The 55,439-nt window shown below is 72.2% G+C and carries 58 protein-coding genes (1 of these 58 cut by a window edge); 33 read left to right on the plus strand and 25 right to left on the minus strand.

All coding sequences use genetic code 11. The features are described from left to right. The 3 genes in view from VFV67_RS21360 to VFV67_RS21370 are tightly spaced (each overlapping or abutting the next) and all read right to left on the minus strand, a layout consistent with a single transcriptional unit that may run on beyond the window. Positions 1-606 carry the 5' portion of a lactate utilization protein C gene (locus VFV67_RS21360; protein WP_326472349.1) on the minus strand. 12 nt of this gene lie to the left of the window's left edge, so 606 of the gene's 618 nt are visible here — the first part of the coding sequence; it begins with the start codon at positions 604-606; the stop codon falls past the left edge of the window. Continuing rightward, positions 599-2,041, minus strand: coding sequence for a lactate utilization protein B (locus tag VFV67_RS21365; RefSeq protein ID WP_326472350.1), 1,443 nt, complete (start codon positions 2,039-2,041; stop codon positions 599-601). The genes VFV67_RS21360 and VFV67_RS21365 overlap by 8 nt, the downstream gene beginning before the upstream one ends. After that, positions 2,023-2,808, minus strand: coding sequence for a (Fe-S)-binding protein (locus VFV67_RS21370; RefSeq protein WP_326472351.1), 786 nt, complete (start codon positions 2,806-2,808; stop codon positions 2,023-2,025). Before VFV67_RS21370 ends, VFV67_RS21365 begins: the two co-directional genes overlap by 19 nt. 6 nt (positions 2,809-2,814) lie before the next feature. Here VFV67_RS21370 and VFV67_RS21375 point away from each other — a divergent pair, with 6 nt between their 5' ends. The 14 genes from VFV67_RS21375 to VFV67_RS21440 all read left to right on the plus strand — a co-directional run bounded on the left by VFV67_RS21375 (position 2,815) and on the right by VFV67_RS21440 (position 16,226). Continuing rightward, positions 2,815-4,107 carry a sensor histidine kinase gene (locus VFV67_RS21375; RefSeq protein WP_414636309.1) on the plus strand — a complete coding sequence of 431 codons (1,293 nt, stop codon included), beginning with the start codon at positions 2,815-2,817 and terminating at the stop codon, positions 4,105-4,107. Between the two features lie 18 nt (positions 4,108-4,125). Next, complete coding sequence (locus VFV67_RS21380) at positions 4,126-5,004, plus strand: S49 family peptidase (RefSeq protein ID WP_326472352.1); 879 nt, start codon at positions 4,126-4,128, stop codon at positions 5,002-5,004. Positions 5,005-5,092: 88 nt separating this feature from the next. After that, entirely contained in the window at positions 5,093-5,911 is an 819-nt protein-coding gene (locus VFV67_RS21385; protein ID WP_326472353.1) for a LytR/AlgR family response regulator transcription factor, read from the plus strand. Positions 5,912-5,936: 25 nt separating this feature from the next. Then, complete coding sequence (locus tag VFV67_RS21390) at positions 5,937-6,344, plus strand: hypothetical protein (protein ID WP_326472354.1); 408 nt, start codon at positions 5,937-5,939, stop codon at positions 6,342-6,344. A gap of 45 nt (positions 6,345-6,389) precedes the next feature. Continuing rightward, positions 6,390-8,174, plus strand: a complete 1,785-nt coding sequence (locus tag VFV67_RS21395) for a cation acetate symporter (RefSeq protein WP_326472355.1) — start codon at positions 6,390-6,392, stop codon at positions 8,172-8,174. A 112-nt stretch (positions 8,175-8,286) separates the two neighbouring features. After that, a complete protein-coding gene (locus tag VFV67_RS21400) occupies positions 8,287-9,294 on the plus strand; it encodes a sensor histidine kinase (protein WP_326472356.1) in 1,008 nt (335 codons plus the stop codon). Between the two features lie 58 nt (positions 9,295-9,352). Continuing rightward, positions 9,353-10,135 carry a LytTR family DNA-binding domain-containing protein gene (locus tag VFV67_RS21405; protein ID WP_326472357.1) on the plus strand — a complete coding sequence of 261 codons (783 nt, stop codon included), beginning with the start codon at positions 9,353-9,355 and terminating at the stop codon, positions 10,133-10,135. Next, positions 10,135-10,485, plus strand: coding sequence for a hypothetical protein (locus VFV67_RS21410; protein WP_326472358.1), 351 nt, complete (start codon positions 10,135-10,137; stop codon positions 10,483-10,485). Before VFV67_RS21405 ends, VFV67_RS21410 begins: the two co-directional genes overlap by 1 nt. After that, positions 10,482-12,248: a cation acetate symporter gene (locus VFV67_RS21415; protein WP_326472359.1), complete on the plus strand. Its 1,767-nt coding sequence runs from the start codon at positions 10,482-10,484 to the stop codon at positions 12,246-12,248. Before VFV67_RS21410 ends, VFV67_RS21415 begins: the two co-directional genes overlap by 4 nt. A gap of 65 nt (positions 12,249-12,313) precedes the next feature. Then, a complete protein-coding gene (locus tag VFV67_RS21420; protein ID WP_326472360.1) occupies positions 12,314-12,655 on the plus strand; it encodes a DUF485 domain-containing protein in 342 nt (113 codons plus the stop codon). A gap of 2 nt (positions 12,656-12,657) precedes the next feature. Next, positions 12,658-14,283, plus strand: a complete 1,626-nt coding sequence (locus VFV67_RS21425; RefSeq protein WP_326472462.1) for a cation acetate symporter — start codon at positions 12,658-12,660, stop codon at positions 14,281-14,283. 113 nt (positions 14,284-14,396) lie between these two features. Further along, entirely contained in the window at positions 14,397-14,729 is a 333-nt protein-coding gene (locus VFV67_RS21430) for a rhodanese-like domain-containing protein (RefSeq protein ID WP_326472463.1), read from the plus strand. A 4-nt stretch (positions 14,730-14,733) separates the two neighbouring features. Further along, entirely contained in the window at positions 14,734-15,639 is a 906-nt protein-coding gene (locus VFV67_RS21435; protein WP_326472361.1) for a DUF4328 domain-containing protein, read from the plus strand. A gap of 224 nt (positions 15,640-15,863) precedes the next feature. Continuing rightward, positions 15,864-16,226 (plus strand): hypothetical protein, encoded by a 363-nt coding sequence (locus VFV67_RS21440; protein ID WP_326472362.1) that lies wholly within the window; start codon positions 15,864-15,866, stop codon positions 16,224-16,226. Here VFV67_RS21440 and VFV67_RS21445 read toward each other — a convergent pair whose 3' ends face one another. Continuing rightward, positions 16,227-17,414 (minus strand): cytochrome P450, encoded by a 1,188-nt coding sequence (locus VFV67_RS21445; RefSeq protein ID WP_326472363.1) that lies wholly within the window; start codon positions 17,412-17,414, stop codon positions 16,227-16,229. A gap of 39 nt (positions 17,415-17,453) precedes the next feature. Between VFV67_RS21445 and VFV67_RS21450 the strand changes: the two genes are divergently transcribed. Next, on the plus strand, positions 17,454-18,245 hold the full coding sequence (locus tag VFV67_RS21450; RefSeq protein WP_326472364.1) for a glycerophosphodiester phosphodiesterase family protein: 792 nt from the start codon (positions 17,454-17,456) through the stop codon (positions 18,243-18,245). A gap of 9 nt (positions 18,246-18,254) precedes the next feature. Continuing rightward, complete coding sequence (locus tag VFV67_RS21455; RefSeq protein ID WP_326472365.1) at positions 18,255-19,199, plus strand: DUF5926 family protein; 945 nt, start codon at positions 18,255-18,257, stop codon at positions 19,197-19,199. 6 nt (positions 19,200-19,205) lie between these two features. Here the strand turns inward: VFV67_RS21455 and VFV67_RS21460 are convergent, their stop codons facing one another. Beyond that, positions 19,206-19,745, minus strand: coding sequence for a ferritin (locus VFV67_RS21460; RefSeq protein WP_326472366.1), 540 nt, complete (start codon positions 19,743-19,745; stop codon positions 19,206-19,208). A 104-nt stretch (positions 19,746-19,849) separates the two neighbouring features. Between VFV67_RS21460 and VFV67_RS21465 the strand changes: the two genes are divergently transcribed. Genes VFV67_RS21465 through VFV67_RS21475 form a run of 3 tightly spaced genes read left to right on the plus strand, consistent with a single transcriptional unit; the run spans position 19,850 to position 22,960 of the window. Beyond that, positions 19,850-20,233 carry a hypothetical protein gene (locus VFV67_RS21465; RefSeq protein ID WP_326472367.1) on the plus strand — a complete coding sequence of 128 codons (384 nt, stop codon included), beginning with the start codon at positions 19,850-19,852 and terminating at the stop codon, positions 20,231-20,233. 11 nt (positions 20,234-20,244) lie between these two features. Continuing rightward, complete coding sequence (locus tag VFV67_RS21470) at positions 20,245-21,765, plus strand: alkaline phosphatase D family protein (protein WP_326472368.1); 1,521 nt, start codon at positions 20,245-20,247, stop codon at positions 21,763-21,765. A gap of 40 nt (positions 21,766-21,805) precedes the next feature. After that, positions 21,806-22,960, plus strand: a complete 1,155-nt coding sequence (locus VFV67_RS21475; RefSeq protein WP_326472369.1) for a GNAT family N-acetyltransferase — start codon at positions 21,806-21,808, stop codon at positions 22,958-22,960. Positions 22,961-23,592: 632 nt separating this feature from the next. Here the strand turns inward: VFV67_RS21475 and VFV67_RS21480 are convergent. After that, complete coding sequence (locus VFV67_RS21480) at positions 23,593-24,792, minus strand: arginine deiminase (protein ID WP_326472370.1); 1,200 nt, start codon at positions 24,790-24,792, stop codon at positions 23,593-23,595. Positions 24,793-24,902: 110 nt separating this feature from the next. Here VFV67_RS21480 and VFV67_RS21485 point away from each other — a divergent pair, with 110 nt between their 5' ends. Further along, positions 24,903-25,469 (plus strand): DM13 domain-containing protein, encoded by a 567-nt coding sequence (locus VFV67_RS21485; protein ID WP_326472371.1) that lies wholly within the window; start codon positions 24,903-24,905, stop codon positions 25,467-25,469. Here VFV67_RS21485 and ligD (VFV67_RS21490) read toward each other — a convergent pair. Genes ligD (VFV67_RS21490) through VFV67_RS21500 form a run of 3 tightly spaced genes read right to left on the minus strand, consistent with a single transcriptional unit; the run spans position 25,432 to position 28,645 of the window. Further along, positions 25,432-26,376 (minus strand): non-homologous end-joining DNA ligase, encoded by a 945-nt coding sequence (gene ligD, locus VFV67_RS21490; protein WP_326472372.1) that lies wholly within the window; start codon positions 26,374-26,376, stop codon positions 25,432-25,434. The two genes, VFV67_RS21485 and ligD (VFV67_RS21490), sit on opposite strands and share 38 nt — an antisense overlap. Further along, the gene (gene ligD / locus VFV67_RS21495; protein WP_326472373.1) at positions 26,366-27,823 is read right to left on the minus strand and encodes a non-homologous end-joining DNA ligase; all 1,458 of its coding nucleotides are present in this window, start codon (positions 27,821-27,823) and stop codon (positions 26,366-26,368) included. Before ligD (VFV67_RS21495) ends, ligD (VFV67_RS21490) begins: the two co-directional genes overlap by 11 nt. Before the next feature lie 21 nt (positions 27,824-27,844). Continuing rightward, positions 27,845-28,645 (minus strand): CPBP family intramembrane glutamic endopeptidase, encoded by an 801-nt coding sequence (locus tag VFV67_RS21500; protein ID WP_326472374.1) that lies wholly within the window; start codon positions 28,643-28,645, stop codon positions 27,845-27,847. Positions 28,646-28,673: 28 nt separating this feature from the next. Here VFV67_RS21500 and VFV67_RS21505 point away from each other — a divergent pair, with 28 nt between their 5' ends. Further along, entirely contained in the window at positions 28,674-29,141 is a 468-nt protein-coding gene (locus VFV67_RS21505) for a PPOX class F420-dependent oxidoreductase (RefSeq protein ID WP_326472375.1), read from the plus strand. Here the strand turns inward: VFV67_RS21505 and map are convergent. Then, positions 29,138-29,905: a type I methionyl aminopeptidase gene (gene map, locus VFV67_RS21510; protein ID WP_326472464.1), complete on the minus strand. Its 768-nt coding sequence runs from the start codon at positions 29,903-29,905 to the stop codon at positions 29,138-29,140. The two genes, VFV67_RS21505 and map, sit on opposite strands and share 4 nt — an antisense overlap. Positions 29,906-29,941: 36 nt before the next feature. Here map and VFV67_RS21515 point away from each other — a divergent pair, with 36 nt between their 5' ends. Next, positions 29,942-30,178, plus strand: coding sequence for a helix-turn-helix transcriptional regulator (locus VFV67_RS21515; RefSeq protein ID WP_326472376.1), 237 nt, complete (start codon positions 29,942-29,944; stop codon positions 30,176-30,178). Here the strand turns inward: VFV67_RS21515 and VFV67_RS21520 are convergent. From VFV67_RS21520 to VFV67_RS21535, 4 genes are all read right to left on the minus strand, one after another. Next, positions 30,175-30,912: a DUF2470 domain-containing protein gene (locus VFV67_RS21520; protein ID WP_326472377.1), complete on the minus strand. Its 738-nt coding sequence runs from the start codon at positions 30,910-30,912 to the stop codon at positions 30,175-30,177. The two genes, VFV67_RS21515 and VFV67_RS21520, sit on opposite strands and share 4 nt — an antisense overlap. A gap of 31 nt (positions 30,913-30,943) precedes the next feature. Further along, entirely contained in the window at positions 30,944-32,017 is a 1,074-nt protein-coding gene (locus tag VFV67_RS21525; protein WP_326472378.1) for a CapA family protein, read from the minus strand. A 77-nt stretch (positions 32,018-32,094) separates the two neighbouring features. After that, entirely contained in the window at positions 32,095-32,520 is a 426-nt protein-coding gene (locus VFV67_RS21530) for a hypothetical protein (RefSeq protein WP_326472379.1), read from the minus strand. A 68-nt stretch (positions 32,521-32,588) separates the two neighbouring features. Continuing rightward, positions 32,589-33,770 (minus strand): homogentisate 1,2-dioxygenase, encoded by a 1,182-nt coding sequence (locus VFV67_RS21535; RefSeq protein ID WP_326472380.1) that lies wholly within the window; start codon positions 33,768-33,770, stop codon positions 32,589-32,591. A gap of 68 nt (positions 33,771-33,838) precedes the next feature. On the opposite strand from VFV67_RS21535, the gene VFV67_RS21540 reads away from it, so the two are divergent. The 3 genes from VFV67_RS21540 to VFV67_RS21550 are packed head-to-tail and all read left to right on the plus strand — an operon-like array spanning position 33,839 to position 36,584. Continuing rightward, complete coding sequence (locus VFV67_RS21540) at positions 33,839-34,705, plus strand: hypothetical protein (RefSeq protein WP_326472381.1); 867 nt, start codon at positions 33,839-33,841, stop codon at positions 34,703-34,705. After that, the gene (gene fahA, locus VFV67_RS21545) at positions 34,702-35,901 is read left to right on the plus strand and encodes a fumarylacetoacetase (RefSeq protein WP_326472382.1); all 1,200 of its coding nucleotides are present in this window, start codon (positions 34,702-34,704) and stop codon (positions 35,899-35,901) included. The genes VFV67_RS21540 and fahA overlap by 4 nt, the downstream gene beginning before the upstream one ends. Continuing rightward, the gene (locus tag VFV67_RS21550; RefSeq protein ID WP_326472383.1) at positions 35,901-36,584 is read left to right on the plus strand and encodes a helix-turn-helix domain-containing protein; all 684 of its coding nucleotides are present in this window, start codon (positions 35,901-35,903) and stop codon (positions 36,582-36,584) included. Before fahA ends, VFV67_RS21550 begins: the two co-directional genes overlap by 1 nt. A gap of 13 nt (positions 36,585-36,597) precedes the next feature. On the opposite strand, the gene VFV67_RS21555 is transcribed toward VFV67_RS21550, so the two are convergent. Together VFV67_RS21555 and VFV67_RS21560 are read right to left on the minus strand one after the other, a co-directional pair. Beyond that, entirely contained in the window at positions 36,598-37,983 is a 1,386-nt protein-coding gene (locus VFV67_RS21555) for a cytochrome P450 (protein ID WP_326472384.1), read from the minus strand. A 13-nt stretch (positions 37,984-37,996) separates the two neighbouring features. Beyond that, on the minus strand, positions 37,997-38,596 hold the full coding sequence (locus VFV67_RS21560) for a TMEM165/GDT1 family protein (RefSeq protein ID WP_326472385.1): 600 nt from the start codon (positions 38,594-38,596) through the stop codon (positions 37,997-37,999). 233 nt (positions 38,597-38,829) lie between these two features. Between VFV67_RS21560 and VFV67_RS21565 the strand changes: the two genes are divergently transcribed. After that, complete coding sequence (locus tag VFV67_RS21565; protein WP_326472386.1) at positions 38,830-39,984, plus strand: GAF domain-containing sensor histidine kinase; 1,155 nt, start codon at positions 38,830-38,832, stop codon at positions 39,982-39,984. A gap of 10 nt (positions 39,985-39,994) precedes the next feature. Here VFV67_RS21565 and VFV67_RS21570 read toward each other — a convergent pair whose 3' ends face one another. The 3 genes from VFV67_RS21570 to VFV67_RS21580 form a co-directional block, all read right to left on the minus strand. Continuing rightward, positions 39,995-40,630: a response regulator transcription factor gene (locus tag VFV67_RS21570; RefSeq protein ID WP_326472387.1), complete on the minus strand. Its 636-nt coding sequence runs from the start codon at positions 40,628-40,630 to the stop codon at positions 39,995-39,997. A gap of 10 nt (positions 40,631-40,640) precedes the next feature. Continuing rightward, positions 40,641-41,576 (minus strand): type I pantothenate kinase, encoded by a 936-nt coding sequence (gene coaA, locus VFV67_RS21575; protein ID WP_326472388.1) that lies wholly within the window; start codon positions 41,574-41,576, stop codon positions 40,641-40,643. Between the two features lie 138 nt (positions 41,577-41,714). Beyond that, positions 41,715-42,329 carry a macro domain-containing protein gene (locus VFV67_RS21580; protein ID WP_326472389.1) on the minus strand — a complete coding sequence of 205 codons (615 nt, stop codon included), beginning with the start codon at positions 42,327-42,329 and terminating at the stop codon, positions 41,715-41,717. Between the two features lie 142 nt (positions 42,330-42,471). On the opposite strand from VFV67_RS21580, the gene pheA reads away from it, so the two are divergent. Then, entirely contained in the window at positions 42,472-43,422 is a 951-nt protein-coding gene (pheA, locus tag VFV67_RS21585) for a prephenate dehydratase (RefSeq protein WP_326472390.1), read from the plus strand. Here the strand turns inward: pheA and VFV67_RS21590 are convergent. Continuing rightward, positions 43,347-44,138, minus strand: a complete 792-nt coding sequence (locus VFV67_RS21590; RefSeq protein ID WP_326472391.1) for an arylamine N-acetyltransferase — start codon at positions 44,136-44,138, stop codon at positions 43,347-43,349. The two genes, pheA and VFV67_RS21590, sit on opposite strands and share 76 nt — an antisense overlap. A gap of 157 nt (positions 44,139-44,295) precedes the next feature. Between VFV67_RS21590 and VFV67_RS21595 the strand changes: the two genes are divergently transcribed. Continuing rightward, the gene (locus VFV67_RS21595; RefSeq protein ID WP_326472392.1) at positions 44,296-44,955 is read left to right on the plus strand and encodes a DUF4232 domain-containing protein; all 660 of its coding nucleotides are present in this window, start codon (positions 44,296-44,298) and stop codon (positions 44,953-44,955) included. A gap of 10 nt (positions 44,956-44,965) precedes the next feature. Here VFV67_RS21595 and shbA read toward each other — a convergent pair whose 3' ends face one another. Both shbA and VFV67_RS21605 read right to left on the minus strand, forming a co-directional pair. Then, complete coding sequence (gene shbA, locus VFV67_RS21600) at positions 44,966-45,637, minus strand: RNA polymerase sigma factor ShbA (RefSeq protein ID WP_326472393.1); 672 nt, start codon at positions 45,635-45,637, stop codon at positions 44,966-44,968. Between the two features lie 142 nt (positions 45,638-45,779). Then, positions 45,780-46,877 carry a glutamate--cysteine ligase gene (locus VFV67_RS21605; protein ID WP_326472394.1) on the minus strand — a complete coding sequence of 366 codons (1,098 nt, stop codon included), beginning with the start codon at positions 46,875-46,877 and terminating at the stop codon, positions 45,780-45,782. A 121-nt stretch (positions 46,878-46,998) separates the two neighbouring features. Between VFV67_RS21605 and VFV67_RS21610 the strand changes: the two genes are divergently transcribed. Together VFV67_RS21610 and VFV67_RS21615 are read left to right on the plus strand one after the other, a co-directional pair. Then, complete coding sequence (locus VFV67_RS21610; protein WP_326472395.1) at positions 46,999-47,907, plus strand: diiron oxygenase; 909 nt, start codon at positions 46,999-47,001, stop codon at positions 47,905-47,907. A gap of 9 nt (positions 47,908-47,916) precedes the next feature. After that, positions 47,917-49,092, plus strand: a complete 1,176-nt coding sequence (locus VFV67_RS21615) for an RtcB family protein (RefSeq protein ID WP_326472396.1) — start codon at positions 47,917-47,919, stop codon at positions 49,090-49,092. Positions 49,093-49,107: 15 nt separating this feature from the next. Here VFV67_RS21615 and VFV67_RS21620 read toward each other — a convergent pair whose 3' ends face one another. Both VFV67_RS21620 and VFV67_RS21625 read right to left on the minus strand, forming a co-directional pair. Continuing rightward, the gene (locus tag VFV67_RS21620; RefSeq protein WP_414636322.1) at positions 49,108-49,446 is read right to left on the minus strand and encodes a metallopeptidase family protein; all 339 of its coding nucleotides are present in this window, start codon (positions 49,444-49,446) and stop codon (positions 49,108-49,110) included. Between the two features lie 16 nt (positions 49,447-49,462). After that, positions 49,463-50,425 (minus strand): septum formation family protein, encoded by a 963-nt coding sequence (locus tag VFV67_RS21625; protein WP_326472398.1) that lies wholly within the window; start codon positions 50,423-50,425, stop codon positions 49,463-49,465. Positions 50,426-50,526: 101 nt separating this feature from the next. Between VFV67_RS21625 and VFV67_RS21630 the strand changes: the two genes are divergently transcribed. Genes VFV67_RS21630 through VFV67_RS21640 form a run of 3 tightly spaced genes read left to right on the plus strand, consistent with a single transcriptional unit; the run spans position 50,527 to position 52,828 of the window. Next, positions 50,527-51,150 carry a hypothetical protein gene (locus tag VFV67_RS21630; protein ID WP_326472399.1) on the plus strand — a complete coding sequence of 208 codons (624 nt, stop codon included), beginning with the start codon at positions 50,527-50,529 and terminating at the stop codon, positions 51,148-51,150. Next, positions 51,151-52,317, plus strand: coding sequence for a glutathionylspermidine synthase family protein (locus VFV67_RS21635; RefSeq protein ID WP_326472400.1), 1,167 nt, complete (start codon positions 51,151-51,153; stop codon positions 52,315-52,317). Positions 52,318-52,360: 43 nt separating this feature from the next. Next, complete coding sequence (locus tag VFV67_RS21640; RefSeq protein WP_414636311.1) at positions 52,361-52,828, plus strand: DUF350 domain-containing protein; 468 nt, start codon at positions 52,361-52,363, stop codon at positions 52,826-52,828. On the opposite strand, the gene VFV67_RS21645 is transcribed toward VFV67_RS21640, so the two are convergent. Next, positions 52,821-55,262, minus strand: coding sequence for a discoidin domain-containing protein (locus tag VFV67_RS21645; RefSeq protein WP_326472401.1), 2,442 nt, complete (start codon positions 55,260-55,262; stop codon positions 52,821-52,823). The genes VFV67_RS21640 and VFV67_RS21645 overlap by 8 nt on opposite strands. Positions 55,263-55,439 lie beyond the last annotated feature (177 nt).

Consider the following 55,439-nt stretch of genomic DNA (forward strand, 5'->3'; position numbering starts at 1 on the left):
CAGCACCTCGAGGGTGCGCGGGCCGTGCACGCCCTCCACCCGGTTCAGCTCGATGTCGCTGGTGGCCGACGGACCGGAGATGAACGTCAACGGGCGCACCGGATCCAGCCGGTCCAGCGCCTCCGGCACGGTGCCGATCACCTGCTTTGCCCGCACCACGCACAGGTGGTAGTCCGGCACCAGGGTGAGCGCCCGCCTGCCCTGCCCGGTGCCGGCGTCCAGCACGATGGTGCCGGTCTCGGCGATGGCCACCGCAGCGCCGGTGAGCACGCCGTCCACCCCGTCCAGGATGTCCACGCTCAGCACCGGGTCGTCGTCGATCAGCCAGTCGAACCCATCGGTGCACCACGCGGCCGGCACGTCGGCCGGCACCGCGATCCGCCGCGCACCGCGGGCCCGCAGCGCATCGGCGACCGCGGCCGGCAGCCGGCGCGCGCCGACCCGGTGCACGGTGGCCCGGTAGTCGGCGACCCGCTCGGCGAACAGCGCGAGCGGATCCGCGGTCGGGCGCGCGGTGTCGTAGTCCCGGGGCACCGGCCCGGCGGTGGGCGCATCGGCGACCGCCCGGCGGATCCGGCCGAGGATCTCGGTTCGCGCGTCAGCCACGGGTCCTCCGCCACCACGACCGGAACGACTCCTTGGGCGGCGCCGGGACATCCCGGCTGTCCGTCCACTTGGAACCGGGCCACGGCAGGTGCGAGATCTGCCCGTCCCGGCCGAGGAACCGGGCCAGCGATCCGGCCTTCTGCGCCGCCTCGTACCGCCTCGGGTTGCCGAGGATCCAGGCCAGGGCCGCCATCCCGGCCGCTTCGCCCGAGCGTTTTCCTTTGGCCGCAACGGCTTGCCCGCGCAGATGGACCAGCACCTCCGGGATGTCGATGCGCACCGGACAGACCTCGAAGCAGGCGCCGCACAGCGTCGAGGCGTACGGCAGGGAATGGACCTGTGCCGCCTCCGCCTTGCTCTGCGGGTCGGTCACCAGCTGCGGGGTGAGGATCGCGCCGATCGGACCGGGGTAGACCGAGCCGTACGCGGCGCCGCCGGTGCGCTCGTAGACCGGGCAGACGTTGAGGCAGGCGGAGCACCGGATGCAGCGCAGCGCCGCCCGGCCGACCGGGTCGGCGAGCGTCGCGGTGCGGCCGTTGTCCAGCAGCACCAGGTGGAACTCCTGCGGACCGTCGCCGGGCGTGACCCCGGTCCAGACGGAGGTGTACGGGTTCATCCGCTCCGCGGTGGACGAGCGCGGCAGCAGCTGCAGGAACACCTCGAGGTCGCGCCAGGACGGCACCACCTTCTCGATGCCCATCACGGTGATCAGGGTGCGCGGCAGGGTCAGGCACATCCGCCCGTTGCCCTCCGACTCCAGCACCACGATCGATCCGGTGTCGGCCACCGCGAAGTTGGCTCCGGACACCGCGACCGTGGCGGAGAGGAACTTGCGCCGCAGATGCGCCCGGGCCGCCTCGGCCAGCGCGGTGGGCGTCGCGGGGAGATCGGCGGGCGCGTCCGGCATCCGGCTGGCGAAGATCTCCCGGATCTCCGCGCGGTTGCGGTGGATCGCCGGCACCAGGATGTGCGACGGCCGGTCGTGTCCCAACTGGACGATCAGCTCGGCGAGATCCGTTTCCACCACACCGATTCCGCCGGCCTCGAGCGCCTCGTTCAGCGCGATCTCCGCGGTGGCCATGGATTTCACCTTGACCACCTCGTCGGCGCCGGCCGCGCGGGCCAGCCGGAGCACGATCTCGTTGGCCTCGGCGGCATCCCGGGCCCAGTGCACCACGCCGCCGCGCGCGGTCACCGCGGCCTCCAGCCGTTCGAGGTAGGTGTCCAGCCGGAACAGCACCTCGTTCTTGATCGCCTCACCGGCCCGGCGCAGCCGCTCCCAGTCCGGCAGTTCCTCGACCGCTGCGGTGCGTTTGGTCCGGATGGTGTGCGTGGCGTGCCGAAGGTTGCGGCGCAGCTGCGGGTCGGCCAGCGCCGCCGCGGCGGCCCGGGGAAACGTCGGCGTGCCCAGCCAGGTCACCGGGTTACGACCCATGGCTCCTCCTCCGTGCTGGCCAGGATCTCCGCCAGGTGCACGGCGCGCACCCCGGACCGGGTGCGGGACAACCCGCCACCGATGTGCATCAGACACGAGTTGTCGCCCGCGGTCACGAACTCCGCGCCGGTGCCGAGCACGTTCCACATCTTGTCGGTGAGCATCGCGGTGGACGTCGCGGCGTTCTTCACCGCGAACGTGCCGCCGAACCCGCAGCAGGACTCCGCCTCGTCCAGCTCGACCAGCTCCAGCCCGCGCACCGCGCGCAGCAGCCGCAGCGGCCGGTCGCCAACGCCGAGCAGCCGCAGCGAATGGCAGGTGGGGTGGTAGGTGACCCGGTGCGGGAAGTAGGCCCGCACGTCGGTCACCTCGAGCACGTCGACCAGGAACTCGGACAGCTCGTAGACCGGCGCCACCGACCCGTTGCCCAGCCGCGGATGCACCTCCCGGATCATCCCGACGCACGATCCGGATGGCGCCACCACCGCGTCGTAGCCGGCGAACGCCCGGGCCATCGCCCCGGCCAGCGGCGTCGCCTGCTCGCGGTAGCCGGTGTTGTAGTGCATCTGCCCGCAGCAGGTCGCGTCCATCGGCAGTTCCACCGCGCAGCCGAGCCGTTCCAGCAGGCGTACCACGGCTTTCGCGGTGTCCGGAAACAACGTGTCCGTCAGGCACGTCGGAAATAACGCTACCCGGGTTGTCTGGACCGCCACGGGAGTTACCGTATCCTGGTGCGCCTTGTGAGCCCGCTGTCGACGATCGAGCATTGAGCCGTGTCCGGACTGTGGGCCGAACAGGTCTTGGTCGGGGCGATCGCGGTCTGCGTCGTCTCCGGACTGTTCTTCGCGTGGCTGCTCAACCGCAAGAGTGACGGGTCCGTTCCGGATGCCGTTCTGGACGCGGTGCAGCGGCTGTCGCAGGCGGCGCCGCAGCTACGGGACGGGTTGACCGAGGAGGCCGCGGACCAGGCCACCAAGCATCTGGTGGAGATGCTCAAGTGCGTCGCGATCGGGATCACCGACTCCTCCGGCCGGTTGCTGTCCTGGGACGGCGAGGCCAACGAGCACTACGAGGGCATGATGGGCGCGATCGACGCGGCCAAGCGCACGGCCCACCGCGAGCACATCAACCACACCGACCTGCAGTGCGACCACAGGGGACGCTGCCCGATGCGCACCGCGGTGATCGTGCCGCTGATCATCGACGGGGACGTCGAGGGCACGCTGATCGTGGTCGGCGGGGCGAACAGCAAGCGGCTGATCCGGGCGGCCGACGAGGTGGCCCAGTTCATCTGCATCCAGTTGGAGCTGGCCAAACTGGACGAGTCCAAGCAGCAGTTGGCCAAGGCCGAGCTGCGGATGCTGCGCGCGCAGATCTCGCCGCACTTCCTGTACAACGCGCTGAACGCGATCTCCTCGCTGATCCGCACCGATCCCGAGCGGGCCAGGGACCTGCTGCACGAGTTCGCCGACTTCACCCGCTACTCGTTCCGCTCCGAGGGGCTGTTCACCACGCTGGCCGAGGAGCTGCGCAACATCGAGCGCTACCTGGCCATCCAGTGCCAGCGTTACCAGGAGCGGCTCACCGTCCGGATCAAGATCGCCCCCGAGGTGCTGTCCGTGGTGGTGCCGTTCCTGGTGCTCCAGCCGCTGGTGGAGAACGCGGTGCAGCACGGCCTGTCCACCAAGCCGGGCGGCGGCACGGTGACCGTGATCGCCCAGGACAACGGCAACGAGGCGCTGATCAGCGTCGAGGACGACGGCGTCGGCATGGACGCCGACCGGCTGTTCTCCGACCTGCGCAACGCGCACAAGACCGGCGCGCACGTCGGCCTCGGCAACATCAACCACCGGATGCGTTCGGTGTTCGGCGACGAGTACGCGCTGATGGTGGAGACCGCCCCGGGCGCCGGCATGAAGGTGATCCTGCGGGTGCCGAAGTTCTTCCCGGGTGTGCGCGCCGACCTGCCGGACTTCGAGGCGGACGCGGCCGACGAGGCCGAGGAGCCCGGCGCCGCGCCGGCCGCGGGCGACGACGTCGGCCCGCGGGCCCGTCAACTGCGCTGACACGTATGGTTGGTTGACATGAGCGTGTCCGACAAGCTGGTCTCCAAGTTGCCCAGAATCGGTGACCGTGGCGGGAACTCGCGGGTGGTCGCGGTGGTCCGGCTGCACGGCGTGATCACCCCGACCCCGTCACCGCTCGGCCGGGGCACGATCAACATCAACACCGTCGAGTCGGCTCTGACCAGGGCGTTCGATCACGACCGGCTGGCCGCGGTGGCGCTGGCGATCAACTCGCCGGGCGGTGCGGCCACCCAGTCCGCGCTGGTCGCCGAGCGGATCAGGGAACTGGCCGCCCGCAAGAAGGTCCGGGTGCTGTCGTTCTGCGAGGACGTGGCGGCCTCCGGCGGGTACTGGCTGGCCTGTGCCGGGGACGAGATCTACGCGCACCCGTCGTCACTGGTCGGCTCGATCGGGGTGGTCTCGGCCGGGTTCGGCCTGACCGGGCTGCTCGAGCGGGTCGGCGTGGAGCGCCGGGTGTACACGGCGGGCACGCACAAGGTGCGGCTGGACCCGTTCCGGCCGGAGAAGCCGGAGGACGTGGCGTGGCTGACCGGCCTGCAGTCCCAGCTGCACGAGCAGTTCGCCGGCTGGGTGCGCGATCGGCGCGGGGACAAGCTGGCCGCGGACGGCGACCTGTTCTCCGGAGAGGTGTGGACCGGGGCGAAGGCGGTCGAGCTGGGGTTGGTGGACGGGCTGGGCAACCTGCGCGAGGTGATCGCGGAGCGCTACCCGGACGCCGAGGTGAGCGTCGCCGAGCCGAAGCGGCCGCTGCTGGCCCGGTTGGGGCTGGCCGGCGCGGCCGGGGTGGGACCGTGGGCCGGGTCGACGGCGGACCGGGTGCTCTCGGCGGTGGAGGCGATCGAGGTGCGTGCGACATGGTCCCGATTCGGTCTGTGACCAACCATCACGCTCCGTCGCCCGTCCGGGTGGCCCCCGATCCGACCATGGACATCCGCGGGGTTCGATCGGCAGGATTCGACCTACTGTGAGTACCGCATCCAACCCCCCCGGTCTCGTCGTCCTCGCCGTGGACGACGAAAAGGACGGCATGGAGGCGCTCGCCGAGCGGTTGAACAACAACCGCTTCGTGCGGCGGGTGATCCAGGCCTTCGACGCCACCGGCGCGCTGCGCATCCTGTCCGGCGACGACCATGAGCTGGCCGCGCGCCGCGACTCCGGCCGGCCGATCGTGGACGCGGTGTTCTCCGACCTGAAGATGCCCGGGCTGACCGGCATGGAGATGGCCAAGGTGCTGACCGGGTTCAAGCCGTCCCCGGTGCTGATCTTCGTGACCGGGCACGGCGAGGGCGAGCAGGCGGTGGAGGCGTTCGAGCTGGGCGCGGTGGACTTCATCCCCAAGCCGTGCGACCAGTCCCGGATGGACCGGGCGATCCAGCGGGTGCTGTCCAAGCTGCGCGGCGACGGCCTGACCGGCGAGTCGCCGTCGGCCGTCGAGCCGAGCGACGACGAGGTGATCCCGGTGGAGCTGGCCGGCACCACCAAGCTGATCCCGCGCTCGTCGGTGCGCTGGGTGGAGGCGCAGGGCGACTACGCCCGGCTGTTCACCTCGGAGGGCTCGCACCTGGTCCGCATCCCGCTTGCGCAGCTGGAGGAGCGCTGGGAGAAGGCCGGTTTCGTCCGCATCCACCGTTCGTACCTGGTGCCGGTCTCGCTGATCACCGAGCTGCAGCTGGGCGGCAACGGCTACCACGTGATCATCGGCAACGGCGAGCGCACGCTGCCGGTCAGCCGCCGGCACACCCGCGAGCTGAAGGACCGGATCACGCGCCGGGGTGCCATGTGAGCGACGGGTTACCCGGGGGATCCTCATGAGCCGGCAGCCGGCCGGGCCGGAACTGCCCGGCGACGAGTCGCCCACCAAGCCGCGGCGCAAGCGGGTGGTGCTTGCCGACTCCCGGGCCCCGGTGACCGTGCTGCGCACCGTGGTCGAGCTGGAGGAGCAGACCAGCTACGGCGAGGAGTTGGTCCGCCAGTTCATCCGGATCCAGCTCAAGGCGGCGATCAAGTTATGGCTGCCCGGGGTCCTGGCGCTGGCCTGCCTGCCGGCCCTGTTCCACTTCGTGCCGCAGCTGTCCCAGATTGAGGTCGTCGGCGTCCGGCTGCCCTGGCTGATCCTCGGCATCGTGCCGTTCCCGCTGCTGTTCGGGATCGGGTACTGGTTCAACATGATCGCCGAGCGGAACGAACGTGACTTCGTCGACATGGTCGAGAAGTAGGGTGCACGGAACAACTCCGCACCGGATGGACGTTTGGGTCGAGGCGTGGAACTGAACCTGTGGGCCGTCGTCGGCGTCATGCTGGTGGCGTTCGTGACGTTCTATATCGGTTTCCGGTCGTCCCGCCTGGCCAGCACCACCCCGGACTTCCTGGTCGCCCGGCGCACGGTGCGGTCCAGCCGCAACGCCGCCGCGGTGTCCGGCGAGTACCTGTCCGCCGCATCGTTCCTCGGCGTGGCCGGGCTGGTGCTCAAGGACGGGGCGGACGCGCTGTGGTATCCGATCGGGTTCACCGCCGGCTACCTGGCCCTGATGGTGTTCGTGGCCGCGCCGCTGCGCCGCTCCGGGGCGTACACGCTGCCGGACTTCTGCGAGGCCCGGCTCGGCTCGTCGGCACTGCGCGGGCTGGCCACGGCGTTCGTGGTGTTCATCGGGATCCTCTACCTGGTTCCGCAGTTGCAGGGTGCCGGGCTCACCGTGGCCCGGATCCTGCCGTTCCCGACCTGGATCGGCTCGCTGCTGGTCGCCGCCGTGGTCATGGTCAACGTGTTCGGCGGCGGGATGCGGGCGATCACCGTGGTACAGGCTTTTCAGTACTGGCTCAAGCTGTTCGCCATCGCCGTGCCCACCTTCGTCATGTGCGCGCTGTTCTTCGGCGAGGGCGGCCTGCACGGCTCGATGCGCGGGCTGACCGAGCCGGTGCCGCCGACGTTCACCGAGGCCACCGCGATCGACGTGCAGACCCCGGTGGTGCTGCAGGTCAAGGAGCGCACCACGCTGACCGCCAACGGCACGGTGGGCGGCCGGGAGGTGCACAGCAGCGTGCTGTGGGAGCCCGGCGAGTACTCGGTCGACGCCGGCACCACGCTGAACTTCTTCGAGGGCTCCTCGGTTCCGGTGGTGGTCGGCGCGCCCGCGGACAACGAGAGCTGGCTGCGTCCGGTGGCCGGCACCTCGGACATGTTCCTGACCTACTCGCTGATCCTGGCCACGTTCCTGGGCACCATGGGGCTGCCGCACGTGCTGGTGCGCTTCTACACCAACCCGGACGGCCGGGCGGCCCGGCGCACCACGCTGCACGTGCTGCTGCTGCTGTCGCTGTTCTACCTGTTCCCGGTGCTGATCGGGGCGCTGTCCCGGCTGTACGTGCCGGAGCTGCTGGTCACCGGGCGGACCGACCTGGCCGTGCTGGCGCTGCCCACCAAGATCGCGCCCGGGGTGCTCGGCGAGATCCTCGGCGCGGTGACCGCGGCCGGCGCGTTCGCCGCGTTCCTGTCCACCTCGTCCGGCCTGGTGGTCAGCGTGGCCGGGGTGCTGTCCACGGACATGCTCCGCGGCCGGGTCGCGGACTTCCGGTACGCCACCGCGATCGCCGGTGGCGTGCCGCTGTTGCTGTCCATCGTGCTGCGGCCGACCGACATCTCGCTGACCGTGGGCATGTCCTTCGCCCTGGCCGCGTCCACCTTCTGCCCGGTGCTGCTGCTCGGCATCTGGTGGCGCAGGCTGACCTGGGTGGGCGCCGCCGCCGGGATCCTGGTGGGCGGCGCGCTCGTGCTCGGCGCGCTGGTGGTGAACACGATCAGCAACTACACCGGCAACTGGGCCTGGGCGCTGCTGTCCCAGCCGGCCATCGTGACCGTTCCGGTCGCCTTCCTGACCGTGATCCTGGTCAGCAAGGCCACCCAGCGGACCCTGCCGACCGACGTGAACCGGATCCGGCTGCGGATGCACGCCCCGGACCGGCTCGGGTTCATCCGGGACCGGGACGTCGCCCGGTTCGGGACCGCCGAGGAGCGGGCGCGGTTGGCCCAGGGGCGCCACCGTCAGTGAGCCTTGAGAGAGCTTTCGGATTGTCCGCCACCCACCTAGGGTTCGCTACGAAGTGCGTGAACCGAGCAGGACCACTCTGCGTAGCAGTCCGCCTCCGATGATGGAGCGTTCGATGGCGTCGACCTTGCGGGCGGCCCGGCACGTCGCGGCCGAGCTCCGGGACGGCCTCACCGGGCCAGGGGTGCGTGCCGCCGCGCGCGGGGTGCGCCGGCTGCTCGACGTGGCCGGCATCGGCCTCGCCGACCTGTCCGGCGTGCCGGTCTGGGCCGGCACGCCACCCCCGGACGGGGCGGACGCGCTGGTCGACCAGGTGCTGCGGACCGAGAACCGGGCCGGCCGCGCGCCGATCCTCGCGCTGCCGCTGCACGTGCAGGACGAGCTGGTCGGGGTGCTGGTGGTGCACGGCGCGGCGCGCCGGGCCGAGGTCCGCGAGGTGGCCGACTGGGTGGTCGAGGCGCTCGAGCGGGGCCGGCTGGAGGCCTCCGCCGAGCAGGCCGCCCTGGCCGAGCTGCGGGCGCTGCGGGCCGAGATCTCCCCGCACTTCGTCTACAACGCGCTCACCGTGATCGCCGCCCAGGTGCGCTCCGAGCCGGACCGGGCCCGCGAGCTGATGCTCGACTTCGCCGACTACATCCGTTACAGCCTGGCCAAACACGGCGAGTACACCACCGTGGCCGATGAGTTCCACGCCATCGAGACCTACCTGGCGCTGCAGCGCGCGGTGCTCGGTGAACGGCTGCGGGTGCAGGTCCGGGTGGCGCCCGAGGTACTCGCCGTGGCCCTGCCCTACCTGGTGCTCCAGCCGCTGGTGGAGAACGCGGTGCGGCACGGCATCGAGCCGCGCGCCGGCGCCGGGCTGGTCCAGGTGCGCGGCGAGGCCGAGGGCAACGACTGCGTGATCAGCGTGGAGGACGACGGGGTGGGCATGGACCCGGCGCTGGCCGAGGGCATCCTGGCCGGCCGGGGTGGATCGGACGGCCTGGGGCTGGCCAACGTCGACCGCCGGCTGCGGCACGTCTACGGACCGTGGTTCGGGTTGGTCGTGGAGACCAACGTGGGGTCCGGCACCCGGGTCGTGGTGCGCATCCCCCGGTTCCAGCCGGGGGTGATGCCCGGATGAGCGAGCTTGCGAGCGAATCACCGGTCCAACGCCGGCACCGAGCTTGCGAGGTGGTGGCGTGACCGGTGGCCTGCGGGTGCTCGCCGTGGACGACGTGCCGGCGGCCCTCGACGAGCTGTGTGCGCTGCTGCACGACGCCGCCGAGGTGGTCGAGGTGGCCGGCGCCGCCGACCCGATCACCGCGCTGCGCATGATCCAGAGCGACCGGTTCGACGCGGTGTTCCTGGACGTGGCCATGCCGGGCCTGGACGGCCTCGAGCTGGCCGCGCTGCTGGCCCGGCTGTCCGACCCGCCGGTGATCGTGTTCGTCACCGCCTACGACAAGCACGCCGTGGCCGCCTACGGGGTGGGCGCGGTCGACTACCTGCTCAAGCCGGTCCGGGCCGAGCGGCTGGCCGACGCGCTGACCCGGGTGCTGCGGGTGCTGCGGACCAAGGACCCGGAGCCCGTGGACACCCCGGCCGCGCTGCCGGACGCGATGGCCGCGCTGCCGGTGGAGAGCGCCGGCCGCACCCGGTACGTGCGGCGCAACGAGGTGCACTACGTCGAGGCGCACGGCGACTACGTCCGGCTGTACACCAAGACCGGCGTGCACCTGGTCCGGATGCCGATCTCCCGGCTGGAGGAGTACTGGGAGGCCGCCGGCTTCGTCCGGGTGCACCGCAGCTTCCTGGTCGCCCTCGGCGCGGTGCGCGAGCTGCGCAGCGACGCGGTCGGCGGGCTGCTCGCGCACACCGACCTCGGCGACGTGCCGGTCAGCCGCCGGCACGCCCGGGACCTGCGCGAACAGCTGCTGCACGCGGCCCGGAACGGCCAGCTCGACCGGACCGGGCGGGGCTGATGTCTCCGACGCGCCGGGTGGCGGTGATGAGCCCGCAGACCCGGCACGCGCACGCCCGGGGACGGTTGCGCGGCCGCTGGCGGTTGCCCACCCTCGAGCCGAGGGACGCCGACCGGGCGGTGGTCATCTTCCAGGCGCAGCGCCGGCTCGCGGTGGCCCCGCTGGTGCTGCTGTTCGCCGGGATGCTGGGCCTGCCGCTGGTGTTCCGGCTGTTCCCCGGGCTGGACCAGCTCCGGCTGGCCGGGATCCCGGTGTCCTGGCTCGCCCTGGCCGTGCTGCCGTACCCGGCCCTGGTCCTGCTGGCCCGCTGGCAGCTGCGCCGGGCCGAACGGGTCGAGGACGAGCGGTGATCTTCGCCTTCGCCGTCGCGCCGGTGGTGCTGGTGACGCTGCTGATCGGGTTGCGCGGGGTGGCCGCCATGCGCACCACCTCGGACTTCCTGGTGGCCTCCCGCCGGGTCTCACCGCTGCTCAACTCCGCAGCGGTGTCCGGCGAGTACCTGTCCGCCGCCTCGTTCCTCGGCGTGGCCGGGCTGGTAGTCAAGGACGGCGTCGGCGCGCTGTGGTACCCGGTCGGGTTCACCGCCGGCTACATCGCGATGCTGGTGCTGGTCGCCGCGCCGATGCGCCGGTCGGGGGCGCTGACCGTGCCGGACTTCGCCGAGGCGCGGCTGGCCTCCCCGGTGCTGCGCCGGGTGTCCGCCGTGGTGATCCTGGTGATCGGCGCGCTCTACCTGGTGCCCCAGTTCCGCACCTCCGGCCTGGTGCTCAGCGTGGTCAGCGGTACCCCGTACTGGGTCGGCGTGGTGATCGCCGGCGCCGGGGTGGCGATCACGCTCGCGCTCGGCGGCATGCGCGCGGCCACCTACGTGCAGGCCTTCCAGTTCGTGCTCAAGCTGGTGCTGTTCATCGTGCCGGCGGTGTGGCTGCTGGTCTCGGTCGGCCCGGCGGTGCGCGGCGAGGCGGTGCACCCGGTGGAGTTCACCCGGTTCGGCCGGGACACCCCGGTGACGTTCCGGGTCGGGGTGACCATGGACCTGACCGAGTCGACCATCGTGCGCACCGACGACGGGGTGCGCCTGCTCGAGCCGGGACCGTGGCAGGTCGCCGCCGGCACCCGGGTGGTGTTCCCGGCCGGCGCGGCGGTCCCCGAGGTGCGCGGTGAGCCGCTGCCCGGCGGGGCCAGCTGGCAGCGGCCGCTGCTGGACCTGCAGAACGCCGGCTACCCGCTGCTCGGCACCTGGGCGCTGCTGATCTCGCTGATGCTCGGCACCATGGGTCTGCCGCACGTGCTGATGCGGTTCCACACCAGCCCGGACGGCCGGGCCGCGCGGCGCACCGCGGCGCTGACCGTCGGCCTGCTCAGCATGTTCTACCTGTTTCCCGGGATCTACGGGGTGCTCGGCCGGGTCCTGGTGCCGCACCTGTACCTGTCCGGTGCCACCGACACGGCGGTGGTGGCGCTGCCCGCCCAGGTCGACACCGGCGTTGCCGGCACGGCGTTCACCGGGCTGCTCACCGCGGGCGCGTTCGCCGCGTTCCTGGCCACCTCGCTCGGCCTGCTGCTGGTGGTCTCCGGGGCGATCTCCTACGACCTGCTGCCCGGCGGGCTGAGCCGGCTGCGGATCACCGTGTTCGGCGCGGCGGCCGCGGTCGTGCTGCTCGCCCTGATGGCCATCCGGCTGGACGCCGGGGTGCTGGTCACCTGGGGGTTCACCGTGGCGGCGTCCACCTTCTGCCCGCTGCTGGTGCTGGGGATCTGGTGGGCCCGGCTGACCGTGGCCGGGGCGCTGGCCGGGGTGCTCGCGGGGCTGCTCGGCTCGGCCGGGGCGATCACGGTGACGCTGTTCGGGCCGCCGCTGTCCGGCTGGGTGGCGATCCTGGTCGCACAGCCGGCGCCGTGGACGGTTCCGCTGGCGTTCCTGACCATGATCGCCGTGTCGCTGCGCGGACGGCCGCCGGCCTGGGCGGCCACCGCGATGCTCCGGCTGCACCTCAACGAGGACCAGCCGACCAGCGCCGGGCCGTTGCCATTGCGTGATCTTCGCCACTCGACCCGGCCAGCGGACCGTTCGTCAACCGTTCGTCGCATCACCGGGCGACTGGTCCGCTGACGATTTCCGCAGCCCGGAGGCCTTCCTAGCGTGTGGCCAATGTCCATGCCTTACGGGAGGTTCTCGTGAGCACAACCGAAGAGACCAGGTCGGGCCCGAGCCCGGACTGGGAGGCGATCGACCAGAGCGCCGACTTCATCGTTTTACGGCGGCGGCTGCGCACCTTCGTCTTCCCGATGACGGTGGCCTTCCTCAGTTGGTACCTGCTGTACGTGCTGTTGTCCGACTACGCCCACGACTTCATGTCGACCAAGGTGTGGGGCAACATCAACATCGGGCTGATCCTGGGGCTGCTGCAGTTCGCGTCCACGTTCCTGATCACCTGGCTGTACGCCAGGCACGCCAACCGGAACCTTGACCCGATCGCCGACAAGATCCGCCACGAGATCGAGGGAGACGCCAAGTGAGCATGATCGCGCTGGCTGACGCCGGTGTGCTGGCGCAGACCGAGGCCGAGGCCGAACCGCTCCTGAACATCGGCATCTTCGCCGTCTTCGTGGCGATCACCCTGGTGATCGTGTTCCGGGCCAGCCGGAGCACCAAGACGGCGTCCGACTACTACGCCGCGGGCCACGCCTTCACCGGTGCCCAGAACGGCATCGCCATCTCCGGCGACTACCTGTCCGCCGCGTCGTTCCTTGGCATCGCCGGTGCCATCGCGGTGTTCGGCTACGACGGGTTCCTGTTCTCGATCGGCTTCCTGGTGGCCTGGCTGGTCGCCCTGCTGCTGGTCGCCGAACTGCTGCGGAACACCGGCCGCTACACCATGGGCGACGTGCTGGCGTTCCGGATGCGGCAGCGTCCGGTGCGGGCCGCCGCGTCGGTGTCCACGCTGGCCGTGTCGTTCTTCTACCTGCTTGCCCAGATGGCCGGTGCCGGCGGCCTGGTCGCGCTGCTGCTCGGCGTGACCGGCAAGGGTGGGCAGGCCCTGGTGATCGGCGTGGTCGGCCTCATCATGATCACCTACGTGGTGATCGGCGGCATGCGCGGCACCACCTGGGTCCAGATCATCAAGGCCACCCTGCTGATCTCCGGCGCGCTGGCGATGACCATCTGGGTGCTCGCCCAGCACGGGTTCAACCTGTCCAGCCTGCTCGGCGACGCGGTGGCGAACCACCCGAAGGGCGAGGCCATCCTCGGCCCTGGCCTGCAGTACGGCGCGACGGCGACCTCGAAGCTGGACTTCATCTCGCTGGCCCTGGCCCTGGTGCTGGGCACCGCGGGCCTGCCGCACATCCTGATGCGGTTCTACACCGTGCCGACCGCCAAGGACGCGCGCCGCTCGGTGATCTGGGCCATCGCGCTGATCGGCATCTTCTACCTGTTCACCCTGGTGCTCGGCTACGGCGCCGGCGCCCTGGTGGGCTCGGAGACGATCGCCGCGGCACCCGGCGGGCAGAACTCGGCGGCCCCGCTGCTCGCCTTCGAGCTGGGCGGCACGCTGCTGCTCGGCCTGATCGCGGCGGTGGCGTTCGCCACGATCCTGGCCGTGGTCGCCGGGCTCACGATCACCGCGTCGGCGTCGTTCGCGCACGACATCTACGCCAACGTGATCAAGAAGGGCGAGGCGGACGACAAGGTGCAGGAGGTGAAGGTCGCCCGGATCACCGCGTTCGTGATCGGCGCGCTGGCCATCGGCGGCGGCATCGTCGCGCTCGGCCAGAACATCGCGTTCCTGGTCGCGCTCGCGTTCGCCGTGGCGGCCTCGGCGAACCTGCCGACGATCCTCTACTCGCTGTTCTGGAAGCGGTTCAACACCCAGGGCGCGCTGTGGAGCATCTACGGCGGTCTGATCGTCTGCATCGGACTGATCATTCTGTCGCCGGCCGTGTCGGGGCGGCCCACGTCGATGATCAAGGGCGCCGACTTCGACGTCTTCCCGCTGGCCAACCCGGGCATCGTGTCCATCCCGGTGGCGTTCTTCCTCGGCTGGCTCGGCACCGTGCTGTCCAAGGAGAAGGACGACGCCAAGTACGCCGAGATGGAGGTCCGTGCGCTGACCGGCGCCGGTGCCGAGAAGGCCGTCGTGCATTAGCTCGGTGCATGAGCTCGCCGCATGAGCTCGGTTCGGAAGGGGTCCGCGCCCGTTCGGGGTGCGGACCCCTTTCACGCGCGCCGTACCGGGTCGCGTGGCAGCATCGGGGCGTGATGCCGCAACAGGTTCCCAGCGTGTCCGTCGATCAGCTGCCGGACGGCGCGACCGTGCTCGACGTGCGTGAGCCGGACGAGTGGGCCGCCGGGCACGCGCCGGACGCCCTGCACATCCCGATGGGCGACTTGGCCGCCCGGCTCGACGAGCTGCCCGCGGACGGCAACGTGTACGTGGTCTGCCGCAGCGGCGGACGGTCCGCCCGGGCCACCGCCTACCTCAACGCCAACGGCTGGGAGGCGACCAACGTCGACGGCGGCATGAAGTCCTGGCACGCCGCCGGCCGGCCGATGGTCAGCGACCCGCCGGGCACCGAACCAGAGGTCATCTAGGCCGGTGGAGCGCTATCCGTTCGCCCCGCCGCAGTGGGTGGCGACCCCGCCGCCGGGTGCGCTGCCCGCCGCGCCGCCGCGCCGCCGCGCCCGGTACACCGGGCCGCCGGTCTATGCCTCGCCGCCGCGCTGGGGCTTCCCCGCGCTGTCCTGGCGCTGGCCGACGTCGGTGCCCGGGACCAGGATGCGGCCGCCGGCCACGGTCGAGTCGGTCCGCTCGCTCGCCCGCCAGTCCGGCACGGTGCTGTGGATGCTGACCGCCGCGGCCCTGCTGGCCGCCGGTGGCGAGGTGTGGCGGTACGTGCTGCTGGTGCGCAGCCGCGACCAGGCGCTCGGCCGGGGTGTGGTGAGCGCCTCGGACGCGCTGGTGATCGCCAGCGCGGTGCTGACCATCGCGTTCACGCTGGTGGGCGCGTTTCTGACGGTGTGGTGGGTGCTGCAGGCCCGGGCGGTGGCCGCCGACCTGGCCGGCCAGGAGCCGTCCCGGCCCGGTTGGCAGGTCGTGCTCGGCCTGCTGGTCCCCGGGATCAACCTGGTGGTGCCGGGCGCGGTGCTGGCCGAACTGGAGCACGCGGTGCTGCGCCGCCCGGTGACCGAGCGGCCGCGGCCGAGCGGCCTGGTGCTGGCCTGGTGGCTGGTCTGGGCGGCCAGCGGCCTGCTGTTCGCGGCAACACTGCTGTGGCGGCTGCGCGGCGGCGTGCAGGCCCAGGCCGACGGCGTGCTGCTGAACACCGCCGCCTACCTGGCCGCGGCCACCGTCGCGGTACTGACCGCGCGGGTGGTGCGGCGGCTGACCGTGCTGCTCGCCCCGGTCGACCCCGCCTCCGTACGCCTGCTCCGGGTGATCCGCGTGGACGGCGCCCCGGACCCCCCACTGCGCCCCGGCCGCCCCCCAGGCTCCGCTCGTTGACGGACGACAACCGCTGAAACGACTGATGGCCGGAGGCCGGCCTCTGCGGCGCCGGCCTCCGGCCATCAGCTTGTTCGCACGAACTCACCCGCCGGCTGTCGGTCCGGTGGGCCGGGCTGCCCGGCTGGGCGCGGGTCGCCGAGCAGTTCCCCGGGTCGCTCGACCCATGGGCGCGACAGCACCAGGCCCGGCTGATCGATCTGGAAGCGGCCGCTCCCGATCTGGTGGCCGGTGATGATCTGCTGCACACCGACATGTCCCCACTGAACTTCCTGATCGGTGACCGGGTGTGGCTGGTGGACTGGGCGTGGGCCTGCCGGGGGCCGGCGTGGATCGATGTGGCGTTCCTGGTTCCCCGACTGATCCATGCCGGCCACGGGTGCGCCGACGCGGAATCGTGGGCGGCGACGGTGCCGAGCTGGGTGAACACCAGCAATGAGGCGTTGCTGGCGTTCGCCGTGGCGGTCTCGGGAATCTGGGCGTACAAGCGGCGCACAGATCCGGCGCCACACCGCGACGAACTGACCGACGCGGCACGCCGGTGGCTGCGGCATCGGTTCGAACCCCGGCGGTTCTGGTCGAGGTGATCAACACACCCGCAGTTCGTGCAGGCCGCGGATGACGAACTCGCTGCGGCGCCGTGGTTCGGCGGCCAGGCGCAGGTCTGGGAGCCGGGTGATCAGGGCGGTCAGCGCGGCGGCGATCTCCACCCGGGCCAGGGGAGCGCCGACGCAGTAGTGGATGCCGGCACCGAAGCCGAGGTGCGGGTTGGGTGTGCGGCCGACGTCCAGCACGTCCGGGTCGGCGAACACCTCCGGGTCCCTGGCCGCGGCGCCGAGCAGCGCGGCGACCTTCGTCCCGGCCGGGACCACGGTGCCGGCGACGGTGGTGTCCGCGGTCGCGGTCCGCTCGAACAGTTGCAGCGGCGCGTCGAACCGGATCAGCTCCTCGACCGCGAGCGGCACCAGGCCCGGGTCGGCGACCAGCCGCTCCCACTGGTCATGGTGGGTGAGCAGGGCGAACATCCCGTTGCCGACCACGTTCACCGTCGCCTCGTGTCCGGCCATCAGCAGCAGCACGGCGGTGCCGACCAGTTCGTCGCCGGTCAGCGCCTCGCCGCCGTCGCGCACCGTCACCAGGTCGGTGACCAGGTCGTCGCCGGGGTCCTCGGCCCGCCGGGCGGCCAGCTCGCGCAGGTAGCCGACGAACTCGGCGGCCGCCCGCTCGGCCGCGGCGGCCAACTCCGGCGCGCGGCCGTACTCGTACATCTTCACGATCGCGTTGGACCACGGCTGCAGCCGCGGCCGGTCGGCGTCCGGCACCCCGAGCAGCTCGCCGATCACCTCGATGGGCAACGGGGCGGCCAGGTGCTCGAGCAGGTCGGCGGAACCGTCCTCGGCGATCCGCGCGGCCAGCGTGTCCACCATGCGCTCGGCCAGCGCCCCCACCCAGGGCCGCAGCCGTTCGGTGTGCCCGCGGGCGAACGCGGCCGAGATCAGCCGGCGTAATTGGGTGTGCCGGGGCGGCTCGCTCTCCAGCAACGAGTTGCGGTGCAGCAGGTTGAACGCGGTGAACGCCTCGGCCGGCGTGGCGTCGGTCCAGATCCGGCCGAGGGTGCGCTGCCGCAGCACCTCCGAGCAGGCCGCGTGGGACACGGCGACGAGCATCCCGAGCCCGTCGTGCCGGTGCACCGGCGCCGCCGCCCGCAGCTTGGCGAACACCGGATAGGGGTCGGCGATGAACTCCGGGTCGGCCGGATCGAATTGCGCGCTCACGTCGCGAGACTTTATGCGGCGCGTGCGATGATCGCGGCCGTGCAACCAGCCGTCGTTGCGCATCGCGGCGCCTCCACGCACCGCGCCGAGCACACCCTGGCCGCCTACACCCTGGCCCTGGAGCAGGGCGCCGACGCACTGGAGTGCGACGTGCGGCTGACCAGGGACGGGCACCTGGTGTGCGTGCACGACCGGCGGGTGGACCGCACCTCCACCGGTCGCGGCGCGGTGAGCGCGCTGACCCTGGAACGAATGTCCGAACTGGACTACGAGAGCTGGCACACGCCCGGCCCGCCGTCCGGCAACGGCGTGCTCACCCTGGAGGCGCTGCTCGGCCTGGTCGCCGACACCGGCACCCGGCTGTTCGTGGAGACCAAGCATCCGGTGCGCTACGGCGGTCTGGTCGAGGCGAAGCTGGTGGCGCTGCTGAGCCGGTTCGGGCTGGCCACCCCGAAGTCCAAAGTGGACTCGCCGATCGCGGTGATGTCGTTCTCGGTCCGGGCGGTGCGCCGACTGCACGACTACGCGCCCGCCCTGCCGACCGTGCTGCTGCTGAGCTTCCTGCCGATGCCCTACCGGGACGGCTGGCTGCCGCCGTTCGCCGACTACGCCGGTCCGGGCATCCGGGTGCTCCGCGCCGACCCGGACTACGTGGCCCGCTGTGCCCGGCGCGGCCGGGACACCTACTGCTGGACCGTGGACACGCCCGAGGACATCCGGCTCTGCCAGCAACTCGGCGTGCGGTTCCTGGCCACCAACGCGCCGGCCGCCACCCGTGCCATCCTGGCCGGCGGCGAAGGCGGTAACGTCGCGACGAACCCGCCCGACTAGGAGCCGACCTTGTCCAAGCGATCCGCCGTCAAGCACCGCAAGCCGGCCCCGGACGGCATCAACCCGCGCCAGCCCTGCCCGTGCGGCTCCGGCAAGCGGTACAAGGCCTGCCACGGCGCGAGCGGCGGGCCGGTGGAGGTCCCGGTGGCCCGGCCGTTCGAGGGCCTGGCCGGGGAGTGCGAGCTGGTGGCGCTGCGCGAGTTCGTCCCGTCCGCGCTGGCAGCGCTCCGCCTGGCCGAGCCGACCGAGCGGCCGTTGTCGCTGGCCACCGTGTTGCCGATGGCCGCGGCCGCGGTGGTCCGGGCGGACGGCACCGCGCTGGTCGGAATGCAGGTGCAGACCCGGTCCGGCGACGTGAGCCGGGATGTGGCCAGGGCGATCACCTGGGCGCTGGCCGCCGAACCCGGCGAGGTGCTGCCGGTGGTCGAGACCGACCCGGCGGCCGGCGGGCCGGAGCGACTGCAGGACGTGCTGGTGCCGGACGCGGCGGTGGAACCCGAGCTGCACACCGACTTCGGCTGGTGGATGCCGCCGGGCACCGAGCCGACCGGCGAGATCGCGCTGTCCCTTGAGCGGGCCAACAGCGCGATCATGCCGACCGAGCGGATCGGCCCGGCCGCCTACTGGGTGAACGCGGGAGAGAAGGCGCATCTGCGCTGGGTCCGCCCGGAGCCGGAGGAGCGGCTGCTGCCGGCCATGGCCCGGCTGGCCGCCCGTGGCGAGCTGACCCTTGGCGAGGGCGCCCGGTACGCCGGCTCGTTCCGCGCGCACGGCCTGCTGGTTCCGGTCTGGGACCTCGACCCGGAGTCACACGCGCGCGAGTGGGTCGATCCGGCCGCCGAACTCGGCACCCGGCTGGAGTCCGCGTTGTCCTCAGTGGACAGTGAGCCGTTGACCGCGGACGAACGCCGGGCCCGGGACGGCCTGATCGGCCGCCAGATCACCATCCGCTGAGCGCGCCTAGACCCTTCCGCCGGCCGCGCGCGGCGCCCCCGGCTCGTCGCCCGAGTCGCCGACCGACTCCCTGGCCAGGTAGTTCTCCACGTCGAACAGGTTGCCGGCGGAGCCCTCGGCCCGTCGTACCACGTTGAGCAGGGTGGTCATCTGGGCCACCTCCTCGACCTGCTCGCGGAGGAACCACTGCATGAACTGCTCGCCCTTGTAGTCGTCCTCGTCCCGGGCGGTCTTGGCCAGGCCGATCACCTCCTCGGTGACCGCACGCTCCTGGCTCAGCGCCAGTTCGATCAACTCGGCCGGGTCCTTGAAGGTGTTGCGCACCTCGGGCGTGCCGGGGATCGTCGCCTGGATGTCGTTGTCCAGCAGGTACTGGACGATCATCATCGCGTGGTTGCGCTCCTCGAGCGCCTGCCGGTAGAAGTGCGCGGCGAGGCGGGGGAGATCCTGGCCGTCGAACCAGACCGCCAGCGCAACGTACTGCTGCGACGCGGTGAACTCGTTGCGCACCTGGTCCTGTAGTGCCTGGTGGAACTTGCTCAGCATGGTGGTCAACATACCGTTCGGCACCGATACCGGCTTGGTTGCTCTTCCACCGTGACCTTCCGATAGAAGAAAATGAGCAACCATCGACGTCGGAGGAGGAGCGGATGCGCGTCAAACGCAGGGCCCTGCTCGTTGCCGGGATCGCCGGCGCCCTGACCATGGCCGGAGCCTCGGCCGCCGAGGCGGACAGCTCGCGCTGCACCGTGGACGCCGGGTGTGCCGGCCGGGCCACGTTCGCCTCGTACGGCGAGGTGTTCACCGTGTACGACCAGTCGGCCGACGGGCACTCGGCGGTGGCGCTCTACTGGCTGCCGGACGGTTCCGGCCCGCACATGATCTGGAACTCGGGCGGCAACGGCACCAGCGTCACGGCCAACCTCGAGTTTCCCGAGGGCGCCTGGGTCACCTACCGGGTCTGCCTCGGCGAGGGCGGGCCCAAGGAAGTCCTGATCAACACCTGTGGCGCCGCGCTGACCGACTACGCCTGAGGAGACCCGGCATGAACAAGCTCAATCGTCGTCGGCTGTTCCTGGTATCCGGCCTCGCCGCAGGCGCGGTCGCCGTGCCGAGGCTGGCCGGCGCCGGACCGGTGCCCGCCGCCGTGCGCGACCCGTTCGGCCTCGGCATCGCCTCCGGCGACCCGCGCCCGGACGGCATGGTGCTGTGGACCCGCCTGGCCACCGCGCCGCTGGACATCGGTGGCGGGATGGGCACCCGAAACGTTCCGGTCGAGTGGCAGGTGGCCACCGACGAGGCGTTCGGCACCATCGTCGCGTCCGGCACCGAGACCGCGATCCCGGCCGAGGGGCACAGCGTGCACGCCGAGCCGCGCGGGCTGGCACCCGGTGCCGAGTTCTTCTACCGGTTCCGCGCCGACGGGTTCCTCTCGCCGGTCGGCCGCACCCGCACCGCGCCGGCCCCGGGCAGCACCCCGGCCGCGCTGCGCTTCGGGTTCGCGTCCTGCCAGCACTTCGAGGAGGGCTGGTACCACGCGCACCGGTTCATGGCCGCCGACGCGCCGGATCTGATCCTGTTCCTCGGCGACTACATGTACGAGAAGCAGTCCGGCTCGGCCAACCGGGTGCGCTGGTACGTCGACTTCGACGAGGTGGACGCGCTCGGCGAGTATCGGCTGCGGTACGCCCAGATCCGCACCGACCCGGACATCCGGGCCGCGCACGCGGTCGCGCCGTGGCTGGCCGTGTTCGACGACCACGAGCTGAAGAACAACTGGTGGGGGGTCAGCTCGGACGCGCCGGCCGCCCGCAAGCAGGCGTCGTTCCAGGCGTTCTGGGAGAACATGCCGCTGCCCAAGGCGATGAAGCCGGTCAACTCCGCGATTCCGCTCTACCGCAGGGTTTCCTGGGGCACGCTGGCCCGCTTCCACATGATGGACACCCGACAGTACCGGTGGAAGCAGGCGCCGGCCGCCAACTGTGCGGAGATCACCCGCACGGACCGCACGCTGACCGGTGCCGCCCAGGAGCAGTGGCTGCTTGACGGGTTCGCGGCCGGCGGCTCACGCTGGGACTTCCTCGGCCAGCAGGTGTTCTTCGCCCAGCGGGACACCGACGGCGGCACCGGGACCTGCGACGTGAGCACCGACGCCTGGGACGGCTACCGGGCCAGCCGGCAGCGGATCACCCAGGGCTGGGTGGACCGGCAGGTGCGCAACCCGGTGGTGCTGACCGGCGACGTGCACCGGCACTGGGCGAACAACCTGCGCCTGAACTACTTCGACCACGGCTCGCCGCTGGTCGGCACCGAACTGGTGACCACGTCGATCACCAGTGGCGGCGACGCCACCGAGACCGCGCCGCCGACGGTGCCGAACAACCCACACCTGTTCTACGTCGGCAACCACCGCGGCTACGTGCGGGTCACGGCGACCGCCGGTCAGCTCACCGCCGACTTCATGAAGGTGTCGTCGGTGCGGGAGCGGGACCCGGCCCGGGTGAGTCTGTCGGTGCGCAACCGGTTCGTGGTGCTGGACGGGCAGCCGGGGGTGCGGCCGGCATAACGGTTTGCGCGCCGGGTAGGCCGTGTCGAACATAGGCGGCATGGCCTACCCGGACGACTGCCCGACCCTCACCGACGGCGTAGTGACCCTGCGCCCGTACTCCCTGGACGATCTCGAGCCGTGCGTCGAGCACTGCAGCGACCCGGAATCCCTGGCGTGGACGACGATCCCCAGCCCGTACGGGGTGGACGAGGGGATCGAGTGGATCACCAGACAGGTGCCGCGGTTCTGGGCGGAGGGCTCCGGCCTGGAGTTCGCGATCGAGGCGGAGCACGCCGACGGGGTGCGGCGGTTCGCCGGCGGCGTCACCCTGCGCCCGCGCCCGGACGGCATCGCCGAGATCGGTTTCGCGGTGCACCCGGGCGCCCGCCGGCGCGGCGTGGTGACCAGGGCCATCACGTTGCTGGTCGACTGGGGCTTCGCCGAGCGCGGCGTCGAGGTCGTCATCTGGTTCGCCTACGTCGGCAACTGGGGATCCCGCCGGGCGGTGTGGCGGTGCGGCTTCAGCTTCGACGGCCGGGTCGAGAAGTTGCTGCCGCAGCACGGTATCCGCCGCGACACCTGGGTCGCCTCCCTGCGCGCCACCGACACCCGCGAGCCCAAGGGCACCTGGCTGGTCGCCCCGGTCCTGGAAACCGACCGGCTCCGGCTGCGCCCGCTCGCCGACACCGACGCCGACCGGCTCTTCGAGACGAACCACGACACCCGCACCGTCCACTTCGGCGGTCGCGTCCCCGGCGTGCGCCAACGCGACGGCGCCGCCTCGATCGCCCGCGCCCGCGAACAGATGGCCGCCGGCCAGATGATCAACTGGTGCATCGCCGACCGGACCACCGATCGCCTGGTCGGCCACATCCAGCTCTTCGACCTCGGCGGCCTCGACCCCACCGAAGCCAAACCCGGCTACTCGATCCACCCCGACTCCCGCGGCCGCGGCTACCTCACCGAAGCCCTCCGCGCCCTGTCCACCTGGACCTTCCTCCCCCTGAATGAGGGCGGCCTGGCCAAACGCCGCCTCACCATCAGCACCGCCGCATCGAACGCGGCCTCCCGCCACGCCGCCACCCAAGCCGGCTACACCCACATCGGCACCAACCCCAACGCCTTCCCCATCACCGACACCCACTTCGACGACGAGGTCTTCTACCAACTCCTCAACCCCACCTGGCAACCCCCCCAAACTCCGGTACCCTGAACCCAGCCGAGGCCGCTAGGCCGAGGAAGTGAGCCCGGGCAGGATCTCGTCGGACGGCGAGCGCCCGGGCTTCGCGCATTGTTGGGGGCTATCGCAGCACCCGCCCAAGATCCACCGCGGCGTCCACCACCGGGCCCACCTCTTCGGCGCCAATCATTGCCCGCGCCATACGCCCACGCGACCGCGTCGGCGATGGCCAGGGCCGGATCTTCGTGTGGGCAGAGGTGCTCATAGGTCAGTCGTTCTCCGCCGGTCCGGCTGAGGCTCCGGTAAATGGTCGCCCGGTCCATCCGGTCGGTGGATCCGCGCGACTCGATCACCAGGCGGTCGACCCCAAGATCCACAGCGGCGCCGACCAGTCGGTCCAGGCAGGCGGCCCGAACCCGATCCGGCCGCCCGGTTCCCCAGGTAGACCCGCGCCCGCACGTCGTGCGCCACCAGCGCGGCGAGAACCTTGCGCCGCAGGCTGTCCTGCTCGGCCTGGAAGTGAATCCGCCGCTCTCCCGGCATCCGCAGGTCGCGCATCAGCGAGCGCGACCCGGCCAGCAGGTATGTGCTCCCTCGGCGCGACTCGTCGACGAACATGTGCACGCTCACCCATCGGCACGGGGCGGGGCGTGGCTGGAGATCGGTTAGAGGGGGAGGCGGGTGATGGGGCAGGACATGCAGCGGGGGCCGCCGCGGCCGGTGCCCAGTTCGGAGCCGGGGATGCGGAGGACTTCGATGCCGGCGTCTTCGAGGCGGGCGTTGGTCTCCACGTTGCGTTCGTAGGCGACGACGACGCCGGGGCCGACGGCGAGGGTGTTGTTGCCGTCGTCCCATTGTTCGCGTTCGGCGGTGACCGGGTCGAGGCCGGTGTCGATCACCCGGAGGCGGTCGATGCCCATGGCGGTGGCGGCGGCGGAGAGGAACGGGACCGGGCCGTCGACCTTGACGCCGTCGGCGCCGTCCGGCCGCAGGGGGTAGGCGACCAGGGTGTCGCCGATGGCCGGGTACATGACCACGGCGTCGCGGTCGACCATCGTGCACACCGTGTCCAGGTGCATGGTGGCGCGGTCCTGGGCGATCGGCACGGCCAGCACGGTGTGCGCAAGGCCGTCGGCGAACACGGAGTGGGCCAGGGACTCGGCGCCGGCCGGGGTGGTCCGCTCGCCGACGCCGATGGCCAGCACGCCGGGGCCTAGCAGGAGCACGTCGCCGCCTTCCACCGGCGCGGAGTGGGCGCCGTAGGCACGGCCGGCGGAGCGGAACCGCGGGTGGTAGGCGTACACCAGGTCGAGCAGCACGGTCTCCCGGCGCCGGGCCGGCATGGCCAGCGACGCGATCGCCACCCGGTCACCGATCCACACCGACGAGTCCCGGGTGAACAGCAGGTTCGGCAGCGGGCTGACGGCGAAGTCGTGCGGGTGGTGCATCCGCCGCACCAGCGACGCGCCCTCGGCCGCCGGCAGCTCCTCGAACGTCATCCCGGCCATCAGCACGGTGGCCAGCGCCGGGGCGTCCAACGTGGACAGGTGCGAGCCGAGCGCGTCGGCCAGCTCGTTGCCGAGCAGCAGCCGGTCCACCGCGGTCCCGGCCGCCGCGGCGTGCGCCCGCTCGTCGCGCAGCGCCTCCACCAGCGTCTCGGCCAGCAGCAGCACCTCGACCTCCCGGGAGCGCAGCGCGGCGGCGAACGCGTCGTGCTCCTCCTGGGCCCGGCCCACCCACGGAATCGAGTCGAACAACAGTTGGTCGTTGTTGCGGGGGGTCAGCCGTTTGAGCTCGAGGCCGGGCCGGTGCAGCAGCACCGTGCGCAGCGGCCCGACCTCGCTGTCGGCGCGCGGTGCGGTCACCCGGCGAGCGTAACCACCTGGTAAGGCTCACCCGCACTTGAGCCGGGGATCATTGGGTGTCTACCGGGCACGGCCAAGCTGGAGGTCCGGCCGTCGAGAGGAAGGGAACCATGCGCCGTCTGCTGCGTCGTCCCGTCACCTGGGTCGTGGCTTCGATCGCCCTGATCGGCCTGGTCGTCGGCCTGCTGCTGTTCGAGCCGTGGCGGGCGGTGACGTCCAGCCGGGTGGACGAGGCGCTCCCGGCGGCGAGCACCCCGGAGCAGCAGGCTCCCGCGCCGCCGCCCGCCGAGGCCCAGGTGCCCCAGGCGCCGCCGAAGCCGCAGCCGGCCGCGCAGCCGGTGGTGCTCGCCGAGGGCCAGTTCGTCAGCAAGGAGCACGAGACCAGCGGCGTGGCCCGGGTGCTCATGCTGCCGGACGGCGCCCGGGTGCTGCGCCTGGAGAACTTCGCCACCTCCGACGGCCCGGACGTGCACGTCTGGCTGAGCGCGGCCGCACCGGCCGGCCCGGACGGCAGCTTCGACGACGGCCGCTACGTCAAGCTGGGCGAGATGAAGGCGACCAGCGGAAACCAGAACTACGCGATCCCGGCCGACGCCGACCTGGCCGGCCTGCGCAGCGCGGTGATCTGGTGCGACCGGTTCAACGTCGCCTTCGGTGCCGCGCCGCTGTCGCTGTGAGCCGGGGCGGTTTCGGCGCGCACAGCCCGGCGAACAGGTCGCCGTCCTCGGCCACCCGGTCCAGCACCTCGTCCGCGGTGAACACCAGGTCCTCCGGAGCCGCACAGGCCTCGACCTCGGCCCAGGTGACCGGGGTGGACACGGTCGGCCGGGGCCGGGCCCGCAGCGAGTACGGCGCCACCGTGGTCTTGTACTGGTTGTTCTGGCTCCAGTCGATGAACACCTTGCCGGGCCGGAGGTTCTTGGCCATCCGCGCCACGATCAGGTCCGGGTGCTCGCCGGCCAGCCGTTCGGCCAACTCCTTGGCGTAGTCCGAGGTCTGCTCCGGCGCGTCGGTGCCGACCGCGCAGTAGAGCTGCATTCCCTTGGAGCCGCTGGTTTTCGCGTACGCCTCGAGCCCGTCGGCGGCCAGCGCCGCGCGCAGCAGCACGGCCACCCGGCCGCATTCCACGATGGTGGCCGGCGGCCCGGGATCCAGGTCGAACACCAGCCGGTCCGGGTTGCGCCGGTTGCCGTCCGCGTCCACCGTCCACTGTGGAATGTGCAGTTCCAGGGCGGCCAAATTGGCCGCCCACACCAGGGTGGGCAGGTCGCAGACGATGGCGAAGTCCAGCGTGTCCCGGCCGGTGCTGCTGCCCGGCGTGTCCACGGTGACCGTGCGCACCCAGTCCGGCGTGTGCCGCGCGGTGTTCTTCTCGTAGAACGACATGCCGTCCACGCCGTTGGGGTAGCGGCGCAGGGTCACCGGCCGGTCCACCAGGTGCGGCAGCAGCACGGGGGCGATCCGCGAGTAGTAGTCGATCACCTCGCCCTTGCTGAACCCGTACTCCGGGTAGAGCACCTTGTCCAGGTTGGACAGTCGCAGCTGGCGGCCATCGACGGCGACCAGCACGTGCTCACCGTCCATCGGGCAACTCCATGATCTCCACGTCGCGCGGCTCCTTGTCGGTGCGCAGGCCCCGCCAGCGCGGCGCCCGCAGCCGGCCGTCCGAGGTCCAGTTCAGGAACTCGACCTCGCCGACCATGGTCGGCTCGACCCAGTGCGCGCCCTTGGCCCGGTCCCGGGGCACCTCGTTGACGAACGGCGAGGTCTTCCGCTCGTGCGCGCGCAGGCTCGCGGTCAGCGAGCGGAGCACCTCGTCGGTGAACCCGGTGCCGACCTGGCCGACGTAGCGCAGCCCGTCCTCCGTCGGTATTCCGATCATCAGCGAGCCGAGCGTGTCCTCCCGGCGGCCCTCGCCCGGCCGCCAGCCGCCGACGATCACCTCGACCGGCCGGATCTCGGCGATCTTGATCCAGTCCGGCGAGCGCCGGCCCGGGTGGTACCGCGAGGTCAGCCGCTTCGCGATCACACCCTCCAGTCGCTGTTCCCTGGCCGCCTCGGCAACGGCGGCGCCCTCGCCGGGGTAGCTCGGCGAGGTGTGCCAGTTCGGTCCGGCAAGCGAAAGCCCTTCGAGCAACCGGCGCCGCTCGGCGTAGGGCAGTTCGAGGCAGGACCGGCCGTCCAGGTGCAGCACGTCGAACACCAGGTAGGTGATCGGGGTGTCGGCCGCGGCCCGGCGGACGGCCCGCTCGCCGTCGGCGTGGATGCGGTGCTGCAGGGCGTAGAAGCTGGGCCGGCCGTCCACCAGCGCGACGATCTCCCCGTCCAGCCAGACCTCGGTGCTGCCCAACTCCTCGCCGAGCAGCCGCAGCTCGGGGTAGCGGGCGGTGATGTCGTTGCCCTTGCGGGCGTGCAGCCGCAGCCGTCCGCCTTCCACCCGGGCCAGCGCGCGCACCCCGTCCCACTTGAACTCGTAGGCCCAGTTCTCGTCCTGCGCGGCCGGCGGCAGCGTGCCGGCGACGGCCAGCATCGGTTCGAGCACCTCGGGCAGCGGTTCCCGGTCCGGCTCCTGCGGCGGGTCGGACCGGCGGACCATCCAGTCCTTGTCCGCCCGCCCGCTGCGGAAGAACGTGTACCGGCCCTTGATCCGCGCGCCGTTGAGGACCACCTGGACCTCGCGGTCGCTCCACTTGATCGTCTCGTACCGGCCGCGGTCCCAGATGAACATCCGGCCGCCGCCGTACTCGCCCTTGGGGATGTCGCCCTCGAAGGCGGCGTACTCCATCGGATGGTCCTCGGTGTGCACCGCGAGCCGGATGTCGCCGGGGACGGCCGGCAGCCCCTTGGGCACCGCCCAGGAGACCAGCACCCCGCCGCGCTCCAGCCGGACGTCCCAGTGCAGCCGGCGCGCGTGGTGCTCCTGGATCACGAAGGTGTCGTCGTTGCCCGTCGGCAGCACGTCCGGCCCGGGCACCGGTTCCGGTGTCCGCTTCGGGTCGCGTTTTCTGCGGTACTCGCCAAGGTCGCCCATCACCCCCATTGTGCTCGCCGGTCAGGGCAACCAGGAGATCCGGCCGCGGAGCAGCGCGTAGCCGACGAAGGCCACCACGTCCAGCAGCGTGTGCGCGATGACCAGCGGCCAGAGCCGGTTGGTGCGCTGCCAGACCCGGCCGAACACCAGACCCATCACCAGGTTGCCGGCGAACCCGCCGAACCCCTGGTACAGGTGGTAGGAACCGCGCAGCACGGCCGAGACCAGCAGCGAGCCGTTCTCGCCGAACCCGAGCTGGCGCAGCCGGCTGATCAGGTAGCCGACCACGAGGATCTCCTCGGCCCAGGCGTTGCCGGCCGCGGCGATGCAGAGCGCGACCGGTCGCCACCAGGTGTCGTCCAAGGTGGACGGAAGGACGGCGAGGTTGGCGCCCATCCGGTAGGCGAGGAAGTACAGGGCCAGCCCCGGGATGCCGATCAGCGCGGCCAGTCCGGCCCCGGTGAGCAGATCCCGGCCCGGCCGGTCCCGGTCCAGCCCGAGGCGCCGCGGCCGGATTCCGCCGCGCCACAACAGGTACAGGCCGAGTGCGCCCCAGGCGAACAGCTGGGCGGCGGACAGCAGCTGCTTGAACAGGTCGATCAGGTCGGCGTTGGCCTGCGGCACGTTCAGCGCGACCGCCTGACGGCTCAACGGAACCGGGTTCAGCAGCGAGTCCACAAGGGACAGCAGGCTGCGCGCACCGGACAGGCCGAGCGTCACCGTGAACACGATCACCAGCTCGATCACGATCGCCCGGCGTTCGCGCGGGTCGGTGACCGGCTCCGGCTCGCCGGGACGCTCCGGCCTCAACCAGGCACGCACCCGGCCACGCTACCCGTACGCTCGGTCGGTGCCTCGAAAGATCGCCACGGCCGACGCCGTCGACGCGGCCGCGCTCGCCGAGTTCATCCGCCCCCGCCACCGCGCGATCCTGGTGACCACCCGGGCCGACGGGCGCGCCCAGCTCTCCCCGGTGACCTGCGGCCTGGACACCGCGGGCCGCATCGTCATCGCCACGTATCCGCGGCGGGCCAAGGTGCGCAACCTGCGCCGCGACCCAGCCGTGTCGGTCTGCGTCCTGTCCGACGACTGGAACGGCCCCTGGGTCCAGGTCGACGGCACCGCCGAGGTCCTGGATCTGCCCGACTCCGTGGAGCCGCTGGTCGAGTACTTCCGGGTCATCTCCGGCGAGCACCCGAACTGGGACGAGTACCGCGCGGCCATGCGCGCCCAGGGCAAGTCGCTGATCCGGATCACCATCCAGCGCTGGGGCCCGGTCGCCACCGGCGGCTTCCCGCCGGAACTGGCCGACGGCTAAGGGGCCGTGAGCACCACCGGGCCGGCCTCGGTGACGGCGACGGTGTGCTCGGCGTGCGCGGCCCGGCTGCCGTCCGCCGTGCGCAGCGCCCAGCCGTCCGGGCCGGTGACGAACCGGTCCCGGCCGCCGGCCATGAACATCGGCTCGATCGCGATCACCAGGCCGGGGCGCAGCGGCAGCCCGCGGCCGGGCCGGCCCTCGTTGGGCACCGAGGGGTCCTCGTGCATCCGCCGGCCGACCCCGTGTCCGCCGAAGCCCTGTGGGATGCCGTAGCCGGCTGCCCGGCCGACCTCGCCGACCGCGTGGGACACGTCGCCGAGCCGCGCGCCGGGCGTGGCCGCCGCGACCCCGGCGGCCAGCGCGGCCGCGGTGTCGCCGATCAGGGTGGCGTCCGCCTCGGTCGGCGGCCCGATCGTGAAGCTGATCGCCGAGTCGCCGTGGAACCCGTCGAGGCAGGCGCCGCAGTCGATGCTGACCAGGTCGCCGGTGCGCAGCCGGTAGTCGTCCGGGATGCCGTGCACGATCACGTCGTTGACCGACGTGCAGATCACGCCGGGGAACGGGGTGGGCGCGAAGTGCGGGTGGTAGTTCAGGAACGACGAGGTCGCGCCGGCCCGGCTGATCATCTCGGCGGCGACCGCGTCCAGTTCGAGCAGGGAGACCCCGGGCGCGGCGTGTTCCCGGACCGCGGCCAGTGCGGTGGCCACCACGCGGCCGGCCTCCCGCATCACCGCCAGCTCGGCGTCGTTCTTCAGCTCCACCATGACCGGTATATCTATCACGGTATTAATATTCTCGCCATGGTGCGTCCACCGTTGAGCCAGGCCGACCGGGCCCGCGGTGTCCGGCTCGGTGAACTGCTGCGCGCGGCGCGGGGGGAGCGCACGGCGGTCGAAGTCGCGGCGGCGGCCGGCATCTCGGTCGAGACGCTGCGCAAGATCGAGCATGGCCGAATCCCCACCCCGACCTTCTTCACGGTCGTCGCGATCGCCAGAGCCGTCGAGACGCCGGTCGACGCGTTCTGCGTCGATTCCTAGCGGGTCGCGGCGAGGAACGGGCAGCCGACCAGCCGGCGCAGCTCGGCGGCCAGCTCCGCCTCGGTGCCGATCGGGCGGCTGAACGCCAACCGCACGTCGTGATCGGCCTGCAGGGTCTCCACCCGCAGCCGCAGGCCGTAGCGGTCCAACCCGAGCGGACGGATGTGTCCGCCGCGCAGCCGGTCCGGCAGGTGCCGGGCCAGCATCCCGACCACGTCGGTGTGCGACAGCTCCAGATGCCGCAGCCACCCGGCCTCGTGGCCGTGGAACGGGTCCGGGGTGGCCGCGGTGAACTCGGCGAGCGGCACCGGGTTGGTCCCCTCGGCGTCGGCCAGCACCAGCGAGACCGGCTCCAGCTGCAGCAGTACCGCGCCGTGGCCGAGGTCGAGCAGCCGAGGGTCGGCCCGGCTCTCGGCGACGATCAGGGCGACGTCGCGGGCGGTCGCGCCGTCCAGCACGCGCAGCCAGCCGGTGACCCAGAGCAGGCCCCGGACCGGCTCGCGCAGCGGCACCGGCGCCAGGTCGACGATCTCGGCGAGCACCGCAGACTCGTCCCCGGCGGTCGCGACGATGGGATGGTCCTCGGCGAACAGCACGGTCACGGTGCCGTCCGGGTGAACGTGGTGCAGCAGCGGCGCGATCTTGTCCCCGGACCGCAGCAGGGTGGCCGGTCCGAGCGCGGCGACGGTGCGGGCGCGCTCGGCCGGGCACGGTGCCGGCGGACGAGACGTCATGCGGGTTAGGCTACCCTAATTTTGGCGTAAGTCACCTAGGTGATTCCGCCAACCCGGTGCATTCCCGCAGTCCGGTGAACTTCGCGGTGATCCGCTCCGCCTCCGCCCCGGTCACCGGCATCGGCTGACCGGTCTCCCGGGAGATGTACGCCGGCACCAGTTCGGCCCCGGCGATCTTCTTGTCCCGCACGGTCACCCGCAGCACGCCGGTGTCGTTGGAGTAGGCGTCGTTCCACCACCACAGGAAGTTGCCCAGCCCGTAGGCGACGTAGGTGCGGTCCAGCCAGCCGTCGCCGAGCAGCAGGTGGGCGTGCGTGCCGGCGATCAGGTCCGCCCCGGCCCCGGCCAGCGCCGCGGCGAACGAGCGCATCTCCGCGGTCGGGCAGTCGCTGCCCTCCTTGCCCCAGTGCATGATCACCGCGACCAGGTCGGCCTGCTCCCTTGCCGCCCGCACCGCACGGACCGCCCGGTCGCGGTCCCGGGCGTGTGCGACGCCGGCCCGCTCGTCGGTCGCGGCCCAACTCGCCTCCAGCTCGTGCACCTGGGAGATGCCGAGGAACGCGATCCGGACCCCGTTCGCCTCGGTGATCCACGGCGCCCAGGCGGCGTCGGCGTCCTGGCCGGCGCCCACCGTCGGCACCCCGGCCGAGCGGGCCGCGGCCAGGCTGTCGGCCAGACCCACCCGGCCGTAGTCCAGCACGTGGTTGTTGCCGAGCGACACCAGGTCGATGCCGGCCGCCTTGACCGCGTCGTAGGCCGAGGGCGGCGCCCGGAACAGGTACTTCTTGGGCTCGGCGGTGCCCCGGGTGGTGACCGCCGTCTCCAGGTTGACCACCGCGATGTCCGACCCGGTGAACAGCTCGGCCACCGGCCCGAACGCGCTGGCCGGGTCGTCCAGCAGCTTCGTGGTGCGCTCGGCGAAGTGCACGTCGCCTGCGATGGTCAGCACCACCTCGCCGGGCGTGCGGGCGGCCTGCTCCGCCCCGGTCCGCGGCGCCGCTCTCGGCACCGCCATCGGCTCGTACCGACCGGTCGCCGGGGCCGCGCAGCCGGCCAGCACCCCGGCGAGCAGCAGGGTGACGACACGGGGGACCGGGCGACGCACCGCGCAAGACTAGCGGTGCGTCCACCCGGCCGGGTTGCGAAATCACTCACTTCAGTGCTACTGGGCCGGACTCCCGGTCAGCAGGTCCAGTCGCCCATGTCCACCCGGTTGCGGTACTGGGACGGCACCAGGTACCCGCCGTCGGTGTTCTGGGTGGAGTTGTAGACGGTGAAAAGATAGGTGTGCGACTCGCCGCCCGGATACGGATAGGTGACCTCGTAGAAACGGACCCCGCAGGTCGTGGAGTTCACGTCGACGAAATTGACGGTGTACGAAAGATAAAATCGCCCGTACGCCCGCCGGTAACTGTGGAACGCGCCGTACCGCGGGCCCATCCCGGCCGGTGGCGGCTCGTAGATGCAGACCCCGCCGTCCTTCCCGCTCACCGGCGGAAATCCCGGGCAGCCGTATACCAGTGGCCCCACCGGGTCCGCCTGGGCGGGCGGGGTGACCATCAGAATTCCGCCGACGAGCACGAAGAGCACGCCAAATAAACGCCGCATCGCGTGTTGCCCCCAATACCCAGTTTCAGTCTGCGTGGATTCGCAGTTCCCTCAGACTAGTCCCAAGGTCAACTCCAGTCCGGGCCGCGCCGCGCCCAGGTCCAGGCGTAGCGGGGGTCCTCGCAGGCGTCTGCCGCCTCGCCGAGGTCCAGCGGCCGGAAGGTGTCCACCATGACCGCGGTCTCGTCGAAGTACTCGGCGCCGATCGAGGCCTCGGCCGCGCCCGGCTGCGGGCCGTGCGTGAACCCGGCCGGGTGCAGCGACAGCGAGCCGATGCCGATCCCACTGCCCTTGCGCGCCTCGTAGTTGCCGCCGACGTAGAACATCAGCTCGTCGGAGTCGACGTTGGCGTGGTTGTACGGCACCGGGATGGCGTCCGGGTGGTAGTCGACCTTGCGCGGGCAGAACGAGCAGACCACGAAGTTGGGCCCCTCGAACGTCTGGTGCACCGGCGGCGGCTGGTGCACCCGCCCGGTGATCGGCTCGAAGTCGCGGATGTTGAACACCCACGGGTACAGGCAGCCGTCCCAGCCGACCACGTCGAACGGGTGGTTGGCGTACGTGTAGCGGGTCAGCCCGGCCCGGTGCCGGACCAGCACGTCGACGTCCTCGCCGTCCACCAGCAGCGGCTCGACCGGGCCGCGCAGGTCGCGCTCGCAGTACGGGGCGTGCTCGAGGAACTGGCCCTTGGTCGACAGGTACCGCCGGGGCGGCCCGATGTGCCCGGTCGCCTCCAGGATCAGCAGCCGCAGCTCGCCGTGCGGCACCACCCGGTACGTGGTCGAGGTCGGCAGCACCACGTAGTCGCCGTCGGCCACCTCAAGCGCGCCGTAGACGGTCTCCAGCACCCCGGCGCCGCCCTGCACGTAGAGCAGCTCGTCGCCGGCCGCGTTGCGGTACAGCGGGCTGGGCGTGGTGGCGGCGGCGAACGCGATCGTCACGTCGGCGTTGCCGAACAGGGTGCGCCGGCCGGTCACGGCGTCCACGTCGGCCGGGGCCTCCCACTTGAGGTCCTGGCTGCGGAAGTGCCGCGGCTTGAGCGGGTGGTTGGCGGTGAGCCGGCCGCGGGAGTCCGGCATGGCCCTGGCGTTCACGATCGCGGTCGGCAGGAACCGGTGGTACAGCAGAGCCGAGTCGGACGAGAAACCCTCGACTCCCATGAGCTCTTCGGCGTAGAGGCTGCCGGCCGGTGAGCGGAACTGAGTATGCCTCTTACGGGGTATCTCACCGACCCGTCGGTAGTAAGGCATGGGTCCTCCAGGCGTCCGATAATCGGACACCTTTGTTCAGTTGGCGATACAGCACTAGCGTGTCAGCCGTGTCAAGCGCCGCCTCGCTCCCTGCGCCCCGTCACCGCGGCATTCCGCCCCTGCTCGCCCGGCTCGTCGACGATGCCGCACTGTTCCCCCCGGGCAGTGCCAGCATGCCCGACGCCGTGCGGTTGCACCTGGAGGGACGGACCGGCCGGCATGCCGGACTGCTCGGCCTGTTCCTGTGTCCGGCCTCCCGGCTGCCCGAGCTGATCACCGAGCTGATCAAGGTGAAACCGGTCAAGCCGGTGGCCCTGTCGCTGGTGATCGACACCGGGCTCGGCGGGGTGCCCAAGGCGCTGTCCATCGTCGAGTCCCGGGTCGAGCTGCTCGCCCTGCGGATGGTGGAGATGCCGGCGCCGTCCGACGTGGACGAGGTGTGGCTGGAGCGGGTGAGCGAGTTCGTGCCCGAGGACGTGGTCCGGGTGATCGAGCCGCGCCGCGGCGGGCTGGCCTGGTTGGACGGCATCCAGCGCGTGGTCGAGCACGGCAGCTGGCCGAAGCTGCGCTGCGGCGGCTTGTCCGCGCAGAACTTCCCGAGCATCGAGGAGGTCACCGACTTCCTGTCGGTGATCAACGAGGGCGGCGCGTCGTTCAAGGCGACGGCCGGCCTGCACCACGCGGTGCGCGGTCCCGATCCGGACACCGGCTTCACCCACCACGGCTTCCTGAACCTGCTGGTCGCCACCGCCCGGATGCAGGCGGGCGGCGACGTGCACGAGGCGCTGGCGATGACCGACAGCGCGGCGTTGGCCGAGGAGGCCGCCGCCCTATCCGACCAGGCCCAGCACTCCGCGCGTGGCGTGTTCGCCTCCTACGGCTCGTGTTCGCTCACCGATCCGATCGACGACCTGGAGCAGTTGGGACTGCTATGACCTGGGTGGACGACCCCGAGTTCGCCGCCGACAAGCCGTTCGGCCCGCAGACGTTGCCCTACGGGGTGGTCGACGCCGGCGACGGCCCGCAGGTCGCGATCCGGCTCGGCGACCATGCCCTGCCGCTGCGCTCGATCGAGGCCTCGCTCGGCGACGAGCTGTCCGCCGTGCTCTGGGCCGGCTCGCTCGATCCGCTGCTGGCCGCCGGCCGCCCGGTCTGGTCCGCGCTGCGCGCCCGGCTGCGCGACCTGGTCACCGCCACCGCGGCCCCGCGCGGCGCCACCCTGTTGCCGCTGGCCGACGTGCGCCTGCCGCTGCCGTTCACCGTCGGCGACTACGTGGACTTCTACTCCTCCCGGCACCACGCCGAGAACGTCGGCCGGATCCTGCGGCCGAACGGCGAGGCGCTGGTGCCGAACTGGACCCACATGCCGATCGGCTACCACGGCCGGTCCGGCACCGTGGTGGTGTCCGGCACCGACATCGAGCGGCCGCACGGCCAGCGCCGCGGCACCGACGGCCCGCGGTTCGGCCCCACCGAGCGGCTCGACGTCGAGGCCGAGGTGGGCTTCGTGTGCGGCGGTGCGCTGGCCCGCCGGGTGCCGGTGACCGCGGCCGCCGACCACATCTTCGGGGTGGCGCTGGTCAACGACTGGTCCGCGCGCGACGTCCAGGGCTGGGAGTACCAGCCGCTCGGGCCGTTCCTCGGCAAGTCGTTCGCCACCTCGATCGCCGCCTGGATCACTCCCCTGGACGCCTTGGCCGTTGCCCGGGTGCCGGTGGTCGAGCCGGACCATCCCCGGCTCGACTACCTGGTCGAGGACCAGCCGTGGGGCCTCGACCTCGACCTGATGATCGAGTGGAACGGCACCGTGGTGTCCCGGCCCCGGTTCGCCGACATGTCCTACTCGTGCGCCCAGCAGCTGGCCCACATGACCGTGAACGGCGCGACCGTGCGGCCCGGTGACCTGTTCGCCTCCGGCACCGTGTCCGGCCCGGAGCGGGCCCAGCGCGGCTGCTTCCTCGAGCTGTCCTGGGGCGGCCGGGAGCCGGTCGAGCTGGCCGGCGGCGAGCGGCGGACCTTCCTCGAGGACGGCGACACGGTGGTGATCACCGGCACCGCACCCGGCGAGGACGGCTCGGTGGTCGGGTTCGCCGAGGTCGCCGGCACGGTCGTCCCGGCGCGGGAAACCTGATGGGCCGGCCGGTCCGATCGATGCAGTCCGGATCGCCGGGTGCGTCCCGGGCGGCCGGCAAGGAGAGCTCGCTGACCCTGGACCGGGGGCTGGCGCTGCTGCAGGCGGTGGCCGACTCGGACTCCGACGCGCCCACGATCAGCGACCTGGCCGCGACCATCGGCGCCAGCCGGGCGGCGGTCTACCGGCTGCTGGTCCCGCTGCAGGATCGCGGCCTGGTCCGCCGGGAGGGCTCCCGGGTCCGGCTCGGGCTCGGCCTGCTCCGGCTGGCCGCCAAGGTCGCCCCGCAGCTGCGCTACGCCGCGCTGCCGGCGCTGCGCGAGCTGGCCGAGAAGGTCGGGGCGACCGCGCACCTGACCGTGGCCGACGGCGACGAGGCCCAGGCGGTGGCCGTGGTGGAGCCGTCCTGGACCACCTACCACGTGTCCTACCGGGTGGGCGCCCGGCACTCGCTGCGCCGCGGGGCGGCCGGCAAGGCGATCGGGCTGCGGCAGGGCGGTCCTGGCTGGGTGGGCACCACCGGCGAACTGCAGACCGGGGCGCACGGCATCGCCGCCCCGGTGCGCGGTGTCACCGGCCTGCGGGCCAGCGTCGGCGTGGTCACCATGGAGCCGCTGGACGCCGACCTGGTCGGCCCCCAGGTGGTGGGCGCGGCCGCGGCGGTCGCCGCCGCGTTGCGCTGACGCCGGCCGGAAATCACCGCGGGTGCACGGTCATCGGGATCGCCCCGTCGGGTCGTAACGTGACCGACGGCCGGGGCACCGGCCGGGCGCCCGGCACCAGGTCGCAGCGGAACCGTTGGGTGATGGCCGCGAGCAGCAGGATCGCCTCCAGGGTGGCGAACCCGGAGCCGACGCACTGCCGCCGGCCGCCGCCGAACGGCAGGTAGGCGAACCGGTGCCGGCCCGCCGACGCGGCCGGCAGGAACCGGCCCGGGTCGAAGACCTCCGGGTTGGGCCAGTGCTCGGGGTTGCGATGCACCAGGTAGGGCGCGGTGATCACGATGCTGCCGGGCGGGATCCGGAGCGAGCCGAGCGCGTCGTCGGCCACCGGCTGGCGCTCGATGATCCACGCCGGCGGGTAGAGCCGCATCGACTCGGACACCACGGCCGAGGTCCACTCCAGCTTGTCCGCATCCTCGGTGGCCGGCGGGCGCCCGGCCAGCACCTCGTCCACCTCGGCCGCCAGCCGGTCCCGGGCCTCGGGATGGGTGGAGAGCAGGAAGAGCGTCCAGGCCAGCGCGTTGGCCGTGGTCTCGTGCCCGGCGAGCATGAACGTCATCAGCTCGTCGCGCACCTGCTGCTCGGTCATGTCGCCGTCCCCTCGCGGCCGCGCCGGCTCGGCGGCGGGGGACTCGTCCCGGGCGGACAGCAGCATGTCCAGCAGGTCGGCCGGCCGGTCGACGGGCGGTTCGGCGCGCCGGGCGGCGATGATCCGGTCCACCACCTCGCGCAGGTGCGTCTCGGCCCGCCAGGCCCGGCGCCGGCTCGGCGTCGGCCACCGCTCGAAGTTCGGCACCAGCCAGAACAGCGGGTTGCGCACCACCCGCATGTAGGCGACCAGCACGGTCTCCAGCGCGGGTGCCATCCCGCCGGCCTCGCCGGTCAGGTCCGAGCTGAACAGCGTGCGGCCCACCACGTCCAGGGTCAACGCGCTCATCTGCCCGGCCATGTCGAACACGGTGTCCGGCGGCGCGGCGGCCCACCCGGACAGCATGTCCGCCGCGGCGCCGAGCATGGCCGGCCCGAACCCGAGCAGGTTGCGCCGGGCGAACATCGGTTGGACCAGCCGGCGCTGCCGGGCCCAGCCGTCCCCCTCGTTGGTCAGCAGCCCGTCGCCGAGCAACTCCTTGAGCGGCCGGTAGGTCGGCGCCTTGACGTAGTTGCCCTGGTTCGCCACCAGCACGTGGGCGACGTCGTCCGGCCGGGCCAGGACGAACACCAGGTGCCCGCCGACCGACGGCACCCGGACCCGGTCGCCGTACTCGGCCATCAGGCTGGTCAGCAGGCCGAGCGGGTCCCGCTGCAACCGCGGGAGCAGAGCCAGCGCGGCCCGGCCGCGCGGTCCCGGAGTCGCGTCCATGCCCCCAACCTACTCATCCGTAAACAACTTGCCAGAGGGCGAGCAGGGCGAACCCGGCGAACACGAAACCGGCGATCCGCTGGATCAGGCGCGGCCGGATCCGACCCCGGATCCGGCCGCCGAGCAGCACCGCGATCCCGGCCACGGTGGTCAGCGCCAGCCAGCCGCCGAGGCCGACCGCGACCGGCGCGGAGAACCGGGCGGTCAGCCCGGCGATGGCGAACTGGGACGCGTCCCCCCACTCCGCCGCGAACAGCACCCCGAACGAGGTCAGCGCCGCGCGGACGAACGACACCGCCGCCGGCCCGCCGCCGGCTTCGACCCCCTCGTCCGGATCGTGACCGAAGCCCTCGCGCAGCAGCAGGACCGCGCCCAGCCCGAACAGCACCGCCACCACCCCGGCCACCACCCGCTCGGGCAGCAGGGTGAGCACCGAGCCGAACCCGGCGGCGATCACGCACTGCACCGCGAACGCGCAGGTGACGCCGACGAACACCGGCAGACCGCGGTACCGGGTGGTGAGGATCAGCGTGGCCACCATGGTCTTGTCCGGCAGCTCGACCACGAACACCAGCGCGAACGCCGTGCCGAACGCGAGCAGCGCCGAGTCCATGATCCCGACAATAGTTTGGGACCTAGGTCCCGACCGGACAGGACCGCAAGACCTGCCCCGGCGGCACCCGACCGGGCACAGTGGAGCTCAACCAGGAACCACCCCGGTCCACACGAGACAGACGGCCCCGGCCGGGATCCACCCGCCTAACCGTCCGGGGGGAGGCGCCCGGCGCGCCGTTTCGGGCACAAGACCCGGCGCGCTGGGCGTCGTCCTACGCTGGGATGCGCATCATGGATTCCACGCTGGCCGCCCGCACGCTCGGCGCGTCGACCGAGATCACCACCGCGGCACTGTCCGGGGAGGACCCGGACGCGGTGCTGCGTCTGGTGGTGCGCCGCGCGGCCGAGCTGGCCGGGGCCGATCTCGGGCTGGTGATGGCCAGGGCCGGCGACGGCTCACTCACCGTCGAGGCCGCGCACGGCGCCGACGAGCCGGCCAACCTGCCGGACCCGTTCGAGCCGGTCGGACTGGTGCTCTCGGCCCGCTCGGCGGCCGCCAGGGTGGCCCGCAGCGGGATCCCGATCGTGGTCGACGACGTCGTCACCGACCCGCGCACCGCTCCGTTCGTGCCACGGGAGCTGCGCCGCTACGGTCCGTTCGCCGCGGCTCCGTTCGGCACCCGGGAGCGCAGGCTGGGCGCGCTGACCGTCTACCGGCGGCGCGGCGGCGCCCCGTTCACCCCGGCCACGGTGGAGATGCTGACCGCGTTCGCCGCGCAGGCCGGCCTGGTGCTGGTGCTCGCCGAGGGCACCCTGGCCCGGGAGCAGATCGGGCTGTACGAGGAGCGCGCCCGGATCGCCCGCGATCTGCACGACGTGATCGTGCAGCGGCTCTACGCCGCCGGCATGCAACTGGACCTGCTGGCCCGCCGCCCGGCGCGCAAGCTGGCCCGGCCGGACACCATGCGACTGGCCGAGGCGATCGACCTGCTGGACGCCACCATCGCCGACGTCCGCGCCGTGGTCCGCACGCTGCGCAACCCCGACCCGGCCCCGGTCACCCCGGCCGACCTGGCCGAGTCGGCCCGGCTGGAGGTGGGCACGGCCGGCGAGCTGCTCGGTTTCGAGCCGTCCTTCGAGGTGCTCGGCAACCTGGCCGACGTTCCGGTGTCGGTGGCCGACCACGCCCGGGCCGCGTTACGCGAGGCGTTGTCCAACGTGGTCCGGCACTCCGGCGCACACACGGTCGGCGTCCGGCTGCGGCGCGACGCGGCCGGCCTCGAGCTGACCGTCGTCGACGACGGCTGCGGCATTCCCCGCGGGGTCACCCGGCGCGGCCTCGAGCACCTGGAGCAGCGGGCCGAACAGGCCGGCGGGCACTGCCGGGTCTCCTCGTCGCCGCGCACCGGGACCACGGTCTCCTGGCGGGTTCCGCTGCCCGATTAGGATCGCCGGCTCAGGACTGACCGGACCGGCGCGCCACCCAGGCCACCGCCTGGGTGCGCCGCTCCATCCCGAGTTTGGCCAGCACCGAGGTCACGTAGTTCTTCACGGTCTTCTCGGCCAGGAACAGCCGGGCCCCGATCTCCCGGTTGGACAGGCCCTCGCCCATCAACGTCAGCACGTCGCGCTCCCGCTCGGTCAGCACGGCCAGCTCGTCCGTCTCGGCCGACCGGCGCATCCGCTCGAGCAGGTGCGCGGTGGTGACCGGGTCGAGCAGCGAGCGCCCGCCGGCCACCTCGCGGATCGCGTGCACCACGTCCTGGCCGCGGACCTGCTTGAGCAGGTAGCCGGACGCCCCGGCCATGATCGCCTCGAGCAGCGCCTGCTCGTCGTCGAACGCGGTGAGCACCAGGCAGTACGGCGGCTGCTCGAGCGCGCGCAGCGCCCGGCACAGCTCGACGCCGTCGCCGTCGGGCAGCCGCACGTCCACCACCGCGACGTGCGGCCGGGTCGCCGGGGTCCGGGCCAGCGCCTCGGTCGCGGTGCCCGCCTCGGCCACGACCTCGATATCCGGCTCGGAGTTCAGCAGGTCGCGCAGCCCACGCCGGACGATCTCGTGATCGTCGACCAGTAGTACCCGGATGCCCACGTCGACCAGCCTAAAGCTTGCGCAGCCGGACCCGGCTGATCCGGTGGTCGGCGTCCTTGCGCAGGACCAGCGTGGCTCGCGGCCGGGTGGGCAGGATGTTGGTGACCAGGTTCGGCTCGTTGATCCGCTTCCACAGCCGGATCGCTTCGGCCCGGGCGTCGTCGTCGGTCAGCGTCGCGTAGTGGTGGAAGTGCGAGGTCGGGTCGGCGAACGCGGTGCCGCGCAGGGCCAGGAACCGCTCCACGTACCAGCCGGCGATGTCCTCGGTGTGCGCGTCGACGTAGACCGAGAAGTCGAACAGGTCCGAAACGGCCAGCCGAGGCCCGGGCTGAAGCACGTTGAGCCCCTCGATGATCAGGATGTCCGGCCGGCGCACCACCGTGGTCTCGCCCGGCACGATGTCGTAGGCCAGATGCGAGTACACCGGCGCGCGCACCTCGTCGGCGCCGGACTTCACCTCGCTGACGAACCGGAGCAGCGCCCGGCGGTCGTAGCTCTCCGGGAAGCCCTTGCGGCTCATCAGCCCGCGGCGCACCAGCTCGGCCCTCGGGTAGAGGAAGCCGTCGGTGGTGATCAGGTCCACGCGCGGATGGTCCGGCCACCGGGCCAGCAGCGTGCGCAGCAGCCGCGCCGTGGTGGACTTGCCGACCGCGACGCTGCCGGCGATCCCGATCACGAACGGCACCTTCTCGGTCTCGTCCTCGCCGAGGAACGCCGTGGTCGCCTCGTACAGCCGTTGCCGGGCCTCGACCTGCAGGCTGATCAGCCGGGACAGCGGCAGGTAGACGTCCACCACCTCGTCCAGGTCCACCGGATCGCCCAGCCCGCGCAACGCGACCAGCTCGTCGAGGGTGAGCGTGAGCGGCGTGGCGTGCCGCAGCTCCCGCCACTGCTCCCGGCGCAGCTCCACATAGGGAGTCAGCTCCCGCACGCGTAAGGAACCCACCGGACAAACGTAGGGGCTCATGGCACGGTTGCGCTGTGAGCCTGTGCACGATCCGGCCGATCGGCGCGGACGGCGTCCCGAGCCGCGACGAGCTGGACCAGGAGCTGGCTGTCTGACGGCTCGACCAACCGGCCGAACCTAGTCCCGACCGAGCACCTCGTCCCAGGCGGCGATGACCTGGCGGGCGCAGGTCTGCGGGGAGACGCCGCCGGTGCCGGTGCCCATGCCGGGCAGCGCGATGGTGCGCACGGCCGCGCGCACCGGGTCGCCGTCCTCGAGGGTGCCGTCCCGCCACAGCCGCAGCACCGCCCGGGTGGCCAGGAACGGGTGCACGGTGTCCGGCGGGAGCTGCTCGCCGGGCTGGCGCACGGTCGGCGCGATGATCAGCCACTCGGGCGCCGGCACGCCGGTGGGCACGATCAGCGCCTCGCCGACCGGCAGCTCGCCGCCGTGGTAGGCCAGCACGGCGCTGCGCACGTGCTGCTCGACGGCCGGGAAAGCCTGCCCGTACACGGCGTTGACGCCGCCGCGCATCCAGCCGAACGAGTTCGCCGGGCTCACCACGGCGTCGACCGGCACGTCGAGCACCGAGCCGCGGTGTACCCGGACGTCGGGACGCCCGTCGGCGGCGGTGTCCCAGGCCTCGGCGAGCGGCTCGCTCACTGCGCACAACACGAGCGCCGGCCGGGCCGGTTCGGGGTGGGGATTGGTTGCCGTGTCAGCCTCCGGATCGGCGGTCACGACCTGAAGCATCGCACTTGTGGGTTATCCGGCGTATCCACCGTTCGGTGACTCGTAACCGGAGATCAGAAGCCTATTGCCGGCAGGTGTCCAATGGTGATCATCCGGCCATCCCCGGCGTGTCGCCAGGGTGACCGCTGCGTAGGGTTTGCCCATGCCGCCCATCGCCTACCTGGGGCCGCAGGGAACCTTCGCCGAGCAGGCCGCGCGCGCGTTCGCCGAGCGGGCCGGCGGCGGGCACGAGCTCGTCCCGGTGGCCACCGTGCAGCTGGCCCTCGCCGCGGTGCGGGGCGGGGACACCGAGCTGGGCTGCGTGCCGGTGGAGAACTCGGTCGAGGGCGCGGTCGGCCCGACCATGGACGGTCTCGCGGTCGGCTCGCCGCTGGTGGCGGTGGCCGAGGTGGTGCTGCCGGTGGCGTTCTCGGTGCTGGTCCGGCCGGGCACCGCCGCGGCCGAGGTGCGCACGGTGGCCAGCCATCCGCACGCCCTGGCCCAGGTGCAGGGCTGGCTGGACGAGCACCTGCCGCAGGCGCGGGCGCAGGCCACGACGTCCACCTCGGCGGCCGCGGTCGGGGTGGCCGGCGGCGAGTTCGACGCGGCGGTGACCGCGCCGGTGGCGGCCGTGCACTACCCGCTGGACGCCCTGGCCATCGGCGTTGCCGACGTGGCCGATGCGGTGACCCGGTTCTTCGTGGTGCGCCGGCCGGGCATCATCCCGGAGCCGACCGGCGCGGACCGCACCTCGGTGGTGGCGGTGGCCGAGCGGAACCGGACCGGGGTGCTCGCCGAGATGCTCACCGAGCTGGCGCTGCGCGGGATCAACCTGTCCCGGATCGAGTCCCGGCCGCTCAAGGGCCTGCTCGGCGAGTACCGGTTCTATCTGGACTTCGACGGGCACGTCGCCGAGCAGCGGGTCAGCGACGCCCTGACCGCGCTGCACCGGCGCTGCCGCGAGCTGCGGTTTCTGGGTTCGTACCCGCGCGCGGACGGCGTGCCGACCAGCGTGGAGCCGGGCAACACCGAGGCCGCCTACTCGGCCGCGGCGAGCTGGGTGGCCGGGTTGCGCGGCACCCGGTCCAGCGTGAACCCGAACTCCGCCCGGTAGGCGGCCAGCACCGCCGCGTCGTCCTCGAGCACGGTCTCGGTGCGGTGCGCGCCCTCGGTGCGGATGAGTCGGTTCCCGGCCAGCGTGATCCGGCCGTCCGGGGTCGCCATCGAGCAGGTGGGTCCGGCGGTGAAGTGTGAGGTCGGCGAGGTCTGGTGCCACCAGCAGCCGGCGCGGAAGTCGTCGAGGGTGCGCGGCCGCCGTTCCAGCCGGTACTGCGGCTCACCGTCGCGCAGCACGTCGACGTCCCCGGTCGGGGCGTCCAGCACCAGGAACGTGCCGTCCGGGTCGGCCTGCGGGTCCGGCCAGTCCAGCCGCAGCGGGTGCCGGGTGTGCCGGCCGAACCCCACGTCGGCCAGCCACCGCTCATCCAGTTCGACCAGCAGGACGAGATGGTCGAACGGCACGCCGAGGGTCCCGTCGGGCCCGATGGTGCGCGCGGCCAGCCGGGTCACCCGGAAGCCGAGCGCCTCGAGCAGTGCGCCGAACGCGCCGTTGAGCTCGTAGCAGAACCCGCCGCGGCGCCGCCGGATGATCTTGTCGAGCAGCGCGTCCTCGTCCAGGGTGATGGGCTCGTCGAGGTGGATGCCGAGGTTCTCGAACGGCACGGTGGTCAGGTGCCGGGCGTGCAGCTCGCGCAGCAGCCGGGCGTCCGGCGGACCGGCCGGACCGGCGCCGATCCGGCGCAGGTAGGCCGCCACGGTCTGGTGATCCATGCCGCCACTCTGCATGCTCGACCTAGGTCGAGGTCAACCCGCTCGGGTGCTTTCTTGACATGGCCGGGATGGTTTTCGTGAAGAGGCAACCTCACCGCCGGCTCGTCCGTCCCTCAAATACAGCGGTTGATGGAAACGTCGGGGATGCGAGGAAGCCATGAAGCGAAGCCGGGTGCTCGTCGTGGCCGCCGTGGTGGCCACCGGTTGTGCGGGGTGCACAGGTGACGTCGGCGGAGGTCCGGCCGCCCCGGAAGTCCCGACCTTCGCGTCCTCGACCGGGGCCGCGCTACCGCCGCCGGTCTCCGGCCCGGTGTCGGAGTCGGTGTCGGCGAGTGCTCCGGCGCCGCCCGCCCCGCCGGCCGAGCAGCCCGAGCCGATCGCCGGCCCGGACGAGTGCCGGTCGACCGAGCTGAAGCTCTCCCTCGGCCAGGGCGACGCCGCGGCCGGCACTGCGTACCGCCCGCTGCGGTTCACCAACGCCGGCGCGCGGACCTGCACGATCCAGGGCTTCCCCGGGGTGTCCTACGTGACCGGCGACGACGGCCACCAGGTCGGCCCGGCCGCGTTCCGGGTGGGCAGCAAGGGCGCGGCGGTCGCGCTCGCCCCCGGGGTGACCGCCAACGCGCCGGTCGGGTTCATCCAGGTGCGCAACTTCGACCCGGCCGTCTGCCGGCCGACGCCGGTGCGCGGGCTGCGGGTGTACCCGCCGCACGAGACCGCGTCGCTGTTCGTGCCGATGGACGGGCTCGGCTGTGCCGGCACGCCGCCGGACCACCAACTGCTGGTGAAGACCGTGCAGGCCGGCGCGGGCGCCTGAGCCCGGGGGGCTACTGCGCCGCCCGGACCGGCCGGCGCACGGTGCGGCGCAGCCGGTTCAGTGCCCGGTGCTGGGCGACCCGGACCGCGTCCGCGGTGGTGCCCACCATGTCGGCGGTCTCCTGGGCGGACAGGCCGAGCACGATCCGCATGATCAGGATGTCGCGCTGGCGCGGGGTGAGCGTGCGCAGCAGCACGCCGGTGCGCTCGACCAGCTCGCGGCGCAGGGTGATCTGCTCCGGGTCCTCTTCGACGGTCAGGATGTCCGGCGTCTCGGACGTCGGCTGGGAGCGGTCCCGGGCCGCCGCCCGGTGCACGTCGGCCACCTTGTGCGCGGCGATGCCGTAGACGAACGACAGGAACGGCCGGCCGAGCTGACGGTAGGTGGGCAGCGCGCGGAACACCGCGAGGCACACCTCCTGGGCCACGTCGTCGGCGGCCACGAACGCCCGCTGGACCCGGCCCAGCTTGGTGCGGCAGTACCGGACGATGATCGGGCGGAGGAAGGCGAGCAGGTCCTCGGCGGCCAGCGGGTCGCCGTCAACGGCGGCGGCTACCACAATGTCGAGGTTGCTCCGGTCCACCGTCCGCGGACGGGGCAGCACCGGGGTGCGGCGGTTCGGTACATCCCAGCTGGCTTCGAGCTCGGCCAGATCAACCTCTGGCTCGACGGTGCACAACATGCGAACGCCTCCCGCGCCGGTTCCACTGCTCCAAGAGAGCACGGGCGGGGGGTCCAAATACGTGCTTGCGGGATTTGCATCCCGGACGACCCAACTTGCTGCCCCATTGGGCATATGCCCTGTACACGCCGTATGCGCGCGGTCACCCGGTGCCGAACGGCAGCAGCGCCCGGCTGGCCATCTCGTCGACGACGTCGGTCAGCCGGTGCCGCCGTTCGTAGGCCGCGCGCTGCCGGTCGGCGCCGCCGCCGTGCTCGGCCAGCCAGCCGAGCATCGTGTCCACAAAGGACAGTTCACCGGTGCGCTTGAGGTCGACCGCGGCCCGGTCGCGCAGGTCGCGCAGGATCTGGTGCACCGGCCGCAGGTCGCCGGTGCGCGGGTCCGGGCACTTGCCGGACAGCCCGTCCCTGGCGGCCCGCCACAGGCCGGCGCGCACCACCTCGTGCGGCAGCCGCGGCGCCGGCCGGTTGTGCTCGAGCGCCAGGTGCACCAGGGACCGCACCAGCACCCCGTACAGCGCCGCCTCCTCGGCGGTGCCGGCGGTGTCGCAGACCCGGATCTCCAGCGTCGGCTGGTGCTCGGACGGGCGGATGTCCCAGTAGACCATCTTGCGGTCGAGCATCGCCTCGGTGCGCAGCATGCCCTGCACGATCGACTCGTAGTGGTCGACCGACTCCAGGTAGGGCGGCGGTCCCGCGGTCGGCCAGCGGGCCCAGAGCAGATAGCGGGCGCTGGCGTAGCCGCTCATCCCGCTGCCGTCGAACGGCGAGTTGCCGGACAGCGCGAGCAGCGCCGGAAGCCAGGGCCGCAGGTGGTTGCTCACCCGCAGCGCGGTCGCCCGGTCGTCGATGCCGACGTGCACGTGGCAGCCGCAGGTCGGTCCGGTGAACACCAGCCCGCCGAGGTGGTGGGCCATGCGCAGGTAGCGCGGGTCCGGGGCGATCACCGGCCGGTCTGGTTCGGCGCGCAGCGGGGTGCTGGTGGGCAGCAGCCTGGCCGCGCGCCGGCTGGCCCCGTCGGCCAACCGCTCGCGCAGCCCGCGCAGGTCGGCCACCAACGCGTCGGCGTGCCGGTGCGGCTCGCTTGCCGACTCGATCTGGCAGCGCAGCAGCTCCGCCTGCAGGTCGGCGCCGGTGTGGTCGGCCTCGTCCAGCGTCTCGGGCGCCTGCTGGGTGAGGAATCCGTTCCGGTCGACGAGGAAGAACTCTTCCTCCACCCCAACGGTCAGCTCGGTGGTCACGGCGCCGGTATTCCCGGCGACGATCCGTTCTACACGGGTCCCGGCTCTTGACAGCGGCGACGCGGTTGTTGCAACCTGAGGTAACTGTTACGGCAAGTAACACACAGCGGGAGGCTCTGTCATGGCTCGGGCGCTGCAACCGAAGGACCGCGAGACCACCGCGGCCCGGCTCCTGGACTCGTCGGTGCGCAACTCCTACGACCCGCAACTCGACATCGACTGGGACGCGCCGAGCGAGCCGGGCAAGATCTATCTGCCACCCGAGCGGGTTTCCTTGTACGGCACCGAGTTGTGGGGCGAACTGAGCCCTGAGCAGCAGACCGAGCTGGCCAAGCACGAGCTGGGCAGCATCGCCAGTGTGGGGCTGTGGACCGAGATCGTGCTGATGCAGCTGCTCGCCCGCTACGCCGAGAACCTCGACCCGCGCACCGCGCACGCCCAGTACGCGCTCACCGAGATCGGCGACGAGACCCGCCACTCGATCATGTTCGGCAAGACGCTGACCCGGTTCGGCGTGCCGGCCTACGGACCGCCCCAGCTGGTGCGCCGGCTGTCCCCGCTGTTCAAGAACGTGGTCGGCGGCGCGTCGATGTTCGCCTCGGTACTGGTGGTCGAGGAGATGACCGACCGGCTGCAGCGGGCCACCATGGACGACGACGGCGTTCAGCCGCTGGTCCGCATGGTCAACCGGATCCACGTGATCGAGGAGGCCCGGCACGTCCGGTACGCCCGCGAGGAGCTGGTCCGCGAGCTGGCCACGGTCCGCGGGCCGATGCTCGAGGTGCACCGCGCGGTCACCGCCGTGGTCGCGTTCACCGTCGCCGACATCCTGATCAACCCGGCGGTGTACGCGGCCGTCGGCATCGATCCGCGGGTCGGCCGGGCGGCCGCGCTGGCCAACCCCGCGCAGCACGCCACCCGGGCCTGGATGGCCGAGAAGGTGGTCGACTTCCTCACCGAGGTCGGCATGATCGGCGGCCCGAGCCGGTCGCTGTGGCGGCGGGCAAAATTGCTTTCCCACCCCGTTTAACCTGGTCGCATGGCAACGACGATTCCTGGGCAGTACGTGGACATCCGGCTGTGGACCCGACCCGAGACGGTCGAGCCGGAGGCGATGCGGCAACTGCGCAACATCACGTCGCTGCCGTGGACCTTCAAGCACGTGGCCGTGATGCCGGACGTGCACTACGGCAAGGGCGCCACGGTCGGCTCGGTGATCGCCATGCGGGACGCGGTCTCCCCGGCCGCGGTCGGCGTGGACATCGGCTGCGGCATGACCGCGGTGCGCACCTCGCTGCGCGCCGCCGACCTGCCCGACGACCTCGGCCGGCTGCGCACGCGGCTGGAGGCGGCGGTGCCGGTCGGTTTCGGGGCGCACAAGGCCACCGCGTTCACCGGGCGCGACGCCGGCGACTGGGACCGGTTCTGGCGGACCTTCGACGACCTGACCCCCGCGGTCAAGGGGCAGGCCGATCGCGCGCTGCACCAGATGGGCACGCTCGGCGGTGGCAACCACTTCATCGAGGTCTGCCTGGACACCGACGAGGCGGTCTGGGTGATGCTGCACTCCGGCTCCCGCGGTATCGGGAACCTGCTTGCGCAGCACCACATCGAGGTGGCCCGCCGGCTGGCGCACAACGCCGCGCTGCCCGACCCGGACCTCGCCGTGTTCCTCGCGCACACCCCGCAGATGGCCGCCTACCGGCACGACCTGTTCTGGGCCCAGGACTACGCCCGGCGCAACCGTGCCGTCATGCTGCGGCTGGTCTGCGACGTGCTGCGCAAGCAGTTCCACGGCGTGTCCTTCGCCGAGGCGATCTCCTGCCATCACAACTACGTGGCGGAGGAGACCCACTTCGGCGAGGAGGTCCTGGTCACCCGCAAGGGCGCCATCCGCGCCGGCCGCGGCGACCTCGGCATCATCCCCGGCTCCATGGGCACCGGCTCCTACATCGTCCGCGGCCTCGGCAACCCGGACTCGTTCGAGTCGGCGTCCCACGGCGCCGGCCGCCGCATGTCCCGCACCAAGGCCCGCAAGCAGTTCACCGCGGCCGACCTCGCCGCGCAGACCGCCGGCGTCGAATGCCGCAAGGACGCCGGCGTCGTCGACGAGATCCCGGCGGCCTACAAGGACATCAACCAGGTCATCGCCGACCAGTCCGACCTGGTCGAAGTCGTGACCCAGCTCAAGCAGGTCATCTGCATCAAGGGCTGACAACTGCCGCGGCGGTCAGCCCCAGCCCAGCTCGTGCAGGCGGGCGTCGTCGATGCCGAAGTGGTGGGCGATCTCGTGGACGACGGTGATGGCGACCTCTTCGACGACGTCCTCCTCGGAGTCGCAGATGTCGAGGATGGCGTCGCGGTAGATGAAGATGCGGTCGGGCAGGACGCCGCCGTACTCGCTGGTGCGCTCGGTCAGCGCGACGCCGTGGTAGAGGCCGAGGAGGGACGGGATCTCGGGGTCGCGGTCCTCGACCAGGACCACCACGTTGTCCATGGCGGCGGCGAACTCGCCGGGGATCAGGTCGAGCGCCTCGGAGACCAGCTCTTCGAAGCGGCGGGCGGACATCTGCACGCCCACCGGGCTAACCGCCTGAGGTGGACGGCGGCGGGGCGTCGCCGGGCGGCGGCTGCTCGGCCGGGGGTGCGTCGCCGGCCGGCGGGGCGGCCTTGAGGGTGCCGGAGATGGGCGCAAGGCCGGAACCGTCGGGCAGCCGGGAGCCGACCCGGCAGTCGACCTTGCGCGAGCCGGCCGCCCAACTGCGCTCCTCGAGCGGATCCCAGCCGAGGGTGAGCTTCTTGGCGGCCAGGTCGACACCGCCCGAGTACTGGCTCGCGGCCAGCGCGCACAACTCGGCGAGCCTGGTCTGCTGCGCGTCCACCTGCGGGTACTCGGCCGGGAACGCCTGGGACAGGTCGACGTTGCCGACCACCTCGATCGCGTGCGTCTTCTCGCACTCGGTCGGGTCGCCGACGCCCTTCTCCTCGGTCAGCGCGAAACAGGTGCCCGGATCGAACACGTTGGACTGGTCCTGCCCGGCGGCCGAGCCGGTGGTCGGCAACCGGGTGCCGGTCGCGGTCACCCGGTGCACCCCGCAGCGCAGCTTGCGGTCCCCCTCCCGCCACTGGTCGTCGGTGGGCTTGAGCGCGCTCACGCTGAACCGGCCGAACGGATCCAGCGCGCCGCCCAGGTACTCGGTGACGTTGGGCGTGCACTTGTCGTTGGCGATCTGCTGCCACGCCTGATCATCCGGCGGCGGGGCGCTCTCCGGATTGTCCGCGGAGATCTCCACGCTGCCGGTCAACTCGAAAATGTGGGGTTGCCCACAGTCGATCCGATCCAGCGCCCGCGGGTTGTCCGTCGGCCAGGTCAGGCAGGTGCCGGCCGGCGCGTCGAACGCCGCGGTCGCCTCGTCCTCGGTGCTCGACGACGCGCCGGGAACCGACACCGGCCAGGAGAAAAGCATGGTCGCCGACAGGAGAGCCAGGGCACCAACGAATGCCCCCGCCATCACCAGCCGGGTGCGGATCGTCTCGGTCGCGGCCATCGGTGCCTATCATGCCCTCTCGCGCGGGGTGACATTGCGATCGGGACAAAACTGGACCCGACGCACGCCCCGCATGGGTACAGTCCGCGGCGGGAGTGGACATGACTGACAAAGATCAGCCGGACGACCCGGCACCCGAGGACGAGCGTCCCGACGACGACCCGGAGCAGCGGCGCGGCCAGATCCGGTTCCAGGACGCGGAGACCACCAAGCCACGGCCGCCGACGGTCGGCGAGCAGCGCGCCCGGCGCCGGGCCGAGCAGGAGGAACGCGAGCGCGAGGAAGCCGAACTGGCGGCGGCCGAGCGCAAGCGCAAGATCCGCAAGCGGATCCTGATCGGCGGCGGCGTCACGGTCGGCGTGGTCGCGCTGGTCGCGGTCTGGTATGCCGCCGCGACCCCGGACGAGGTCACCGCGAACTGCATCTCCGACGACAGCGTGCTGTCCTCGGACGAGAACTACTGTGACGAGAACTACGTCACCAGCCACGGCGGCTACCACAGCGGCGGGTTCTTCTTCATCCCGCTGGCCGGTGGCGGCTACCGGCAGTACCACTACAACTACGGCGGCTCGGTCGGCGCGGGCGGCCGGGTCTCCGGCGGCTCCACCGTGGCGCCGTCCGGGGCCTCGGTGAAGACCAGCTCCGGCAAGACCGTGCAGCGCGGCGGGTTCGGGGTCAGCAGCAACAGCGGCGGCAGCGGCGGCAGCAAGAGCGGGGGCAGCTGAGTGCACCGCGAGTCCGGGCGGCCCCGGCGGGACTGGCGGCAGATCGTCGAGTCACAGGGCCTGGTCTTCGGCACGCCCGCGCGGGACGGCACCGGCGCGGCGCGGCCGTACTGGGACGAGTCGGTGCACTATGTGTTCGACATGGACGAGATCCTCTCGATCGAGGCCGACGTCGAGCTGCTGCACTCGATGTGCCTGGACGCGGTCGAGCACGTGGTGGTGGCCGAGCGGTTCAAGGACTTCGGCATCCCGGAGTGGGTGTGGCCGGGCATCGCGGAATCCTGGCGGCGGCACGACCCGCACGTCTACGGCCGGTTCGACCTGCGCTACGACGGCTCCGGCCCGGCCCGGCTGCTGGAGTACAACGCCGACACCCCGACTTCGCTGCTCGAGGCCGCGCTGGTGCAGTGGTTCTGGAAGACCGAGGTCCACCCCGAGGACGACCAGTGGAACTCGATCCACGAGAAGCTGGTCGAGCGGTGGACCGAGATCGGTGACCGGCTGCCCTCCGGCCAGATGCACTTCACCTGGTCCACGGCCGACCCCACCGGCGAGGACCACGTCACCGTCGCCTACCTGCAGGAGACCGCGGCCGAGTCCGGCTTGGACACGGTCGGCCTGGCGATCGAGGAGATCGGCTGGGACCCGGTGCTGAAGCGCTTCGTCGATCTCGAGGAAGCGCCGATGAGCACGGTGGTCAAGCTCTACCCCTGGGAATGGCTGGTCGACGAGGAGTTCGGCAAGCACGCCGTGGCCTCGCTGCCGCACACCATGTGGATCGAGCCGCTGTGGAAGATGCTGCTGTCCAACAAGGCGCTGCTGGCCATCCTGTGGGAGATGCACCCGGGGCACCCGAACCTGCTGCCCGCCTTCCTCGACGACCCCGGCATGCTCACCGAGTACGTGCGCAAGCCGCGGCTTGGCCGGGAGGGCGCCAACATCCAGATCGTCGCACCGGGCTACGAGACCCAGACCGGCGGCGTGTACGGCCAGGAGGGTTACGTCTACCAGGCGTTCGACCCGCTGCCCGAGTACGACGGCTACCGCCCGGCGCTGGGTGCCTGGATCGTCGGGGACACCGCGGCCGGTCTTGGCATCCGGGAGACCGCCGGGCTGGTCACCGACGATGGCGCGGCCTTCGTGCCGCACCGGATCCCGCAACCCTGATAATTCACCCCCACACTTCGCACCAACCGGTCCAGGAGGGTTCGTGAGCACTGTTGCATCGACGACCGCCGTCGCGCTTCCCGAGGGGTTTTGGGGTGGCCTCGGAGAGGGTATCGGCGCGATCGCGTTATACGCCGTCGTCGGCGTCGTCCTGATGTTGCTCGGCTTCTACGCGATCGACTTCACCACTCCGGGCAAGCTCTCCGATCTGGTCCGGGCCGGCCGGCCGAACGCGGTGATCGTCACCGCGTCCGGCATGCTCAGCATGGCGTTCATCATCGTGATCGCGATCTGGAGCTCGAGCGGCGACCTGGCCGCCGGCCTGATCCAGTCGCTGGTGTTCGGGCTGGTCGGCATCGTCGCCCAGGTGCTCGCCGTGCGGACGCTGGAGTGGACGACCCGACTGGACGTCGGCGCCACGATCGAGAGCGACCGGTTCGCACCGGCCAGCGTCGTGGTCGCCGCCGTCCACCTCGCGCTTGGTCTGGTGGTGGCGGTCGCGATCAGCTGACCATCACCTGGGTCGACACGCTCGGCACGCCGGTCGCGTCGAGCGCGAACAGCATGTAGTGCCCGGGGACGAGCACCCCGGGGTCGGCCGGCAGCGGGATCGTGTAGCTGGTGCCGGCCACGGCGCTCGGCACCAGCGGCACGCGCCGCTGGTCGGTGTCCACGGTGTGCGTCGTGGACCCGGCCCGGACCAAGGAGAACCCGGACACCGCCCGGTCGGTCCCCACGGTGATCACGGCACCGGCCGCCGTGGCCGCCGGGGCGCTGGTGATCACCGGCCGGACCGCGGGGCTGCCGTCCGGTGCGTACAGGTACGGCGGGGTGAAGATCTGCCCGTCCGGATGGTTGGTCCCGCAGCCGCCGCACAGCCCGCCGCCGCCGGAGAACACCCGGCCGTCCGGGAGCAGCGCCGCGACGCTGTGGTAGGTCCGGGGCACCGCCATCGAGGCCATCGGGGTGAACGTCTCGGTGGCCGGGTCCCACAGCTCCGCGGCGAACACGGCGGTGGCGTCGTTGAACGGCACCGGCCGGTTCTGCCCGCCGACCACGACCACCTTGCCGTCCGGGAGCACCACGCTGCCCGCGAACGCCCGCGCGTTGGCCATCGAGGCCACCCGGCGGGCGGTCGCGGTGCCGCCGTTGATGTCGATCACGTAGGCCCGGTTGGTCGCGTCGCTGTCCTGGTAGGCCGGGGCGCCGCCGACGGTCAGGATCTTCCCGACGTCGTACATGACCGCGTTGCCGTTCATCGCGTCGGCGTCGTCGGCCCGAACCCCGGCCGGGGTGGTGCCGCCCGCGCCAACGGTGTCGTACCAGTTCATCTGCCGGCTGGGCCCGGCCTGGAACACCCGGCCGCCCGGAGCCGCGAACAGCCAGATGTGGTTGTCGGCCCGGTAGACCCCGGCCGGGTCCGCGGTGAGCAGCGGGTCGACCGGGGCGCCGGTCAGCCGCTGCCAGCCGGTCGCGGCCGACCACACCTCGCCGTGCTTGCCGCCGCGCCCGCCGCTCCATGAGCCGCCGATGGTGAACACCCGGCCGTCGGACAGGGTGACCATGCTCTGGTAGCCGCGCGGGATGTTCATCGCCGGGCCGGTGAGCCAGGTGTTGGCGGCCGGTTGGTAGGTGCTGGTCCGGTCGCTGTTGTTGCCACCGGTGACCATGACGCCGCCGTCCGGCAGCCGGGCGGTGCCCGGGCAGAACATGTCGTGCCCGGTCTCGGTGACGGTGCGCTGGCTGACCGCGCCGGTGGCCAGGTCGAGCGTCGCGGTCACGGTCTTTCCGCTGCCGCCGCCGAAGTTGTACGGCTCGAACGCCGACCAGGTCAGCAGCCGCCCGCCGGGCATGAGCGCGGCGGCGGCCGGCACCAGTGGGAAGCCGATGGTGGGACCCCAGGTGCCGTTGGTGGCCGCGCTGGTGTCCGGCGCGCTGCCCATCAGGTTGATCTCGGCGGCGCTGCTCCACGGACCTCGGTTGCCGGCCTCGGTCAGGGCGGTGAGCCGCACGTACCGGACCGCGGTCGGCGCGATGTTGATGGTCTTCTCGTTGGTGTTGTTGGCCAGGGTGCCGGTGGCCCGTTGGGTCCACGCGGTGCCGTCGGTCGAGGTGTGCAGCCGGTAGCCGCCGATGGTGCCGTTGCGGCTGCCGTCGGTCCGCGGCCGGTAGCGCAGCGCCGTCACGGTGTTGGTGGCGTGCATGTCGATGGTGATCGTGTGCGGCAACGGGTCCGGCGGCGCCGGCGTCCACCGGGTGTGCCACATGGTGGCGAGGTTGCCGTCGATCGCATTGGTGGCCGGGTGGGCGCCCTGCGCGCTGTCCGCGGTGACCGTCCAACCGGTGCGCGGCAGGGTCGACACCGGCGCGCCGGTCAGGTTGAGCTCGGCGGCGCTGGTCCACGGCCCGCGGCCGCCGGCCTCGGTGGTCGCGGTGAGCCGCACGTAGCGGGCCACGACCGGGGCGATCGCGATGGCCTTCTCGGCGTTGGTGTCCTCGAGGGTGCCGGTGGCCACCTGGGTCCAGGCGGTGCCGTTGGTGGAGGTGTGCAGCTGGTAGCCGCCGATGGTGCCGTTGCCGCCGCCGTCGGTGCGCGGCAGGTAGCGCAGCCCGCTGATCGTGTTGGTGGCGTGCGTGTCGATGGTGAACGTGTGCGGCAGCGGCGCCGGGGGAGCGGGCGTCCACCGGGTGTGCCACATGGTCGCGGTGTTGCCGTCGATCGCCGCGGTGGCAAGGTATCCGGTCTCCGCGCTGTCCGCGGTGACCGTCCAGCCGGTGCGCGGCAGCGTGGGATCGCTGGCCACCGGGATGAACGCCGGCGGGGTGATCATGGCGTGGTGTTGGTGGCCGGCCGGCGGATCGCCCCCCGGACCGGGATCGGCGACAAGGGCGCTGGCCGCGATGACGGCGGCGCCGGCGATGAGCGTTCGGGACAGGCTCGTCAACCGGCGCCTGCCTAATCGGGTGATGGACCGGGTTCCGGATTCGGATGCGCGCATGGAAGCCCCCAAGGGTCTTTTGGCGTCGTCGCATCGAAAGTCCTTGATCCGCCGCCCGGCGTTACCGGGATCCCGGGGGTTCTCCGGTTTTGTCCGCTCCCGGTTTCGGCGTGCCGGTCCGGT

The sequence above is a fragment of the Actinophytocola sp. genome (assembly GCF_035762905.1).
Classification (GTDB): Bacteria; Actinomycetota; Actinomycetes; order Mycobacteriales; family Pseudonocardiaceae; genus DASYTH01.

Excerpts from the sequence above, each read along its gene's own strand:
- VFV67_RS21365 (WP_326472350.1), bottom strand. The coding sequence starts at position 2,041 with ATGGGTCGTAACCCGGTGACCTGGCTGGGCACGCCGACGTTTCCCCGG.
- VFV67_RS21370 (WP_326472351.1), bottom strand. The coding sequence starts at position 2,808 with ATGCTCGATCGTCGACAGCGGGCTCACAAGGCGCACCAGGATACGGTA.
- VFV67_RS21380 (WP_326472352.1), top strand. The coding sequence starts at position 4,126 with ATGAGCGTGTCCGACAAGCTGGTCTCCAAGTTGCCCAGAATCGGTGAC.
- VFV67_RS21390 (WP_326472354.1), top strand. The coding sequence starts at position 5,937 with ATGAGCCGGCAGCCGGCCGGGCCGGAACTGCCCGGCGACGAGTCGCCC.
- VFV67_RS21400 (WP_326472356.1), top strand. The coding sequence starts at position 8,287 with ATGGCGTCGACCTTGCGGGCGGCCCGGCACGTCGCGGCCGAGCTCCGG.
- VFV67_RS21410 (WP_326472358.1), top strand. The coding sequence starts at position 10,135 with ATGTCTCCGACGCGCCGGGTGGCGGTGATGAGCCCGCAGACCCGGCAC.
- VFV67_RS21425 (WP_326472462.1), top strand. The coding sequence starts at position 12,658 with ATGATCGCGCTGGCTGACGCCGGTGTGCTGGCGCAGACCGAGGCCGAG.
- VFV67_RS21430 (WP_326472463.1), top strand. The coding sequence starts at position 14,397 with ATGCCGCAACAGGTTCCCAGCGTGTCCGTCGATCAGCTGCCGGACGGC.
- VFV67_RS21460 (WP_326472366.1), bottom strand. The coding sequence starts at position 19,745 with ATGCTGAGCAAGTTCCACCAGGCACTACAGGACCAGGTGCGCAACGAG.
- VFV67_RS21465 (WP_326472367.1), top strand. The coding sequence starts at position 19,850 with ATGCGCGTCAAACGCAGGGCCCTGCTCGTTGCCGGGATCGCCGGCGCC.
- VFV67_RS21470 (WP_326472368.1), top strand. The coding sequence starts at position 20,245 with ATGAACAAGCTCAATCGTCGTCGGCTGTTCCTGGTATCCGGCCTCGCC.
- VFV67_RS21475 (WP_326472369.1), top strand. The coding sequence starts at position 21,806 with ATGGCCTACCCGGACGACTGCCCGACCCTCACCGACGGCGTAGTGACC.
- VFV67_RS21485 (WP_326472371.1), top strand. The coding sequence starts at position 24,903 with ATGCGCCGTCTGCTGCGTCGTCCCGTCACCTGGGTCGTGGCTTCGATC.
- ligD (WP_326472372.1), bottom strand. The coding sequence starts at position 26,376 with ATGGACGGTGAGCACGTGCTGGTCGCCGTCGATGGCCGCCAGCTGCGA.
- ligD (WP_326472373.1), bottom strand. The coding sequence starts at position 27,823 with ATGGGCGACCTTGGCGAGTACCGCAGAAAACGCGACCCGAAGCGGACA.
- map (WP_326472464.1), bottom strand. The coding sequence starts at position 29,905 with ATGGTGGAGCTGAAGAACGACGCCGAGCTGGCGGTGATGCGGGAGGCC.
- VFV67_RS21515 (WP_326472376.1), top strand. The coding sequence starts at position 29,942 with ATGGTGCGTCCACCGTTGAGCCAGGCCGACCGGGCCCGCGGTGTCCGG.
- VFV67_RS21520 (WP_326472377.1), bottom strand. The coding sequence starts at position 30,912 with ATGACGTCTCGTCCGCCGGCACCGTGCCCGGCCGAGCGCGCCCGCACC.
- VFV67_RS21530 (WP_326472379.1), bottom strand. The coding sequence starts at position 32,520 with ATGCGGCGTTTATTTGGCGTGCTCTTCGTGCTCGTCGGCGGAATTCTG.
- VFV67_RS21535 (WP_326472380.1), bottom strand. The coding sequence starts at position 33,770 with ATGCCTTACTACCGACGGGTCGGTGAGATACCCCGTAAGAGGCATACT.
- fahA (WP_326472382.1), top strand. The coding sequence starts at position 34,702 with ATGACCTGGGTGGACGACCCCGAGTTCGCCGCCGACAAGCCGTTCGGC.
- VFV67_RS21550 (WP_326472383.1), top strand. The coding sequence starts at position 35,901 with ATGGGCCGGCCGGTCCGATCGATGCAGTCCGGATCGCCGGGTGCGTCC.
- VFV67_RS21555 (WP_326472384.1), bottom strand. The coding sequence starts at position 37,983 with ATGGACGCGACTCCGGGACCGCGCGGCCGGGCCGCGCTGGCTCTGCTC.
- VFV67_RS21560 (WP_326472385.1), bottom strand. The coding sequence starts at position 38,596 with ATGGACTCGGCGCTGCTCGCGTTCGGCACGGCGTTCGCGCTGGTGTTC.
- VFV67_RS21565 (WP_326472386.1), top strand. The coding sequence starts at position 38,830 with ATGGATTCCACGCTGGCCGCCCGCACGCTCGGCGCGTCGACCGAGATC.
- VFV67_RS21580 (WP_326472389.1), bottom strand. The coding sequence starts at position 42,329 with ATGCTTCAGGTCGTGACCGCCGATCCGGAGGCTGACACGGCAACCAAT.
- pheA (WP_326472390.1), top strand. The coding sequence starts at position 42,472 with ATGCCGCCCATCGCCTACCTGGGGCCGCAGGGAACCTTCGCCGAGCAG.
- VFV67_RS21590 (WP_326472391.1), bottom strand. The coding sequence starts at position 44,138 with ATGGATCACCAGACCGTGGCGGCCTACCTGCGCCGGATCGGCGCCGGT.
- VFV67_RS21595 (WP_326472392.1), top strand. The coding sequence starts at position 44,296 with ATGAAGCGAAGCCGGGTGCTCGTCGTGGCCGCCGTGGTGGCCACCGGT.
- shbA (WP_326472393.1), bottom strand. The coding sequence starts at position 45,637 with ATGTTGTGCACCGTCGAGCCAGAGGTTGATCTGGCCGAGCTCGAAGCC.
- VFV67_RS21610 (WP_326472395.1), top strand. The coding sequence starts at position 46,999 with ATGGCTCGGGCGCTGCAACCGAAGGACCGCGAGACCACCGCGGCCCGG.
- VFV67_RS21615 (WP_326472396.1), top strand. The coding sequence starts at position 47,917 with ATGGCAACGACGATTCCTGGGCAGTACGTGGACATCCGGCTGTGGACC.
- VFV67_RS21620 (WP_414636322.1), bottom strand. The coding sequence starts at position 49,446 with ATGTCCGCCCGCCGCTTCGAAGAGCTGGTCTCCGAGGCGCTCGACCTG.
- VFV67_RS21625 (WP_326472398.1), bottom strand. The coding sequence starts at position 50,425 with ATGGCCGCGACCGAGACGATCCGCACCCGGCTGGTGATGGCGGGGGCA.
- VFV67_RS21630 (WP_326472399.1), top strand. The coding sequence starts at position 50,527 with ATGACTGACAAAGATCAGCCGGACGACCCGGCACCCGAGGACGAGCGT.